This window comes from Halomonas sp. KX33721 (genome assembly GCF_001596805.1).
Classification (GTDB): domain Bacteria; phylum Pseudomonadota; class Gammaproteobacteria; order Pseudomonadales; family Halomonadaceae; genus Vreelandella; species Vreelandella aquamarina.
This window is the reverse complement of sequence record NZ_LVIA01000006.1, coordinates 1-41005: the sequence shown is the minus strand read 5'-3', so window position 1 is coordinate 41005 and position 41005 is coordinate 1. Positions and strand designations below refer to the sequence as shown.

Annotated in this window: 42 protein-coding genes and 2 pseudogenes; 19 read left to right on the top strand and 25 right to left on the bottom strand. The window is 58.6% G+C overall.

What is annotated here, in order from left to right:
• Positions 1 to 777: 777 nt before the first annotated feature.
• The 4 genes from fliD (A3220_RS02265) to A3220_RS02255 all read right to left on the bottom strand — a co-directional run bounded on the left by fliD (A3220_RS02265) (position 778) and on the right by A3220_RS02255 (position 5264).
• Positions 778 to 1839, bottom strand: a complete 1062-nt coding sequence (fliD, locus tag A3220_RS02265; protein WP_354702716.1) for a flagellar filament capping protein FliD — start codon at positions 1837 to 1839, stop codon at positions 778 to 780.
• Positions 1721 to 2182 carry a flagellar cap protein FliD N-terminal domain-containing protein gene (locus tag A3220_RS18240; protein WP_354702715.1) on the bottom strand — a complete coding sequence of 154 codons (462 nt, stop codon included), beginning with the start codon at positions 2180 to 2182 and terminating at the stop codon, positions 1721 to 1723. The genes fliD (A3220_RS02265) and A3220_RS18240 overlap by 119 nt, the downstream gene beginning before the upstream one ends.
• Before the next feature lie 211 nt (positions 2183 to 2393).
• On the bottom strand, positions 2394 to 3764 hold the full coding sequence (gene fliD / locus A3220_RS02260; RefSeq protein ID WP_062372857.1) for a flagellar filament capping protein FliD: 1371 nt from the start codon (positions 3762 to 3764) through the stop codon (positions 2394 to 2396).
• A gap of 177 nt (positions 3765 to 3941) precedes the next feature.
• Positions 3942 to 5264 (bottom strand): UDP-glucose/GDP-mannose dehydrogenase family protein, encoded by a 1323-nt coding sequence (locus A3220_RS02255; protein WP_044630020.1) that lies wholly within the window; start codon positions 5262 to 5264, stop codon positions 3942 to 3944.
• A 166-nt stretch (positions 5265 to 5430) separates the two neighbouring features.
• On the opposite strand from A3220_RS02255, the gene A3220_RS02250 reads away from it, so the two are divergent.
• On the top strand, positions 5431 to 5751 hold the full coding sequence (locus A3220_RS02250) for a hypothetical protein (protein ID WP_044630021.1): 321 nt from the start codon (positions 5431 to 5433) through the stop codon (positions 5749 to 5751).
• Positions 5752 to 6069: 318 nt separating this feature from the next.
• Here A3220_RS02250 and A3220_RS02245 read toward each other — a convergent pair whose 3' ends face one another.
• From A3220_RS02245 to A3220_RS02225, 5 genes are all read right to left on the bottom strand, one after another.
• Positions 6070 to 6663 carry an exopolysaccharide biosynthesis protein gene (locus A3220_RS02245; RefSeq protein WP_062360868.1) on the bottom strand — a complete coding sequence of 198 codons (594 nt, stop codon included), beginning with the start codon at positions 6661 to 6663 and terminating at the stop codon, positions 6070 to 6072.
• Positions 6664 to 6844: 181 nt separating this feature from the next.
• A complete protein-coding gene (locus A3220_RS02240) occupies positions 6845 to 7858 on the bottom strand; it encodes a nucleoid-associated protein (RefSeq protein ID WP_062372854.1) in 1014 nt (337 codons plus the stop codon).
• A gap of 46 nt (positions 7859 to 7904) precedes the next feature.
• The gene (locus tag A3220_RS02235; protein WP_062372851.1) at positions 7905 to 8666 is read right to left on the bottom strand and encodes an ABC transporter permease; all 762 of its coding nucleotides are present in this window, start codon (positions 8664 to 8666) and stop codon (positions 7905 to 7907) included.
• Complete coding sequence (locus A3220_RS02230; RefSeq protein WP_062372848.1) at positions 8663 to 9598, bottom strand: ABC transporter ATP-binding protein; 936 nt, start codon at positions 9596 to 9598, stop codon at positions 8663 to 8665. Before A3220_RS02230 ends, A3220_RS02235 begins: the two co-directional genes overlap by 4 nt.
• Before the next feature lie 101 nt (positions 9599 to 9699).
• Entirely contained in the window at positions 9700 to 9978 is a 279-nt protein-coding gene (locus A3220_RS02225; RefSeq protein ID WP_016915098.1) for a peptidylprolyl isomerase, read from the bottom strand.
• Between the two features lie 60 nt (positions 9979 to 10038).
• On the opposite strand from A3220_RS02225, the pseudogene A3220_RS18235 reads away from it, so the two are divergent.
• From A3220_RS18235 to A3220_RS02210, 4 genes and pseudogenes are all read left to right on the top strand, one after another.
• Positions 10039 to 10173, top strand: a pseudogene (locus A3220_RS18235) (carbohydrate ABC transporter permease); the annotation flags it as partial.
• Between the two features lie 62 nt (positions 10174 to 10235).
• The gene (gene recQ / locus A3220_RS02220) at positions 10236 to 12356 is read left to right on the top strand and encodes a DNA helicase RecQ (RefSeq protein ID WP_062372845.1); all 2121 of its coding nucleotides are present in this window, start codon (positions 10236 to 10238) and stop codon (positions 12354 to 12356) included.
• Between the two features lie 75 nt (positions 12357 to 12431).
• Positions 12432 to 12833 (top strand): MbcA/ParS/Xre antitoxin family protein, encoded by a 402-nt coding sequence (locus tag A3220_RS02215; protein WP_054641243.1) that lies wholly within the window; start codon positions 12432 to 12434, stop codon positions 12831 to 12833.
• A complete protein-coding gene (locus A3220_RS02210) occupies positions 12830 to 13510 on the top strand; it encodes an RES family NAD+ phosphorylase (protein ID WP_058578166.1) in 681 nt (226 codons plus the stop codon). The genes A3220_RS02215 and A3220_RS02210 overlap by 4 nt, the downstream gene beginning before the upstream one ends.
• A 13-nt stretch (positions 13511 to 13523) precedes the next feature.
• Here the strand turns inward: A3220_RS02210 and mtnA are convergent, their stop codons facing one another.
• Positions 13524 to 14543 carry an S-methyl-5-thioribose-1-phosphate isomerase gene (gene mtnA, locus A3220_RS02205; RefSeq protein WP_062372841.1) on the bottom strand — a complete coding sequence of 340 codons (1020 nt, stop codon included), beginning with the start codon at positions 14541 to 14543 and terminating at the stop codon, positions 13524 to 13526.
• Positions 14544 to 14648: 105 nt separating this feature from the next.
• Here mtnA and mtnB point away from each other — a divergent pair, with 105 nt between their 5' ends.
• From mtnB to A3220_RS02190, 3 genes are read left to right on the top strand one after another with little or no spacing between them, the layout of a single operon-like run.
• On the top strand, positions 14649 to 15239 hold the full coding sequence (mtnB, locus tag A3220_RS02200; protein WP_062372840.1) for a methylthioribulose 1-phosphate dehydratase: 591 nt from the start codon (positions 14649 to 14651) through the stop codon (positions 15237 to 15239).
• Positions 15236 to 15922: an acireductone synthase gene (gene mtnC, locus A3220_RS02195; protein ID WP_062372863.1), complete on the top strand. Its 687-nt coding sequence runs from the start codon at positions 15236 to 15238 to the stop codon at positions 15920 to 15922. The genes mtnB and mtnC overlap by 4 nt, the downstream gene beginning before the upstream one ends.
• 38 nt (positions 15923 to 15960) lie before the next feature.
• Positions 15961 to 16509: a cupin gene (locus tag A3220_RS02190; RefSeq protein ID WP_062360889.1), complete on the top strand. Its 549-nt coding sequence runs from the start codon at positions 15961 to 15963 to the stop codon at positions 16507 to 16509.
• A gap of 178 nt (positions 16510 to 16687) precedes the next feature.
• Here A3220_RS02190 and mtnK read toward each other — a convergent pair whose 3' ends face one another.
• Positions 16688 to 17950 (bottom strand): S-methyl-5-thioribose kinase, encoded by a 1263-nt coding sequence (gene mtnK, locus A3220_RS02185; protein ID WP_062372837.1) that lies wholly within the window; start codon positions 17948 to 17950, stop codon positions 16688 to 16690.
• 248 nt (positions 17951 to 18198) lie between these two features.
• Complete coding sequence (locus A3220_RS02180; protein WP_062372834.1) at positions 18199 to 19797, bottom strand: solute:sodium symporter family transporter; 1599 nt, start codon at positions 19795 to 19797, stop codon at positions 18199 to 18201.
• A gap of 304 nt (positions 19798 to 20101) precedes the next feature.
• Here A3220_RS02180 and A3220_RS02175 point away from each other — a divergent pair, with 304 nt between their 5' ends.
• The 4 genes from A3220_RS02175 (at position 20102) to A3220_RS17395 (ending at position 22657) form a co-directional block, all read left to right on the top strand.
• Entirely contained in the window at positions 20102 to 20515 is a 414-nt protein-coding gene (locus A3220_RS02175; protein ID WP_044630035.1) for a DUF350 domain-containing protein, read from the top strand.
• Between the two features lie 12 nt (positions 20516 to 20527).
• Entirely contained in the window at positions 20528 to 21130 is a 603-nt protein-coding gene (locus A3220_RS02170; protein WP_062372832.1) for a DUF1190 domain-containing protein, read from the top strand.
• Positions 21131 to 21165: 35 nt separating this feature from the next.
• Positions 21166 to 22332 carry a glutathionylspermidine synthase family protein gene (locus A3220_RS02165; protein ID WP_062372829.1) on the top strand — a complete coding sequence of 389 codons (1167 nt, stop codon included), beginning with the start codon at positions 21166 to 21168 and terminating at the stop codon, positions 22330 to 22332.
• A gap of 154 nt (positions 22333 to 22486) precedes the next feature.
• Complete coding sequence (locus A3220_RS17395; protein ID WP_164834374.1) at positions 22487 to 22657, top strand: hypothetical protein; 171 nt, start codon at positions 22487 to 22489, stop codon at positions 22655 to 22657.
• On the opposite strand, the gene glp (A3220_RS02160) is transcribed toward A3220_RS17395, so the two are convergent.
• From glp (A3220_RS02160) to A3220_RS02110, 11 genes are all read right to left on the bottom strand, one after another.
• Positions 22640 to 23845 (bottom strand): gephyrin-like molybdotransferase Glp, encoded by a 1206-nt coding sequence (gene glp / locus A3220_RS02160; RefSeq protein WP_062372828.1) that lies wholly within the window; start codon positions 23843 to 23845, stop codon positions 22640 to 22642. The genes A3220_RS17395 and glp (A3220_RS02160) overlap by 18 nt on opposite strands.
• Entirely contained in the window at positions 23838 to 24356 is a 519-nt protein-coding gene (moaB, locus tag A3220_RS02155; protein ID WP_016915144.1) for a molybdenum cofactor biosynthesis protein B, read from the bottom strand. Before moaB ends, glp (A3220_RS02160) begins: the two co-directional genes overlap by 8 nt.
• Positions 24357 to 24360: 4 nt before the next feature.
• Positions 24361 to 24708, bottom strand: coding sequence for a DUF1244 domain-containing protein (locus tag A3220_RS02150; protein WP_062372825.1), 348 nt, complete (start codon positions 24706 to 24708; stop codon positions 24361 to 24363).
• A 103-nt stretch (positions 24709 to 24811) separates the two neighbouring features.
• Positions 24812 to 25912 (bottom strand): formate dehydrogenase subunit gamma, encoded by a 1101-nt coding sequence (locus A3220_RS02145; RefSeq protein WP_054645124.1) that lies wholly within the window; start codon positions 25910 to 25912, stop codon positions 24812 to 24814.
• Between the two features lie 11 nt (positions 25913 to 25923).
• A complete protein-coding gene (gene fdh3B, locus A3220_RS02140; protein WP_054645125.1) occupies positions 25924 to 26538 on the bottom strand; it encodes a formate dehydrogenase FDH3 subunit beta in 615 nt (204 codons plus the stop codon).
• 61 nt (positions 26539 to 26599) lie between these two features.
• Entirely contained in the window at positions 26600 to 29455 is a 2856-nt protein-coding gene (locus A3220_RS02135) for a molybdopterin-dependent oxidoreductase (RefSeq protein ID WP_062372821.1), read from the bottom strand.
• Between the two features lie 24 nt (positions 29456 to 29479).
• The gene (locus tag A3220_RS02130) at positions 29480 to 29683 is read right to left on the bottom strand and encodes a twin-arginine translocation signal domain-containing protein (protein WP_052509959.1); all 204 of its coding nucleotides are present in this window, start codon (positions 29681 to 29683) and stop codon (positions 29480 to 29482) included.
• A 79-nt stretch (positions 29684 to 29762) separates the two neighbouring features.
• A complete protein-coding gene (locus tag A3220_RS02125) occupies positions 29763 to 30416 on the bottom strand; it encodes a molecular chaperone TorD family protein (RefSeq protein ID WP_062372819.1) in 654 nt (217 codons plus the stop codon).
• Positions 30417 to 30420: 4 nt separating this feature from the next.
• Positions 30421 to 32133, bottom strand: coding sequence for a 4Fe-4S dicluster domain-containing protein (locus tag A3220_RS02120; RefSeq protein WP_062372816.1), 1713 nt, complete (start codon positions 32131 to 32133; stop codon positions 30421 to 30423).
• 200 nt (positions 32134 to 32333) lie between these two features.
• The gene (locus A3220_RS02115; protein WP_062372812.1) at positions 32334 to 32948 is read right to left on the bottom strand and encodes a DUF3306 domain-containing protein; all 615 of its coding nucleotides are present in this window, start codon (positions 32946 to 32948) and stop codon (positions 32334 to 32336) included.
• Positions 32945 to 33385, bottom strand: coding sequence for a DUF3305 domain-containing protein (locus A3220_RS02110; protein WP_062372809.1), 441 nt, complete (start codon positions 33383 to 33385; stop codon positions 32945 to 32947). The genes A3220_RS02115 and A3220_RS02110 overlap by 4 nt, the downstream gene beginning before the upstream one ends.
• Positions 33386 to 33536: 151 nt before the next feature.
• Here A3220_RS02110 and A3220_RS02105 point away from each other — a divergent pair, with 151 nt between their 5' ends.
• Genes A3220_RS02105 through A3220_RS17735 form a run of 6 tightly spaced genes read left to right on the top strand, consistent with a single transcriptional unit; the run spans position 33537 to position 38283 of the window.
• Positions 33537 to 34394 (top strand): formate dehydrogenase accessory sulfurtransferase FdhD, encoded by an 858-nt coding sequence (locus A3220_RS02105; RefSeq protein ID WP_054641250.1) that lies wholly within the window; start codon positions 33537 to 33539, stop codon positions 34392 to 34394.
• On the top strand, positions 34391 to 35011 hold the full coding sequence (gene mobA / locus A3220_RS02100; RefSeq protein ID WP_062360934.1) for a molybdenum cofactor guanylyltransferase MobA: 621 nt from the start codon (positions 34391 to 34393) through the stop codon (positions 35009 to 35011). Before A3220_RS02105 ends, mobA begins: the two co-directional genes overlap by 4 nt.
• On the top strand, positions 35008 to 36261 hold the full coding sequence (glp, locus tag A3220_RS02095) for a gephyrin-like molybdotransferase Glp (protein WP_062372805.1): 1254 nt from the start codon (positions 35008 to 35010) through the stop codon (positions 36259 to 36261). The genes mobA and glp (A3220_RS02095) overlap by 4 nt, the downstream gene beginning before the upstream one ends.
• The gene (gene moaA, locus A3220_RS02090) at positions 36258 to 37250 is read left to right on the top strand and encodes a GTP 3',8-cyclase MoaA (RefSeq protein WP_062372802.1); all 993 of its coding nucleotides are present in this window, start codon (positions 36258 to 36260) and stop codon (positions 37248 to 37250) included. The genes glp (A3220_RS02095) and moaA overlap by 4 nt, the downstream gene beginning before the upstream one ends.
• Positions 37251 to 37253: 3 nt before the next feature.
• The gene (locus A3220_RS02085) at positions 37254 to 38117 is read left to right on the top strand and encodes a GTP-binding protein (RefSeq protein WP_252860402.1); all 864 of its coding nucleotides are present in this window, start codon (positions 37254 to 37256) and stop codon (positions 38115 to 38117) included.
• Positions 38014 to 38283 (top strand): GTP-binding protein, encoded by a 270-nt coding sequence (locus A3220_RS17735; RefSeq protein WP_354702717.1) that lies wholly within the window; start codon positions 38014 to 38016, stop codon positions 38281 to 38283. The genes A3220_RS02085 and A3220_RS17735 overlap by 104 nt, the downstream gene beginning before the upstream one ends.
• On the opposite strand, the gene A3220_RS02080 is transcribed toward A3220_RS17735, so the two are convergent.
• Complete coding sequence (locus A3220_RS02080; protein WP_354702714.1) at positions 38263 to 39984, bottom strand: EAL domain-containing protein; 1722 nt, start codon at positions 39982 to 39984, stop codon at positions 38263 to 38265. The two genes, A3220_RS17735 and A3220_RS02080, sit on opposite strands and share 21 nt — an antisense overlap.
• 384 nt (positions 39985 to 40368) lie before the next feature.
• Here A3220_RS02080 and A3220_RS18230 point away from each other — a divergent pair.
• Positions 40369 to 40716: pseudogene (locus A3220_RS18230) on the top strand (LysR family transcriptional regulator); the annotation flags it as partial.
• A gap of 152 nt (positions 40717 to 40868) precedes the next feature.
• Here A3220_RS18230 and A3220_RS16710 read toward each other — a convergent pair.
• A partial coding sequence (locus A3220_RS16710) for a zinc ribbon domain-containing protein (protein WP_164834373.1) occupies positions 40869 to 41005 on the bottom strand: 137 nt, incomplete at its 5' end.

Below are 41005 nucleotides of genomic sequence, written 5' to 3'. Positions count from 1 at the left end.
CCTTCGACTTCCTGGGCTTTACCTATTACTGGGGGAAGTCCCTGCGTGGACGCTGGATCATCAAGCAGAAAACGGCCAAGGACCGGTTCAAGCGAGGCCTGAAGCGAATTTCGCTGTGGTGCCGAGCCAACCGCCACCTGCCCCTGCGTGATCAGCACCGCCAACTCTGTCGAAAGGTTATGGGGCACTATGCGTACTACGGGATAACCCACAACATCGAGTCTCTGCAACGCTTCCAATACAGGGTTCAGACAACCTGGATCAAGTGGCTCAGGAGGCGATCACAGAGAGGATGGTTCCCGTGGGAGAAGGCAAGGCAACTGTTGCTGACACTCCCGTTACCGCGAGCGAGAATCGTGCACCGAGCGTCCTTCGTGTGAACCTGACGGTTGAGGAGCCGAGTGCGTCAATCGCGCACGCTCGGATCTGTGGGGGGCCGGAACGAGCAATCGTCCGGTCTACCCGACCAATAACTCATCACTGACATGGTGATACTCCTTGCGTGCGAACTGGCCGGAAGGCCCGCTGTTCGGCGACATGGAGCGCCGTTATATTGATTAACGGCCTGATGGGGAGAACCTTTAGGGTGAGTAGTAAAAAATTATGTAATGTTTGGCAACTAGCTGACATCGGTCGCGAGCTAAAGCTGCCTCCCACAGCAGTCACCAACTTCACCACCTACCGTGGCTGCTTTTACCCTGGCTCTTTCCACCTTCACCCTGGCTCAGAAGTGAAAAAGCCCCCTTGAAATGGGGGCTAGCGGGCGATTTTTAGCGGCTACCTCTTGCGCCCTAGCTGGGCATTTAGTGCATCAAACTGTTGGGTGAGGTAACTACTCATGCTGTTCATTTGCGCAATCATACTGTCCAACTGCCCGAACTGAGAGCGGTAGCGGCTCATGGTGCGCTCGATGGTCACTTCCATACGCTCAAAACGCTCATCTAGGCTTTTCACCCGGTTTTCAGCACCGCTAATGGCCAGCTTGACCACGCCATTGTTGCTGAGCATTTGGTCAATCGTGGTGGACAGCTTGCCTGCCAGGCCGTTCTCTTTTTTATCACCCGCGAAGAAGTCGCTCAGCGCCTGGGGGTTATTGGCCACCAGGTCGGATAGCTTGTCGTCATCCACTGCCAGCTTACCGTCGCGCTGCAGGGTAATGCCTAGCTGGTTCAGGGTGCCTAGCTCGCCACCTTCCACGCCACCGGTCAACACGTTGCGTAAGCGGCTTTCAATGGTGCGCACGGTGCTGTCGCCTAGCAGCTCGCCTGCGGTTTCGCTGTCGCCTGTAAAGCTGGTGAGTTTGGCAATGGTGCCTTTCAGGTCGTTGAACGCTTTCACGAAGTCGTTGATGGCTTCGCGCTGCTTGAGGGTGTCTCGTTCGACGGTAATGGTACTGGTGGCCGTTTCACCTTCGGCAATACTCAACTCGGCCAGGTTGAGCGTAACCCCTTGAATGGCCCCTTCAATCTGGTTTTTGGCACTACTGATGGCAATGCCATTGACCGTGAGCGCGGCATTTTCGCCAGAACGCTTGGTGGCGGCATCTTCGCTAAAGGGCCCTGCTACCGTTGCCGCGGGGTCCTGGCTGGTATCTACAAAGCTGAAGCCTTCAATCGAAGCATCCGCACCTGTAGCCTTGGAGCTGAGCGCCAGGCGGTAGCCTTCCCCATCGTTGATGATGGTGGCGTTAACACCGGCATCCTTGTGGGCGTTAATGGCGTTACGAATGGCTTCCAGGCTGCTGTTGGGGGCAATGGCAATATCGACCGAATCCGCGCCGCCAAAATTGAGCCGTATGGCCGTGGCCCCTTGTAGGTCTAGCGCGGCGTTTTTTTTCACCCGTGATGCGGTTAGATGCCAGGGTGCCAGAGGTGGCCAACTGAGATACCTCTACCCGGTAGCTACCGGGCAAGGCACTGGCGGAGGTAGTGGCTTTAATGGCATCGCCACGCACGTTCGCGGAAAGGCTTTGGTAGAGCTTCGGGTCGTTGAGTTTCGCTACAGCATCTTGAAAGCTGTTTAGCGATGTTTGCAGCTGCCCGTAGGCAGAAATTTTCGCCTGCTGCTGTTTTTTCTGCAGCGTGATAGGCGCGAGCTTGCCCCGCTCCGCTTCTTGAAGCTGATCCAACAAGCCGGTGAGGTCCAGGCCAGAGCCGACGCCTAGAGAGGTTATTGTCGCCATGCAGATGTTCCTCGATGCAAAAGGCTAAACCCACAATTATTGATACATTGCGCCAGCGGTGGCGTTTCGACTGGATTTAATAGCATTCTTATCGACGGAACAACGGCTAACTTTAGGTCTTTTTTTATCACCTAACTCCGAATACCCCATTACCCCAATAAAAACGCCTGCTTATCGCAGGCGCTTTGGAGATAGCTAAACAAAGTTGGTATTATTTTCGGCCTAGCTGTGCACCTAACGCATCAAACTGCTGGGTGAGGTAGCTGCTGGTTTGGTTCATTTGGGCAATCATGCTATCCAACTGGCCAAACTGAGTGCGGTAGCGAGAAATGGTCTGCTCGATGGATTGCTCCATGCGCGTGTAACGCTCGCCCAGCGACTCAACGCGGTTTTCAGCACCAGAAATCGCGCCGGATACCGTACCATTAGTGCCTAGCAACTGCTCGATGGTTTGGTTCACTTGGCCTGCCATACCTTCGTTATCGGCAGCGCCTGCAAAAAAGGCGGAGAGCGCACCCTGATTATTGGCAATGGCGTCGTCTAGCTTGCCGCTATCGATTTCCAGCGTGCCGTCTCGCTGCAGCGAAATACCGATATCCGTTAGCATCGAGAACTGGCCTTCGATACCTCCACCCAACACGCTGCGTAAACGCGACTCCACCGTGCGTACCGCGCTGTCGCCCAGCAGCTCCCCAGCAGCGCCGGTTTCCGCATTAAAGCTGGTGAGTTCGCCAATGGTGCCTTTTAGATCGTTGTAGGCATCGACAAAGCCGGTTATCGCTTCGCGTACTGCGCGGGTGTTTTGCTCTACTGCCACAGTGCTATTACCCTCTTCCTGAAGGTTAAGCGTGACGCCCTGAATTGCACCCTCTACTTGGTTAGTAGGACTAGTAATGGCGATGCCGTTAACATTCAGGGCGGCGTCTGTGCCGCTTTGATGTGTGCCTGTACTTACGCCCTTATCATCTACGCCACCATCTGCTTCAAGTGCAACGCCCCCAGTAATTGAGAAGCTGCTAATGGATGCATCAGCGCCTGTTTCACTTGAACTCAGCGACAACCGATAGTCGGTGCCATCGTATACAATCGTAGCGTTAACACCCGAATCTTCCTTTGCGTTGATGGCATCCCGTATACCTTCGAGGGTGCTATCTGCCGCAATGGTGACATCCTGAGTGTTGCCATTACCAAAAGTAAAGGTAAGCGTTTCCTCTGCAGTGGTGAGTACGTCATCCACAGCTGTAACGCCTTTAGAAGCCAGAGTGCCGCGGGTTGCTAGCGTTTCAACCGTTACGCTGTAGCTGCCAGGCTGCGCTTCGCCATCTGCCGTGGCGGTGATGGCTTCGCCCCCTACGTTGGTAGAGAGGCTTTCGTAGAGGGCGCTGTCGTTAAGTGCCTCTGCGGCGTTTTGAAATTCGGAAAGGGCGCTTTGCAGCTGCCCGTAGGCAGAGATTTTGGTTTGTTGGGTTTCCAGTTGCCGTTCGATAGGGGCCAGTTTGCCGCGCTCAGCGTCTTGCAGCTGATCGAGCAAGCCGTTGAGATCAAGCCCTGAACCAATACCCAATGATGAAATGGAAGCCATGCGTACCGTCCTTTTTTCGCGTTGTGCGGCCGTCTTACCGATTTTGCGGCAGCCATTATTCAAGTTAGCTAATTAGTTATTTATTCGGCATTTAGACTATTAACTTTAACAAATTTATTAGCTCTGGGCTTACCCATTTACCAGAAACAGCAAACCAAAGCTATAAACTTCTGTTTATTAAGACTTTCTACCGACACCCACATAGCAAACACCCGCCTCACTCAACGCGCTGGGTGCGTATAAATTACGCCCATCTACCACTAATTTATTATTTAGCTGGCTTGCTAACCAAGTGAAGTCAACGGTGCGAAATTCTTTCCACTCTGTACAGATGACCAGTGCATCCGCACCTTTTACTGCCTGTATACGGTCGCCTGCGAGCATCAGGTCGTCACGCTCGCCATACAGCCTTCGGCACTCACCCATCGCTTCCGGGTCGAACGCTTGCACCTTTGCGCCTGCTGCCCACAGGGCTTCCATCAGTGCTCGGCTGGGCGCTTCGCGCATATCATCGGTGCCGGGCTTAAATGCTAGCCCCCAAATAGCAATCACTTTCCCCTCTAAGTTACCGAGGCTCTCTTGCAGTTTTGTGTAAAGCGTTTGTTTTTGGCGCTGATTAACGGCTTCTACGGCTTTTAATAATTCCGGCGTGTAACCTAATTGCAAAGCAGCTTGCTCAAGGGCGTGCACATCTTTAGGAAAACAGGAGCCGCCATAACCACAACCAGGGTAAATAAAGTGATAGCCAATACGCGGGTCGCTCCCTATGCCCCGCCGTACGTCTTCAATATCAACCTCTAAGCGCTCCGCTAAATTCGCCATTTCGTTCATAAAGCTGATTTTGGTCGCCAGCATGGCGTTGGCAGCATATTTCGTCAGTTCTGCCGCTCGCACGCTCATAAACATGAGCTTGTCGTGGTTGCGGTTATAGGGAGCGTAGCAGGCTTTCATGCGCTCTTTTACCCGCTCGCTCTCGGTGCCTACGATAATGCGGGCGCCGCGGGTGAAGTCGTCAATGGCAGCGCCTTCTTTCATAAACTCAGGGTTGGAGCACACATCGAAAGGGTGTTCAACCTTACGTTGCTGTAGCACGCGGCTGATGGTGTCGCTCACACGCTCGGCGGTGCCTACCGGCACCGTCGATTTATCCACCACCAGCTTATAGCCCTGCATGTGCTGGCCGATACTTTCCGCGACGCTTAATACGTACTGCAGGTCGGCGCTGCCACCTTCGTCTGGCGGGGTGCCCACCGCGATAAACAGCGTGTCGCTTTCGGTGACCGCGTGGGCGGCATCTGTGGTAAACCGCAGGCGTCCGGCGGCGACGTTATGGGTAACCAGCTGGCTCAGGCCTGGCTCGAAAATAGGGATCTCACCACGGCTAAGCTGTGCGATGCGGTTAGCATCAATATCCATGCAGATGACCTGATGACCCACATCCGCCAAACACGCACCTGCCACGAGCCCTACATATCCGGTACCAAAGACACTAATCTGCATAATCAACCAGCTCTAAAAAGGAGTGCCGCAAGCCTATCACACCTTTTTTGTAATTCAGATGACACGCAAAACTCAGCCCAATACATAGACCTTGGTCTAACACTCCTACTGCTTTATAATGCACTGCAGCACACCCATTTTGCTGCGATTGCAGGAGCAACCTACCATGCCCGCTGAAGCATTATCCCCCGCGACCACTGCTTCCTTCCACGTACAGCGCAGCTTGCGCCACTGCCTTTCTAGCGTAGCGGAACTGCTTTATGAGAGCGGCCATGTGCTTGAAACCATCACCCTGATACAGCGTGGTTTATCGCACCAGGAGTTGATCTCTCTGAGCCATCAGCACCCCCGTTGGGCGCTTTGCCAGCAAGTGTTGGAAGAGAGTGATGCCGCCACTTTTAATGACTATGGCCGTTTTGTGTTAACAGCCATGGGCCGCGAGCTGATATTTGATATGTTTGGGCAGGGAGCCGCAGACTGCGCCTAACGCGTTAGCCAAGCGCCCGCTAGGCAGGAGCGGGCGCTTGGCAGCACAGGCCGGGGGCATAGAGTGAGTGGTTCAGCAGCGTAGCGCTTAGCGTAGGCCCAGTAGGGAAAGAATAAACAGCACTACCACGATCAAACCCACGATATAGATGATGTTACGCATAACGGTGCTCCTTGCTTGTTGCGTTTTCGAGAAAGCAGATGGTTGCTCACCCTTGAGCTGACCCTTCCAGCCTAGCAGGCTTTGTTTTGTTTTGCGTAATCAGCCCCCCCTATCGCGGCTTGCCTTATCAATCAGCGCGAAAAACCTAGTAAAGCATTAGATGAGACTCATCACTACTACCGTGAAGGTCACGCCGGTAAGCAAGAATCCCAACGCCAGCATCAGGCCATCTCTGGCCACCAGCCCCAATCCAAACAGCGTGAGTGCCAATCCAGCGCCATTGGCACTGAAAGGGATGAACTCCATGGGTGGCATCGCTAACGCCACCAGCAGGCAAGCGAAGGCCGTCACCCGAATACCGATGTAGCCGGTCATCCAAGCCAAGCGCACGCCCAGCAAGCCATCGACCCATTTGGCGGGCTTTTTCATGTAGTGCAGCGCTTTATCAAACTTCTGCCGTGATAAAGAACGATTAAGCAGCCATTTAGGCAGCCAGAACGTTTCCCGCCCTACCAGCAGCTGTGAAGAGGTCAGCAGCACTAACACCGCCATCAGCGTTGGCATGCCGGGGATATCACCAATAATCGGCGCCAGCGTTATCAAGCCTGCCAATAGAAGCAGCGGCCCAAACGAGCGTCTCCCTACCGCATGCACCACATCATCCACGCTAACCTGCGCGTTTTCCCGCTCCATCCGTTCCATGGTGTGGATCAGTTCGGTTAAATTCGTTGCTTCCCGCGTATCGCTCATGGGCGTCTCGGCGCTCCTTTGCCATTGAGCTCTGTTTAAAGTAGGTATGTTTCGCGTCGATCTGTTTAGCTCAGGCCTGTTGAACATCGCTGCTTGGTTAATCGCTTGGCCTCTATAGGTTAGCCCCTGGTGCCGCTCGCTACCCATGCTCTACGCTGCTGTTCAAGCACTTTTAACCTTGTCACTCTTTCCGCTTGGCGAGCTGCTCTTTGAGCTGTTTGGGCACTTGCTTGATGATCAGCCGGTCCTGGGTTTCGTCATACTCAATGCTGGAACCCAGCAGGTGTGAATCAAAGCTGATCGAGACGCCTCCAGCGCGGCCAGTGAAGCGGCGAAACTGGCTGATAGTGCGTTTGTCCGGCGGGATTTCCGGCGAAAGGCCGTAGTCGGCGTTGCGAATATGGTCGTAAAACGCCTTGGGCTGTTTCTCATCCACAAGCCCGGAGAGCTCTTCCAGCGTCATGGGTTCGCCACGGCGCAGCTGCTCGTTGGCGTAATCAACCAGAGTATCGGTTTTTTCCCGGCTGGCGTCGTCGTCCAGGTCCTCTTTTTCGACGTAGTCGCTAAAGGCTTTCAGCAGCGTGCGGGTTTCGGCGGGGGCATCGATGCCCTCTTCCATGCCCAGCAGCGCCGCTACGCCATCGGCGAGCTTTTTACCGCCCCGGTCTTTTAGAAACGAGACGTACTGCGTGCTTTCCACACCGCTCTGCCACTGGGTCAGGTTGATGCGGGCTGCCAGGGTGAGTTGGCTCGTGTTCAGTTGGGCGGCAGGCACCGCTTGGTGCGCGTCGTTAAAGCCGATACCTTCCCGTTGGTGAATGAGGGCCATCAGCAGCGTTTCCGTATCGCCCTGTTGTAGATGGGCAATGACCAAGTAACCGCCAACGGAGAGCTGACCCTGCAGCGTTTGGGCCAGTCGCTCGGCCATCGCGTTCGCCAGTTGAGCAAAGGTTTGCTCGTCGGCTTGATACGCCGAAAGCCACGCCACCAGCGGCCCGGCCTGCTCGCCCTGCTCGGCAAAGCGCCCCCAGCCCTTCGCTTTGGTGTTGTAGGTGTCGTTTAGCGCATTCACTAGGCTGGCCATCACCGTGTCGTCGCTGGCGGCAGCGGCCTCGGCAGGCGGGGCCGTCACACTTAAGCGCTCGCCGTCGAGGGATGGCTCAAGGCGGTAGACAGTACTTTGCAGTAGCGGCATAAACAGGCATTACCTTTATAAAAACGTCGAAGAGGTCACTTCAGCATCAGGGCTTTAAGCGGTAACCGGTGCGGAAAATCCAGGCAATGGTGGCAAGGCTTGCCGCCAAAAACAGCAAAATCATCGCCACGCTAGCTCCTAAGCTGACATCGCTAATGCCGTAGAAGCTCCAACGGAAACCGCTGACGAGATACACCACCGGATTCGCCAGGGTCACACTCTGCCAAAACGGAGGCAGCATATCGATGGAGTAGAAGCTGCCGCCCAAGAACGTGAGCGGGGTAATCACCAGCAGCGGCACGAGCTGCAGCTTGTCGAAGCCATCCGCCCAGATGCCGATGATAAAGCCCAGCAGGCTGAAGGTGACGGCGGTCAGTACCAAAAACGTCAGCATCCAGAACGGGTGGGCGATCTCAAGCGGCACAAAGAAGCTGGACGTGCCGAGAATGATCAGCCCCAGCAGTATCGATTTCGAGGCCGCCGCCCCTACGTAGCCCACGACAATCTCTAAATAGGAGATCGGCGCCGACAAAATCTCATAGATGCTCCCGGAGAATTTGGGAAAAAAGATGCCAAACGAGGCGTTCGAGACACTCTGGGTCAGCAGCATCAGCATAATCAAACCAGGGACGATAAACGCGCCGTAGCTCACCCCGCCAATCTCGCTGATCCTCGAGCCAATCGCCGCGCCAAACACCACAAAGTAGAGCGAGGTAGAGATCACCGGCGAGACAATGCTCTGCAGCAGCGTGCGGCGAGTGCGGGCCATCTCCGCCATGTAAATCGCACGAACGGGATAGAGGTTCATGAGCGCTCCTTCACCAGGTCCACGAAGATATCTTCCAGCGAACTCTGCCGGGTGTGTAGATCTTTAAAGCTGATGCCCGCCTGCTCTAGCTGCGTTAACAGGGTAGAGATCCCTCGCCCCTCCTCTTCCTGGCGGCCATCGTAGGTGTACACCAGTTCAAAGCCATCGGCGGCCAAGCTGAGTTCTTCCTGCGCCAGCGCAGGCGGCAATTCTGCCAGCGGACTGTGTAGCTGCAGGGTGAGCTGCTTACTGCCCAGCTTTTTCATGAGCGCGGCTTTCTCTTCCACCAGCACGATCTCGCCGCGATTGATGACGCCTATGCGGTCGGCCATCTCTTCGGCTTCTTCAATGTAGTGGGTGGTGAGAATGATCGTCACCCCATCGTCCCGCAGCCCGCGTACCACGTTCCACATATCCCGCCGCAGCTCGACGTCCACCCCGGCGGTCGGCTCATCCAAAAACAGAATGCGTGGCTCGTGGGAGAGCGCCTTGGCAATCAGCACCCGCCGCTTCATACCGCCGGAGAGGGTCATCAGGCGATTGTGGCGTTTATCCCACAGCGAGAGCGACTTGAGCACTTTTTCGATATGGGCGGGGTTGGGGGATTTACCAAACAGGCCACGGCTGAAACTCACCGTGTTCCAGACCGTTTCAAACGCTTCATTGGTGAGTTCTTGCGGCACAAGGCCAATCCGCTCGCGGGCTTGGCGGTAATCGCGCACGCTGTCGAAGCCATCGACAATGACATGACCTTCGCTGGGATTGACCAAGCCACATACCAAGCTGATCAAGGTAGTTTTACCCGCCCCGTTCGGGCCGAGCAGTGCAAAAATTTCGCCGCGCTGGATGGTTAAATCGACGCGGGTGAGCGCCTGAAAGCCACCGTCGTAGGTTTTATTCAGGCCATCGATGGTAATGATGGGGTCGTTCAAGGCGTACTCCTTACATCGCGGGACAGCGCAGAACCAGCGCAGCGCGATGTCAATGGCACCGCGACATGGCTGCCGCGATGCATGACGGCCTTTAAAAGGTATTAAGTGCGGCTGGTGATTTCGAGCAAGTGATAGCCAAACTGAGTTTGAACCGGCCCGTGAACCTTGTTGAGTTCACCGCTGAAGACGACTTTGTCGAATTCCGGCACCATTTGGCCGGGGCCAAAGCTGCCCAGGTCGCCGCCCTGACGGCCAGAAGGGCAGCTGGAGTGCTGCTTGGCCACGTCCGCGAAATCGCGGCCGTTTTCGATCTCTTGTTTCAGTGCGTTGCACTGCTCTTCACTGCTTACCAAAATATGACGGGCGCTGGCACGTGCCATAACGAACTCCTTAATAAAAAACCCAATACGGTAGGCCAGTTTATCACGCCGCTGTCGTGTAATGCTTCACCTACGCGGGTCAACTGGGCCACCGTCAGCGCTGCCACGCTGCTGAGTATTGCGCCGCTGCTGGTGGCTTTTCTGCTGTTCCAGCGCCAGTTCGTGCAGTCGTTTTTACGGGCGGGGATTCGCTAACCCAACTCACTCGGGTTTTCGTGCGACAATTCTCCTTCACGCACACGACAAGGAGAGCAGCGATGCACGACGACTCGGCAGCCCTCAAAGTACTGCGGGAAGTCTTTGGCTTTGAGCACTTTCGTGCCCCCCAGCAGGCGATCATTGAGCATGTGATAGCCGGAGGCGATGCGCTGGTGCTGATGCCCACCGGCGGCGGTAAATCGCTGTGCTATCAGATCCCTGCGCTGCTACGTGAAGGCACCGCGATTGTGGTCTCGCCGCTGATCGCGCTGATGCAGGACCAGGTGGCCGCGCTGATCCAGAACGGGGTGCGCGCCGCCTACCTGAACTCCAGCCTTGAGATGCATGAGGCGATGGAGGTGGAGAACCGCCTGCGTGCAGGCGAGCTGGACCTGCTCTACATCGCGCCCGAGCGGCTGGCCACGGCACGCATGCAGATGCTGCTCGAGCAGACACGCATCGCGCTGTTCGCCATCGACGAGGCCCACTGCGTTTCCCAATGGGGGCACGATTTCCGCCCCGAGTATCGCCAGCTCTCCCACCTGCACCAGCGTTTTCCCGACGTGCCGCGCATCGCGCTCACCGCCACCGCCGACGTGCCTACCCGGCACGACATCATGGAGCACCTGCAGCTTCAGGAAGCCGCGCTCTACAACAACGGTTTCGACCGCCCCAATATTCGCTACCACATCGCGGAAAATCAGGGCAATGCCAAAGAGCAGCTGCTGAGTTTCATCCGCGAACACCACGACGGCGAAGCGGGCATCGTCTACTGCCTCTCTCGGCGCAAGGTGGAGGAGACCGCCGCTTGGCTGGCTCGCCAGGGGTTGACCGCGCTGCCCTACCACGCCGGGCTGCCCGCCGAGCAGCGCCAGCAGCACCAAACCCGCTTTCTGCGCGAAGACGGCGTGGTGATCGTCGCCACCATCGCTTTTGGCATGGGCATCGACAAACCCGACGTGCGTTTCGTGGCGCACCTCAATCTGCCCAAAAGCATCGAAGCCTACTACCAGGAAACCGGCCGCGCCGGGCGCGATGGGCTGCCCGCCGATGCCTGGATGGCCTATGGCCTGCAGGACGTGATCACCCTGCGCCAGATGCAGCAGGACTCCAGTGCCGCCGACCAGCAAAAGCGCATCGAACAGCAGAAGCTCGACGCCATGCTAGGGCTATGCGAGATCATCAGCTGCCGCCGTCAGGCGCTGCTTCACTACTTTGGCGATTCATTAGACGAACCCTGCGGCAACTGCGATAACTGCCTCACCCCGCCTGACACCTGGGAGGCCACGGTGGCTGCGCAGAAGGCGCTGTCGTGTGTCTACCGCACCGAGCAGCGCTTTGGCGTCACTTATCTGGTGGATGTGCTGCTCGGCAAGCGCAACGAGCGTATCAGCCGCTTTGGTCACGACAGCCTGAGCACCTTCGGCATCGGCCAGGAGCTCACCGCCAGCGAGTGGAAAGCGCTGTTCCGCCAGCTGATCGCCAGCGGTTTTTTAAGCGTGGATATGGAGGGCCATGGCGGCATCAAGCTCACCGCCAACGCCAAGCCCATACTGCGCGGCGAGCAACGTCTCACCCTGCGCAAACCCAGCAAGCCTGCGCGGCGCGGAGCCAAAGGGGCATCTGCCGCCCAGGGCCACGGCGTACTGTGGGAAGCGCTGCGCCAGCATCGCAAAGCGCTGGCCGATGCCCAGGGCGTACCCGCCTACGTGATCTTCAACGACGCTACCCTGGCCGAGCTGGTAGCGCAAAAACCGCAAACGCTGCAGGCGCTGGGCACTATCTCGGGTATCGGCGCACGCAAGCTGGAGGATTACGGCGAAGGCTTTCTGGCGGTGGTGCTAGCACACCCCGATGAGCCCGCCGCCAGCGCCCCGGTGGGCAGCAGCGCTCTAGAATCTGCCGCGCTGCTGCGCCAAGGGCTAACGCCGGAACAGGTCGCCGAGCAGCGCGGGCTGGCCGCCAATACGGTCTACCGCCATTTGAGCGATGCCATTCAAGGCGGCGAGCTGGCCCTGGAAGAGGTAGTCACGATTGACCCAGCGACCCTAGCGCAGATTCACGCCGCCTTCGAGCAGTTTCCAGGCCAGGGGCTGAAAGTGGTGTTCGAAGCGCTGGAAGGCCGTATTGATTACCCGGTTCTACACTGCGTGCGGGCGTCTATGACTGCCAAGCGTTAACGCCCACCAAATAATCGTATTTTTTAAAAAATCGCTCATTTGGTGTATTCTCTATTCAAGAGAGGAGAAAGCGATATGGCCATTCAGCACAACACCGCTACCAAGCGCCGTGACATGGGAGCCGCTGCCATGCGCACGTATCCCAACATATCCCGCCGCTGGGGGCTGAAAGAGAGCGAAGCCGCCTTATTACTCGGCGTGCCCGACTCCACTTACCGGCGCTGGAAGCAAACTCCCGAGCAAGCCCGCCTGGATGCCAACCATCTTGAGCGCATGTCGTTGATTCTGGGCATCTACAAGGCGCTGCATATCCTGCTCCCCAATCAGGAGGCCGCCGATAGCTGGCTAAAACGAGCCAACAGCAACCCACTGTTTGCCGGTCACACGCCCATGGAACGCCTGTTAAGTGGTCACGTTTCCGACCTCTATGTCGTTCGGCAGCACTTGGATGCCGCACGTGGAGGGGGCCATGTATGAACTTCCCGCTCAGCAACGTCACATGGCGGCCAAGCTACCGCGTTATCCCTTCGCGCTTCCCTCCGATTGATCTGTTCGAAGGCGTCAATAGCCACACTGACGACTGGGACCTGCTTAACGAACTGGAAGGCGAGACCTCTGCTAGGCTTCGTGAAGAAATGGGCGCGATCCATCTGGTGCGCGACGGCGACCGCCGGTATGGGCCTGGATGGACACCCGTCATGGCGGCGTTTTGTCATTTCCCTGCCTCCGGTTCGCGGTTTAGCGATGGCACCTTTGGTGCCTACTACTGCGCACTCACCGAAGCCACCGCCATTGCAGAAACCCTGTACCACGCAGAGCGCTTCATGGGGGAGTCCAACGAGCCGCCCATGATGCTGCAGCAGCGCGTCTATCTCTCCGATTTGATGGGGCAACTGATTGACTTGCGGGGCCACCGCGACGCAGAGCCCCTACTCACCCCAGACAGCTGGTCTGCCGGGCAAGCCCTGGGCAGAAACGCTTGGGAGCAGCAGGCAGATGGCATCGTTTACCCCAGCGTTCGCGACCCCGATGGCGAGTGCGCCGCAGTGCTAAGACCCCCGGTACTCTCCGCCACGCGGCAAGGCCGTCATCTCGGTTATGATTGGGACGGTCAGCGCATTCGGCACGTTTATGAGCTAACGCTTCTAAACTGAGCCTGCCTGACCGCTAGCGCCAGCCCTGCAGATGCTCGCCCCGTGCAATCGCCGCTGAGTCAAACACGCCAGTATCCAAAATCCAGGCGGTGACTAGCTTGGCGGGCGTCACGTCGAAGGCTGGGTTCCACACCGGTGCATCGCTGGGCGCCCACACCACCTCGCCAAACGCGCCGGCGGCACCGCGCACCTCCGCGCCATCGCGCTGCTCGATGGGAATCGCCGCGCCGGTGGCGCAGGCGGGGTCGACCGTGGTGTAAGGGGCCACCACGTAGAACGGTACCTGATGGTAATGCGCCGCCACCGCCAGCATGTAAGTGCCCACTTTGTTGGCAAAGTCGCCGTTGGCGCAGATGCGATCCGCCCCCACCATCACCTTATCCACCTTGCCCGCCGCCATCAGGCTGGCCGCCATGCTGTCGGTGATCAGCTGGTAGGGAATGCCTAAATCGGCCATTTCCCAGGCGGTTAAACGCCCACCCTGGAGCAGCGGACGGGTTTCATCCACGTACACATGCAGGTCGATGCCGCGCTGTTTGGCGATGGCCAACGCGCCAATCGCGGTGCCCACACCGGCCGTGGCCAACGCACCGGTGTTGCAGTGGGTCAGCACGCGGTCGCCGGAGGCCAGCAAGTCAGCGCCCCGCTCGGCCATGCGCTGGCACAGCGCGCGGTCCTCTTCAAACAGCGCTTTGGCTCGTTCGGCCAGGGCGTCAGCGCCCTGGGTAAAACAGGCTTCCATGGCGTCCAGGCAGTACATCAGGTTCACCGCCGTGGGTCGCGTTGCCCGTAAACGGTCGCTGACGGCTTGCCACTCGGGTTCGGGATGGCGAGCGGCGTACTGGGCCAGCACGAAAGCAGCGCTCAAACCAATCAATGGCGCCCCGCGGATGGCAAGATGCTTGACGGCGTGCTGCCACGCCTCGGGAGAGTCACAGCGCACCCACTCTTCGGCCTGGGGGAGCCGGGTCTGGTCCAGGTATTCGAGGGCGTCGGCATGCACTCGTAAACTGCGTGACTGTAACGTAACCATGAAGGGCTCCTTGAGGTCTTGAACCGGTGAACTCGGCGCGCGGCTTATCAGGCGCGAAGCTTATCATATAGAATGATGCCCATTGGATGAGACGATGCAGGCCTTATGACTACCTTACACACCGAACTGCTGGACGCCATCTCCTGGGCAGCGCAGCAAGGTTGGACCCCCGCCACCGGCGGCAATTTTTCCGCGCGTACCGAGGCTGGTTACTGGGTCACGGCGTCCGGGCGGGATAAAACCCGCATCCAGGCGGATGACCTGCTGCTGTGTGACCTGGAAGGCCGTGTGCTGGAAGGCAACGGCAAACCCAGCGCCGAAAGCGACCTGCACGCCGCGCTGTACCGGCTAGACCCGACCATTCACTGCGTGCTGCACACCCACACCGTGGCCAGCACCGTGCTGTCGCGACGCTTTCCCGACGGCATCGAACTGAGCGGTTTCGAGATGCAAAAGGCGTTGGCGGGTAACGTGACGCATGACGCGACGATTCGCCTGCCGGTGGTGCCTAACTCCCAGGATATGGAGGAGTTAGCAGAGCACGTTCGCCAAGGCTGGCCGATGCCCTGGGGCTTTTTGGTGGCAGGCCACGGCATTTACGCCGTGGGCGACAGCATTGCCAGCTGCCGCCGCCATCTGGAAGCGATTGAATTTTTACTTGCCTGTGTACTGGAAGAGAGCCGATGGCCCCAATGAGCAACCCAACCGTTCGCGCTATCGTGACCGATATCGAAGGCACCACCACCGATATCAACTTCGTTCACAAAGTGCTGTTCCCCTATGCCCACGCCAAGCTGCCTGACTTTCTGCGCGAGAACGCAGAGGCACCGGCGGTGGCCGAGCAGATCCATGCCGTGCGTGATGTCATGCAGGACGCCGACGCCTCGCTGGAAGCGGTAGTCGCCACGCTGCTGCACTGGATCGACACCGACCAGAAAGTGACGCCGCTGAAAGCCCTGCAGGGCATGGTATGGGCCGACGGCTACCAGCGCGGCGACTTCACCGGTCATTTATACGCGGATGTGGCGCCAGCGCTGCGCCAGTGGCAGGCGGAAGGCAAGGCGCTGTATGTGTACTCGTCAGGCTCGGTGCAGGCGCAGAAATTGCTGTTTGGCTATAGCGATGAGGGCGATTTGACCCCGCTGTTCAGCGGCTATTTCGACACCCATATTGGCCATAAGCGTGAGGCTGCCTCTTATCAGCGTATCCTCGACACCCTTGACCTGCCGCCCGCATCGGTGCTGTTCTTGTCAGATGTCGTCGAAGAGCTGGATGCCGCTGAACAGGCGGGCATGCAAACCCGGCAGCTGGTGCGCGAAGGCACCCAGCCGGGAACACACCACACCTGCGTCGCACGCTTCGACGAGATTGCCGTCTAGCGGCAACGGTTGACCATTGCTTATTTCAGGAGTCATTGATGTCACAACTGAAAGTCTTTGCCGATCAAAACCCTAACGATGCGCTTCTGGACACCACGGACGGCGAACAAATTGCCGCTGAGCTGAACCGGGTAGGCGTGCTATTTGAGCGCTGGGCAGCGCCGGGCGAGATTGCCGACGATGCCACCCAGGAGGAGATTCTGGCGCTTTACCAGGAAGATATCGACCGGGTAAAAGCCAAGGGCGGCTACCAAACCGTCGATGTGCTGCACATGGTGCCCACCCACCCGGACAAGGAAGCGATGCGCCAGAAGTTCCTGAACGAGCACCGCCACCATGAAGACGAGGTACGCTTCTTTGTCAAAGGCCAGGGGCTGTTCTGCCTGCACATCGACGACAAGGTGTATCAGGTGCTCTGCACCCGCAACGACCTGATCAGCGTGCCCGCCAATACCCCGCACTGGTTCGACATGGGCCCTGAGCCGGAATTCACCGCGCTGCGCTTCTTCGACAACGTAGAAGGCTGGGTGCCCCACTGGACCGAAAGCGACATCGCCGGGAAGTTTGATCGTTTGGATCAGCTTTAACGTGTGAAGGCGGCTATCGCCGCCCTCGCGGGTGCCTCATTTGCTCGTACCTCGCAAGATTCGTTACGCCGCGCTACATGGCTTCGCCGAACTCCAGGTGGGGCATTCGTAGCGCGGCGTAAGCGGAGCGCACCCGCGAAGCACCGCAAAGCGGTGCCGAAGGTGCCACCTAAAGTGCTTACAGCACTGATTTCTGACTGTATGCCTTGGCTAAAGCCACTAGCGCATTGAGATCACAGTAAGCTTGCGGCTCCATGATTAGCGCTTGGCCCATCAGCACGTTGCGTGCTTCCAGCTTGGCGCGCAGGGCAGTGTCTTCGATCTCTTCGAAGTCGGCATTGTGGGCCAGCGAGAGCACGCGGCGGTGCATTTCGATGCCGCAGTAGGCCAGGGCATCTTCACGGATTTCTTCTAGCAGCGCATCGCAGGCGTCGTCGGCGCTGTTGCCCTGCTCTTCGAACAACGCTCTGGGGAACAGAATGCCGGTGCGTTCGGTTTGCCAGAGGTGGCGAAACTCCTCATCGAAGCGGGTAAAGCAATCGGTGATCACTTCTAAAATCCACGCTTGATAGGCGTCAAGATCGCTCTCTGCACGGTGGGCGGGCTGGCTAAAGTAGGCCATGAAGAAGTTGGCTACCGCCATGCCCAAGTCGAACGCCATGGGGCCGTATTGAGAAAATTCAGGGTCGATGACGCGCACGCTAGTGTCGGTGGCCATGATGGAACCGGAGTGCAAGTCGCCATGCAGCATGGTTTCCGTGTTGGCGGTGAACTTCATCAGCAGCCGCTGCACCTTGGCTTTCAGGCGGGCGTTGCGGCGCAGCTCGTCCACCACCGGCGATAGCTCGGGCGTGTGGCGGTTCATCTCCGCGCCGTAGTAGGGGTCGGTAAACACCAGCGATTCGGTGATCGCCGGAATCGCCACGTTGCCGGAGAACAACCCAACATCGGCTTTCTTATCCGGGCTTGCCATGGAGAGTTCAGAGCCGCGAAACGCTGTGCGCGCACAAAACTCACCCAACGTAGCGCCCAGCTCCGCCACCCGTTCGCCGCTGATCAGCTTGCGCCGCAAAATCACGTGCGGATACAGATACTCCATCACGATCAGCGCCTGGGGCTTGTCGAAATGGTACACCTCGGGGGCCACGCCGGGCGCGCGCTTGGCTTGACGCACCAGTGCGTAGTATTCGAAATGGGCGCGATAAAGCGGCAGCGGCCAGCTCTCGCCCACCATGCGCACATAGGGCAGTGCCTGCTTGACCACCACGCTGCCGGTGCTGCCCGTCACGATGAATACCAGGTTGAGGTTGCCGTCGCCTACTTCACGAATGTGCCACTCGGCAGGGTTGCCGCCCACGCGGCTGGCGACTGCCTCCACACCGCCTAGCCGTTGGCCAAGGGTGTCCACTCCCAACGCTTGATAAGTCTGCTCGTTTGCCACCGATGATTCCTCGCACAAAATGGATGTGTGTTTGTCATACCCCGGCAACGTTGTCAATTCAGTGCAGCATGATGGGGGCGCTACACCACTGGCTGCATCACTTTTTAAAATGCATTTCGCTCAGTACGCTTCTACACACCTCCTCTAACGCTTCGACGCCACCTGTCATGCCGCCAAGCCTATCGCCAACAACGCCAACGCCCGCAATGCGGGACGTTGGGGCTATTCCATTTACAACACTGGCGTGATTAGCCACCCGCAAAAGAGGCGTACATAATCACCACCAACACCACCAGCACGATACCGGTAGGCACCGCGCCTTTCCACGGGGTGAGATCGACATCGCCGGAGTCTTCCTGCACCCAGTCCGTTGCGCGGGGGCGCAGCTTACCGATCACCAGCATGACCGCCACTAGCAGCACGAACACCGAAGCGACGAAGTGGAACTCGTGCATCACCATGGGCAGCTTGTTGAACGGCGGCACGAAGTAGCCCGCCGCAATCAGCAAACAGCCGCCGACCAGCGCTACTTTCGCGGCCATGGGCGGTACGCGTTTTGTCAGCAGACCCACCAGCACCACGGCAAGAATTGGGATGAAGTAGATCGCGTTCATCTTCTGCAGGTAGCCGAACAGGCTGTCCTGACCCGCCAGCAGCGGCGCAATAATCATGGTGGTAATCGCCATGGTCCAGCCAAACACCTTGCCAGACTTCACCACCTGCTCTTCCGTCGCATCTTTTTTCAGCACGCCTTTGTAGATGCCCAGGCTGAAGATCGTCGTGGTGCTGTTCAGCGCAGAGTTAAACGAGGAGAGAATGGCCCCGACCATGACGGCGGCAAAGAAGCCGGTCAGGTAAGGCGGCAGCACGTTGAATACCAGGTGGCCATACGCTTCATCGGCGCGAATGCCCTGGTCGGCATACAGGTGGTAGGCAATGATGCCGGGCAGTACTAGGTACAGCGGCCCCAAAAGCTTGAAGAAGCCGGTGAGCAGCACGCCTTTCTGGCCTTCAGCGAGGTTCTTGGCGGCAAAGGTGCGCTGGATGATTTGCTGGTTGGTGGTCCAGTAGAAGAGGTGAAGCAGCAGCACGCCGGTAAAGATAGTCGAGAACGGTACCTGCTGATCTGGCCCGCCCATGGAGTTGAACTTGCTGGGGTCGCTCTCTTTCAAGATGCTCCAGCCTTCCATCACGCCGCTGCCGCCGCTCACCGCCTGTAGGCCAAAGTAAACGATCACGAAGCCGCCAATCAGCAGACCAACCCCGTTTAAAGTGTCAGAAACGGCAACGGTACGCAGGCCGCCAAACAGCGCGTAGACCGCACCAATCAGGCCCACCGCCCATACCGTCGCCCAGAGCAGCGCAGTGTTGGATTCAATGCCGGTCAGGCCCTGTAAGTCCAGCATGCCCTGAAGGCCGATGGCCCCGGAGTAGAGGATGATCGGCAGCAGCACCACCGCGTAGGCAATCAGGAAGATAACGTTGGCAATCAGCTGCGTGCCTGTATCAAAACGGATCGCAAGCAGCTGCGGCAGCGTAGCAATGCCGCTTTTCAAAAAGCGCGGCAGGAAGAACAGCGCCAGCGCCACCAGGGCAATCACGGCGATCACTTCCCACGCCATGACGCTCAAACCATCGGTAAACGCGGACCCGTTCAGCCCCACCATCTGCTCGGTGGAGAGGTTGGTCATCAGCATGGACGCTGCGATCAGCGGAAAGGTCAGCGTGCGGCCTGCCAGGAAATAGCCGCTGGTGCTGCGGTGGTCATCACGCCGCGTGATGCGCCATGTGACAAAGGCCACCAGGCCCGTAAAAAACAGAAACGATGCCAGGGTTAGGGCATGCATGAGGGGAAGTCCTTCGAAGCGGTCGCGTCTAAAGCGGTGCCCAACACGGGCACGAAGAGCGGTATCAAGCGATACGACACGGTGAGTTTAGGTAAAAATACCAATTATCGCGGGATTTTAAGCAGGTGACACGTTTCATCTATTAGCCTTTAGTCGCAACAAAAGTCAAAAAATAGGTTTTTTTTACTACTTACCAAGCGGCGCGACGAAAGGCGATGGATGATTGCCGCTCTCCGGCTAAGCTATGTCACAATGTCGATTGCTTATTGACCACACGTCATTAACTACAAGGATGCACACCGCCATGTTGCACTACCTACAGGGATTACCGTCTTTCTTCGCCTACCTGCTTGGCGCGCTCGCGCTGCTGGTGGCCTTTATGTACTGCTATAGCCGCCTAACCCCGCACCACGAGTGGGCACTGATTCGAGCGGGCAATGCGGCGGCCGCCACCGCTTATGGCGGCTCTATCCTGGGTTTCACCCTCCCGCTCTACAGCGCCATGGCCCACTCCATTAGCTATATCGACTTCATTCTGTGGGGCGTGGTGGCCTTCGGCGTGCAGATCGCCACGTTCTTTGGCCTAAAACTATTTCTACGCCGCCAGGGCGAGAGCTTGTCTCAGCACATCACCGAAGGTCATCAAGCTTACGGCACGCTGGTGGGCAGCATCTCGATTGCCGTGGGCTTAATTAACGCGGCTTCAATGACCTGGTAACGGAGCGCCATCATGGAAAAGCAGTCTCACCCTACCCACCTGCCACGTCGTAAACGTAGCGCACGCCTATCGCTTGCGATGATGGGAGCGAGCGCCTTTGGCTTAACTGCCTGTACCCAGCCAGCAGAAGATGAGCACTTAACCGATGTGCGCTTTGATGAGCCGCAAAGCTTTCAAAGCGTAGAGGATTGCGTCGCAGCCAACGTCTACACCCGCAGCGCCTGCGAAGACGCCTACGAGGCCTCGTTGGCGTCCGTCCCCCGCTTCGACACCCTAGAAGCCTGCGAAGCCGAACACGGCGAAGGCGCCTGCGCAGCCCCCACCGACGAGCAGGCCCAGGCCGCAGGCGGCGGCAGTTGGTTCATGCCTGCCATGATGGGCTATATGGTCGGTAACATGCTGGCGAATACCAGCCGAGGGCGCTCGTTTGAGCGCGTGTATCAAGAGCCGGTCTACCGCAACCGCCAAAACCAGGGCAACTGGAATGCTGCGGCCAGCCAGGCGACGCAACGGGTCAATCAGCGTAACGAGGCCCTGCGCAGCTCGGTGGTGCAAAACCGCCAAGCCACGACACGTCGCGGTTTGGGCACACGATCGGCCTCTTGGGGTTCCTAGCGTTTTGGGGTATTGACCACCGTTTGGGAGCTACCATGCTGCGCATCAACGTCTCTGAACGCCCGCAATGGAAAACCCTGGCCAAAGAGCTGGGGTTTCATTTCCATACCATTGATGGCGAACCCTACTGGAAAGAGGACGCCTACTACCAGTTCACCCTGGAGCAGGTGGAGCAAGAGATCGAAGCACCCACCGAAGCCCTGCACGAGATGTGTATGGAGCTGGTGGATAAGGTCTGTCACTCCAATGCCTTAATGCAGCGCCTCGCAATCCCCGAGCATATGTGGGACCTCATCCACCACTCCTGGCGCAGCGGGCAACCGCCCCTCTATGGGCGAATGGACTTTGCCTATTCAGGCAACGGCCCCGCCAAGCTGTTAGAGCTGAATTACGATACGCCCACCTCGCTCTATGAAGCGGGCTTTTTCCAGTGGGTGTGGCTGGAGCAGGCGATTGAGCAAGGCATCCTGCCCCGCCACGCCGACCAGTACAACTCGATTCAAGAACGCCTGCTCAATGCCATGGCGCATCTGGGCGACCGCTTGGAAAACCGCACCCTCTACTTCTCCTGTGTAAAAGGCAGCGACGAGGAGCGCGCCACGGTCAGCTACTTGCAGGATATTGCCCTACAGGCAGGCTTACAGGCGCCGTTTATCTACATCGAAGACATTGGCGTGGCCCCAGGAGTCGAACACTTTGTTGACCTAGACGACCAACCCATCACCGCGCTGTTTAAGCTCTATCCGTGGGAAGAGATGGCGGTAGAAGCGTTTGGCGAGGCGGTCACGCAACTCAACACCCACTGGTTCGAGCCGCCCTGGAAAGCCGTGCTCTCCAATAAAGGGATTCTGCCGCTGCTGTGGGAAGAGTTTGAAGGGCACCCGAATCTGCTACCAGCGTATTTTGAAAAAGATAGTCACTCGCCGCTGGAAGCAGGCTGGGTGCGCAAGCCGTTTTTCTCACGGGAAGGGAGCAATATCAGTTTGATAACGCCCAGCGGCCAGCAAGAGAGCGTGGGCGGGCCTTACACTGATAACCCGTGGATACGCCAGGCGTACCACCCGCTGCCGCGCTTTGGCGACAAGCACGCGCTAATTGGCAGTTGGGTAGTGGGCGACCGCGCGTGTGGCATGGGCATTCGCGAAGACGTGGGGCGTATTACCAAGGATACGTCGTGTTTTATTCCCCATGCCATTATTTAGTTGCTCGATCATTCTTTTTTCTAGCAACCGATTAAGTGCCTTTTCAAAATTAATCGCGTGATCAGTTCCGTAACCACCGAACCACCCAACGCGCTGGCTAACCCTACGCGATGCCGAGGGGCCATGGCAGCTAGGCATTACCGGCGACAGTGAGATGATGCGCCTGCCCTCCGCCGCGATCTACCCACTACCGCCACTGCTGGCTGCCCGCTCCCGCCATCCGGCGCTGTGCGGCATCGCCCTGGAAGGGGAGCAGCTCACTCTGCTCCTAAACGGAGCTCGGCTAAGCCCACCTTCCGCCACTGCTTCAACCCACCAGCCATAAGCAGCGCATTGGGCTACCCTTCTCTACCTGGCTATGCGGATCAATCACCGCCAGCGCATCGGCCGCAATGCAGGAAGAGAGCACCGCTGAGTTTTGATCATCAAAGGCATCGGCCTCAATGCCCTCGGGCGTAAAGCGCAGCGCCACCCGCATATAGTGCTGGCGCGGGCCGGTGTCGGTGGTAAAGGTCGCGGTGGCGGTTAGGCACGGAAGCTCCGCCAGCGCAGGGCAGCCCAGTAGTGCCCCCATCAGTGGGCGTAGAAATAGCCACGCGCCCACAAACCCCGACACCGGGTTACCCGGCAGCCCCACAAATCGAGCATGACTGCCATCGTCGCGGGGCAAGCGACCCAGCGCTAGCGGCTTGCCGGGACGAATCGCCAGCTTCCACATATCGAGCTGCCCAAGAGACTCCAGCGCCGCTTTGACGTGGTCCTCCTCCCCGACGCTGACGCCACCGGTGCTCACCACTACATCGGCCTCGGCAGCGGCGTGGTTCAACAGCGCCACGGTTTGGGCGTAGTCATCGGGCACGCTCACCAACTGCACCACCTCGGCCCCGAACGTCTCCAGCAGCCGCTTGAGCATTGGGCGGTTGGAGTTATACAGCTGACCCGGTTTTAACGGTGTGCCGGGGTCGACGATCTCATCACCCGTGGAAAGCAGCGCCACCCGTGGGCGGCGTCGTACGCGAACCTCGGTGATGCCCTGCCCCGCCAAATGCCCTAACGCGGCGGCTTCCAAGCGTTCGCCAGCATTGAGCAGCACATCGCCTTGGCGCACGTCGCGGCCCTGCAGGCGAACGTTGTCTCCTTCAGGCACGTCCACGGGGATGAGCGCCTCGCCGTTCTCCTCAGCCACCCGCTCCTGCATCACCACGCAGTCGGCACCTGGCGGAATCTGCCCGCCGGTAAAGATTCGTGCGCAGGTGCCCGCCGCCAATGGCCGTGCCGTACTGCCCGCGGCAATCCGCTGGCTCACCGGCAGCCGCTTACCCGCGTCTAACGCGCACAGCGCATAGCCATCCATCGCACTGTTATCGAACGGCGGCACGTCCAGCGTGGCCGTGACCGGTTCGGCCAGCACGCGGCCAGCGGCGTCGCTCAACGCGACCCGTTCGGCATCGAGCGGCGTCACGTCGGCCAGCAGCGCTTCCAGCGCCGCTTCAATCGGCTGCAGATCAGCCATGCTGCCCCCGACCGGGAATCACCAGGTTGGCAAAGTTGCAGGGCTTATGGCGGCTATCGAGCTGTTCGGCCAGAATGCCATCCCAGCCGGTACGGCACGCACCGGTAGAGCCCGGCAAACAGAACACCACCGTGGCGTTAGCGAAGCCACCCAATGCGCGACTCTGGATCGTGGAGCTGCCGATCTCATCGCCGCTGAGCTGGCGAAAACGCTCACCAAAACCTTCGATACGTTTATCCAGCAGCACCGAGACCGCTTCGGGGGTGGAGTCGCGCCCGGTAAACCCTGTGCCGCCCGTGGTTAGCACCACCTGCACGCCGGGGTCGGCAATCCACTGCGCTACCACCGCACGGATCTGGTAAACGTCATCCGGTACGATCCGCTTATCCGCCAAACGGTGCCCCGCCTCAGTTAGCCGCTGCACCAGCGACTGCCCCGAGCGGTCGGTCTCTTCCGTCCGCGTATCGGAGACGGTGAGCACCGCAATGTTCAGCGCTTCCATGGCATCCATGGCGCTACTCCTTGTGCTCGTTGGGGGAGGCGTTGGCCTTTTTCTTGGCTTGGCGCGCTTCAAGAGCAGCCAGCTGTTCCGGCGTTGCCTCACCCTGGTGATTGGCTTTCCACTCGCTGTAGGGCATGCCGTAGACGTACTCGCGGGCGGCGTCCAGCTCAAGCTCGGTGCCGCGCTCATCGGCGGCGGTCACCAGCCACTTGGAGAGGCAGTTACGGCAGAAATCCGCCAGAATCATCAGGTCGATGTTCTGCACATCTTTATTGTCGTCCAGATGCTTAAGCAAGCGCCGAAAGGCGGCGGCTTCCAGCTCAGTGCGGGTGGTGGCATCCAGTTCGTCAAATGTCGCCATGGTGATTCCTCTTTCAAAAGTCATTGGAGTGCAGCATAACAAAAGACACCGCCCGAAGGCGGTGTCGAAGGGCGTTCACGTCCACTTATCTCGACGGCGTGACTCAGCTTGGCTTGGCTGCTGAAGGCTCACCGCTGCCGCCCGCTTTACGTGCGGCCAGTTCCTCTTCACTAACGGTCTGATCTTTAACCGCTTCATACCACAGGTTGTGGTGTTCTTTAGCCCAGGTTTCATCCACGTAGCCGGTGGTCATGCCTTCCAGCGCGCCTTCCGTACCTAATGTGCCGATGTAGATATGGCCCAGCGAGACGGCGGTCAAGCCCAGCGCGCCCACGGCGTGGATGATGTTGGCCCACTGCATGGTGTCGCGGCCCTGGTCAAAGTTGGGGAAGTCGAGCACGAAGCCACTCGCCACCACCAAAATGCCTACCGACGCTAGCAGCCAGTACCAGGCTTTTTCGCCACCGTTGGCAAAACCAGCATCTACATGGCCTTTGCCAATCATACCGCCGCCCTTTTTGAACCATACCCAGTCGTGCTTCTTGGGAATGTTCTCTTTGATCAGGCTAATCAGCATGATGACCAGCAGCACGCCAAAAATCGGCCCCAAGTAGTTGTGTAACACCTTGGACGCCGCGACCATCCAGCCCCAGACGGCATCGCCGAACAGCGTACGGAACACGAACTTGCCCAGCAGCAGGTTCAGCCCGGTCAGCGCCAGCGTGATGAACAGCGTCGCCACGGTCCAGTGCAGCGCGCGCATTAGCAGCGACCAGCGCAAGAGCTTGCGGCCCGTGCGCGGCTCTTCCAGGTATTTACGGCCAACGATGAAGTAAAACAGCGCAATCATCGCGGCCATGCCGCCGATGGCGATCAAGCCAAACGGCGATACCCAGCGATTGCGCAGTATCCGCCACGTTTCGCCGCTGGCGTTGATCAGGTTGTAGTTACTCTCGTGCCGGGAGTCACGGTAGTTCGGTCCCGTCTCGCCACTGCGTACTTGGCGCCACTGATCCGCCGTGATGCCGGGGGCGGCGGTGGTCATTTCGCGATCCGGGTCGGCTTGCGCCACGGCCATGTGGGTGACCCCCAAACTCGCAACCAACAGCACCAGCATTAGGCATAGACGCCAGCCACGCTGTAGCCAGCTAGCGGTGCCGCTAGGTGCCCGTGAGGGCACCTTTGTCATGGTCAACGTTGTCATGACACGCCTCCTTACCCTTTGCGGGCAGCATCATAGGCAAGGTTGTCAGTGCTAGCCCGAGGATTGTTCGACCACGCACCATCTTTATGGCCACGGTGTACCACGCGCTGGCGGAAGATATCGGCCACATCCTGCGCATCACCGGCCAGTAGCGCTTTGGTAGAGCACATTTCAGCACACAGCGGCAGTTTGCCTTCCGCGATGCGGTTGGAGCCGTACTTCTGGTACTCCTCTTCTTTGGTTTCCGCAGGGCCACCGGCACAGAAGGTGCACTTGTCCATCTTGCCGCGCTCGCCAAAGGCGTTCTGCTGGGGGAACTGCGGCGCGCCGAAGGGGCAGGCGTATAGGCAGTAACCACAGCCGATGCACAGGTCCTTGTCGTGCAGCACGATGCCATCGTCGGTTTTGTAGAAGCAGTCGGTAGGGCAAACCGCCATACAAGGGGCATCATCACAGTGCATACAGGCAACGGAAATGGACATTTCATCCGCTTCGCCGTCGTTCAGCGTGACCACGCGGCGGCGCTGGATGCCCCACTCGACGTCGTTGGCATTTTTACAGGCGGTGACGCAGCCGTTGCACTCGATGCAGCGCTCGGCGTCACACATAAATTTCATTTGAGCCATGGTGTTCTCCTCTTGCCGGTGCGGGCGTGCCCGCACCGGCATGCTGTCAGGTCAGGTCTTATTAGCTGGCGCGTTCGATACGGCAGATGGTGCACTTGGTCTCTTGCATCAGTGTCACCGGGTCGTAGCCGTAGGTGGTGGCGGTGTTGGCCGCTTCACCAATCACATAAGGAACGGTGCCTTCCGGGTAGCGGTCGTGCAGGCTTTCGCCCTGGAACACACCGCCAAAGTGGAACGGCATAAACGCCACTTTACGATCAACGCGGGGCGTGACCAGCGCTTTCACCTTGACGCGGCCGCCCTCGGCGCCTTCGACCCAGACATCGTCACCGTCACGTACGCCGATATCGTTGGCGTCGGCAGGGTTCATCTCGACGAACATTTCCTGTTGCAGCTCCGCCAGCCACGACATGGAGCGTGTCTCTTCACCGCCACCTTCATACTCCACCAAACGGCCGGAGGTCAGGATGATCGGGTAGTCCGCGCTGTTGTCGCGCTCCTGGATGGTTTTGTACATCGTGGGCAGACGCATGATGGAGTCAAAGTCGTCCCACGTGGGGTAGCGCTCAACCAGGTCACGACGGGTGGTGTAGAGCGGCTCACGGTGCTTCGGCACCGCATCCGGGAACGTCCACACCACGGCACGGGCCTTGGCATTACCATAAGGCGCACAGCCGTGTTCGATAGCAACGCGCTGGATACCGCCGGAGAAGTCGGTTTTCCAGTTTTTACCTTCAGCAGCCTCTTTCTCTTCGGCCGTCAGGTCATCCCACCAGCCCAGGTCTTTCAGCAACTGGTCGTTGAACTCCGGATAACCGTCGTCGATGTCGCCGCCTACCGGGGCCGAGCCTTCGGCCAGCAGGTTGACGCCGTTACGCTCGATGCCAAAGCGGGCGCGGAAGCCCATGCCGCCCTCCATCACGGGCACGCTGGTATCGTAGAGGTTCGGGGAGCCCGGGTGACGGAATTCCGGGGTGCCCCAGCAAGGCCACGGCAAACCGTAGTAGTCGCCATCGGCAGGGCCGCCCTGGGCACGCAGGTTCTCAAAACTGAAGGTGTGCCAGTTTTGCTGGTGCTCTTTCAAGCGCTCTGGGCTTTGGCCGGTGTAACCGACGGTCCACATACCTCTGTTAATTTCACGCAGAATATCTTCGATCAGCGGCTCGTCGCCGTTCATTTCATAGTTCTTGACCAGCTCATTACCGAAGCCCAGCTTGCGGGCAAACAGGTACATGATTTCATGGTCGGGCTTGGACTCGAACAGCGGTTCGATGACTTGGTCACGCCACTGGATCGAGCGATTGGTGGCAGTCACACTACCGGTGGTTTCAAACTGCGTGGCAGCGGGCAGCAGGTAGACGCCGTCGGTGCGGTCGTGCATGACGGACGCGACAGTGGGATAAGGGTCGACGATGACCATCATCTCCAGTTTCTGCATCGCCTTTTGCATTTCAACGCCGCGGGTTTGCGAGTTGACCGCGTGGCCCCAGTAGAACATCGCTTTCAGCGCGGTGCGCTGGGAGATGTTTTCGTCCTCTTCCAGCACGCCATCTACCCAACGCGATACGGTAATACCGTTGGAGTACATGGGCTTGCCGTCGGCGTACTCGGTGTCGTCGAAGCGGCCTTTCAGCCACTCGTAGTCTACGTCCCACACATTGGCCCAGTGCTGCCAAGCGCCTTCTGCTAAGCCGTAGTAGCCCGGCAGTGAATCAGACCCCAGGCCCAAATCGGTGGCACCCTGTACGTTGTCGTGACCACGCAGGATGTTGGCACCGCCGCCAGACTTGCCGATGTTGCCCAGTGCCAGCTCCAGGATGCAGTAGGCGCGGGTGTTGTTGTTGCCGGTGGTGTGCTGAGTACCGCCCATACACCACACCACGCAGCCAGGACGATTGTCGGCCAGACGCTTGGCCACGTCGAACATCTCTGCTTCGGGCACGCCGGTAATGTCTTCGACGACGCTGGGTGGGAACTGGGCGACTTCGGCCCGCACGTCGTCCATGCCGTACACGCGCTGGTTGATGTATTCGCGGTCTTCCCAGCCGTTTTCGAAGATGTGCCACAGCAAGCCCCAGATGTAGGCCACGTCAGAACCGGGGCGAATGCGCACGTACTTGTTGGCTTTAGCAGCGGTGCGGGTAAAGCGCGGGTCCGCGACGATGATGTCGCAGTTGTTGCGCTCCTTGGCGATCAAAATGTGCTGCATGGCCACCGGGTGGGCTTCACTGGGGTTGGAGCCAATGAAGAGCATCGATTTGCTGTTATGCATATCGTTGAGCGAGTTGGTCATCGCTCCGTAACCCCAGGTATTCGCAACGCCCGCCACAGTGGTGGAGTGGCAAATACGCGCCTGGTGATCGGTGTTGTTGGTGCCCCACATGGAGGCGAGCTTGCGCATCAGGTACGCCTGCTCGTTACTGAACTTGGCCGACCCCAGCCAGTAAACGCTGTCGGGGCCGTGGGCGTCGCGCAGTTCCAGCAGCTTGTCGCCAATCTCATTGACGGCGTCGTCCCAGCTCAGGCGCTGCCATTCACCGGCGACCAGTTTCATCGGGTACTTCAGGCGGCGAGTGGAGTGGCCGTGCTGGCGGAGCGACGCACCTTTGGCACAGTGAGCGCCACGGTTGATCGGGTGGTCGAAGGCGGGCTCTTGCTTGGTCCAGATGCCCTCTTGAACCTCGGCATACACACCGCAGCCTACCGAGCAGTGGGAGCAGATGGTGCGCTTCGTTTCTACCGGGGAGTCGAGTACCGGCGTTTTATCAGCCGCTTCGGTGCGCTGCATCATCGGCGCGCCCATAAAGCCTGCCGCTGCCACCCCACCGGTGGCCACACCCGTGCGCTTTAGGAACTGACGACGGGAAATACCCAACCCAGTGGTAGCGGGGGTGTTCGTTTTGCGAGTTAGACGCATGGCAAATCTCCTGGCAGTTCGCCGTCAGTCACGCAGCGAGGCGTAATAAGCACGAATATGGTCGGTCTCGCGGTAGTTCACCGCCTGCTTGTCGCGCTCAACCGGACTTTTATCATCTGCCTGTGCCAGCGTGACGTGGCCTACCGCAACGGCTGCACCCGCAGCGGCGGTGCCTAAACCAACGGTTTTCATAAACCGGCGGCGCTCAGGGTTATGTGACTGGTGCATGGGGTTCTCCTCTTTCATGCCCTTTTTTTATGCGTGGCCCGTAGGCCCTGTTGTTCGCTTAACGCTGCGCACGGTCACGTCACGGTGTGGCTTTGCGCGCTGCACCGGCGTCATAGGAAGCAGGCTCCACTATGCGCACCGGTTGATAGGCCGCTTGATCGCTCAAACGTGCCTGTTCGCTCTCCATAAAAGCACTACCCAACTGCCCCAGCGCTGAATAGAAAGCGGTGTCTACTTTTGCAAGGTCATCCCAACAGCGGCTAGCCCAGGGGGCAAGGTGCTGTTGGAAAAAGGTGAACTGTTCACTACTTTGCGCGGCGATGAGCATGGCCATCACTTCGCACATCGCCGCCAAGTGATCCTCTGGGTCCCGGGTATGCTCGCTGCGCTCAAAGCCTAGCGCACGGAGATCTTGGCGCAGCGCGACCAGCGCGGCTTCCATCAGCTCGCCGTTGCGGTACCAGGATGCATAGGGCACAACGTCGCCTTGAATGACGCCTACTAAGTGGCGGAAATGCGCACGCTTCAGGCTGTCCACATCGCTTTGGCCTGCCGCTTTTGACAGCGCGGCCCAGTATTCGGCAATGCGGCTACCATCTTGCTCAATATCGAGGCTTTCTAGCCACGCCAGTAGCTCGCTGTCCGGCGCTTGGCGCAGCAGACTGGCAAACAGCTGGTAGATATCCATTCGCAGCGCATCGGTTTCACTTAGCGTCGGCATTGCATCGCTCATTGCTTTACACCTTTAGTTGCGCTTCAGGGTCACGAGCCATGGTTTTCCACACGTCTTTCACCCGACAGTCTTCACACATTTCTAAGCGCGTCATGGCATCACCGGCAAAGTAAGGGTGGTTGGCCAGCTTGGCTTTAATGGTGGCAACGGTGCTGGCGGTGGCAAACGGCTTACCGCAGCTAATACATTCGAAAGCCGCCTCTTCGTGGCAAATATGCCGCGTTTCGCGCGCAGGTGCCGCGAGGAAGCCTGGCTCCAGCGTGATGGCGTCTTCAGGGCAGGCCTGTTCGCAGAGCCCGCACTGTACACAATCGGCTTCCAGGAAGCTAAGCGCGGGGGTATTACCGCCGGATTTAAGCGCAGGCGTTGGACAATTGCTGACACAGGCGTGGCACAGCGTACAGGCCGCGCTATCGACATTAATGCCGCCGTAAGCCGCCCCTTGAGGCATGGCGTGACGCTCACCGCTGGGAGCCCCCAGTTCAGCCAACCGCACCAGCACAACGTTCAGGCGAGCACGCTTATTAGGCTCATTAAAGCTCAATGGCGACTCGGTGAGCGGTGTTAGGCTGGGCAGCGCATCTCGCTCGCCCTCGGCATCTACCGACAGTAGCTTAATACGCGCGGCGTCGTGGCCTAGCGCAGTCAGCAAACTATGAGCCTGAGTGATTTGATGCTCTAAAAATGCGCTGAGCCGATTCGGCATGTCGTCGTGAAGCTGAATGCGCACTTCAGAAGCGCCGCTGGCGAGCGCCGTCAGCCACTGGTCGTGGCCCGCCGCGCCCAGCTCTTCCAAGGGGGCATCAATGATGTGACCCGGCGTGGTAATGCCTGCAGCACGCTCAGCTTCCAGCGAGTCATGGGTAATAAAGCGCAGCACCGGCACCTCGCCACCGGCGTCCCGATAAGCAGTGAGCCAAGTGGCTAACGTATCCTGCTGACGGCGGGTTTCCGGCAGGCGAAACTCGATGGCACCCGTAGGGCACGCACTGGTGCAACTGCCTACGCCTTGGCAAAGGAAAGGATCAATCTCAATGCGCGACTCAATGCGGCCTTGGATGCTAGAAATCGCATCCGCCGGGCAGACGTCGAGGCAGCGAGTGCAACCGACGTTACCACTGGAAGAGTGGGCGCAAAGATCGGTATTGACCTGGAAATAGCGCGGTTTATCGAACTCACCGACCAGTTCCGTCACGCTCTCTAACACGTCGGCACGCTCAGCTTCCTGGCGCTCCCATGCGAGGCGCAGGTAGCCCGGCGGGGGCAGTTCCCAAGAAGCGACGTTAAGTACTCCCTCCGAAAGGTCCAGCACTACGTCAAACACGTCCCGCTCAATCAGCGCTTGGGCAAGATTGAGAGAGTCGCCATCGTCTTGGCTCAGAGTGGCACGAAAACCACCCAAATGACCCGCGATGTTAAGCTGTGACTGTTGATGCGCACTCAGCACTTGAGCGATCAGCGGCTCGCTGGCGACGGGAAGATCAACGGCCTCATCTGTGGTCAGCATCGTGAGGGACGCTAATCCTCGCCCCTGAAGCACTCGTGCCGCTTGAGTCACTGACGGCGCACTACCGAGCAACAGCACATGACCGCGGCTGTGGTAGGTCACGTTGGCAGGCGTTAAATTCACCGGCCATGAGATACGCCGACGCACCGCTTCACGAGCGGCGACGTTGCGCTGGTCGTCAATCGACGCCAGTTGGATTCGTTGGTTCATGCATTCTCACGGTCAAGAGGTCGTTTTTGTTATAATTAGAGATTAGATTTTGTCATCTCACCACGGATGACTTTCGGCGTTATAACGACATAGCTTCTTGTATCAGCGTATGGCGAAAACAGCTTTTTTGCCACTTCCTTTGGTCGTACCGCTGTCAACACAAGCCCGCCATACTTACCATAACCCACTGATTCAAAAAGCTAACTGTCTTTTCTTCGCTCTCCTGGAGCGTGATCAGGATAATCAGACTGGTCGTCTGGCGAGGCACTTTGTACAAAACTGTCATCACTTGTGCAAGCGCTCACCTGCTCAGGCGGGCTTTCAGCCGCTACTTTTTCGCTGTATTCAGCGTCTTTTTGTGCCGAATCTTCCAGCTTCTCTAAGGTCTCTTCCGCCTTATTGGCCCAACGCCGCAGCTTGCCCGCTAGCTCGCTGGCCATGGGCTTTAACTGTTGAGTGAAGTCGGCGTCGTAATCATCCAAACCATCGCGCACATTGTAGTTACCGGTGGCCCAGAGCCTCCGCAGGGCACGGCGGCGCAGCGCAGCACTGACGCCAGGCACCATAAAGGCGCTGAAGTCGCTGCCTGCAGGCAAGGCGTCTGGGTCGGGCAACGTGTGGTCCAGGCTGCCCGGCAGGGGCGGAGCTGCGGCCTCTTGCTCGTCTACCGCTGAGGAGGAGGCATCTATGCCGTCAGACTCAGGCGCGTGCGTCTCCACTTCCAACTGAGGCTCTATCGGCTCCACCGGCTGACTGTCATCACTCTCATGTTCAATGCCGCGCTTTTTACGCGACCAGCGCTCCAAACGGCTCACTGTGGCTGCTCCTTGGTCGGGGTCTCTTTACTGCGCCCGGCCCCTTTGCGTTTTTTCTTGCGGGTTTCCATCGGCGCTTCACCGTGGCGCGCGAGATAGTGCTCTATCCACACCTGAATCGCCATCGGCATCGCAGCTTCTAGCACTTGCTGCTCGCCATCTAGCCAGCCTGCGGCTACATCCTGGCTGGCGGTGATGGCATCGGGCTTCGGGGTTTGCCCGGTGAACCCGGCACGCACGAACAGGCGCGGCGTCGGCGCGGTGAGGTTAAATCGATAGGCGGCTCGCTCGGTCATATAGAGCTGCAGGTTGAGTACGCACTCCCCTTGGTCCCCCGGCACTAGCTCTGCAATGCGCCACTGGGTCAGCGTGAAACTGCGCACCTGCTTGGGCTCCGCCACTAAGGTAACGCTCAGCGCGCGCAGATTATCACTCATGGGTTTCACCACCTTAGACCTTGAACGGGTAGACAAGTAAGCCTTTTGAGCGCCATCATCGTCAACTCAGACTATTTTACTCAACTATTATGATCTTGTGCGCCGTGTTTGCGTCAGCCACACAGCGTTTTGGTATCAGTGAGGATTGCGGATGCCCGCCCTTCAGTTAAGCCGAGCCCGCTTACCGGCCACGACCACCATTGATGTCATGGATGCCTACGGCGACACTCGCCCCCAGGCCATTGCCGCCGAGCGTGCGCTTACGGTGTATCTTAACAAGCGTGAAATTGTCACCCTGATGACGCTAGGCGATGACCCCGAGGCACTAGTGGTAGGCTACCTGCGCAACCAGGGGCTATTAAGAAGCGCCGAGGACTTAACCGCGGTTCAAGTCGATTGGGAAGTAGAGGCTGCGGTGATCGTTACCCGCCACCTGCCTGATGATTTGGAAGCGCGCCTTAGCACGCGCACCGTCACAACGGGCTGCGGCCAGGGCACGGTGTTTGGTAAACTGTTGGAGCAAACTTCTCTCACAGCGCTGCCTGAGACACCGCTGGCCCAATCGACGCTCTATCAACTGTTGACCAATTTGAACACCTATAACGACACCTACCGCAGCGCGGGCGCGGTACACGGCTGCGCGCTGTGCCACCAAGCTCAGGTGCTGGATTTCGTCGAAGACGTGGGCCGCCACAACGCCGTGGACACACTGGCGGGTCGCCAGTGGCTTAACCAAGCCGATAGCCGTAGCGCCGATATTTTCTACACCACGGGCCGGCTAACATCGGAAATGGTGCTGAAAGTCGCGCAAATGGGCATTAGCGTACTGGTATCGCGTTCAGGCGTGACACAGAAAGGCGTAGAGCTGGCCGAGCGTTTCGGCGTGATGCTGATTGCCCGAGCGAAGGGCAAAGGCTTCCAAGCCATTAACGCCGCTGGCCGCTTGACGCTGGACGCGATTCCCCCCAAGCCGCCGAGCGCGCGCTCGTCCAAGGAGGCAGGCATATGATCGCCAAGCACGAACTGACTGGCATGATCCTCGCGGGCGGAGAAGGCCGTCGCATGGGTGGCCGTGATAAGGGCCTAGAGCCATTTGCCGGACTGCCGCTGGTGGCACACACCGTCAAGCGTTTCGAAGGCCAGGTACATGAGCTGGTGATTAACGCCAACCGTAATAGCGATGCGTATGCGCTGTTTGCCGACCGTGTGATTGAAGATGCCGAAGGCGGCTTTAAAGGCCCGCTGATGGGTATTTACAGCGGCCTGCGTGCGGCTCAAACTCCGTGGCTGCTGGTCGCACCCTGCGACTCCCCTGCGCTGCCCCACGATTTGGTGGCGCGCATGGTCGCAGGTATTACTCACGAGGGTGTCGAGCACGATATCGCCGTGGCGTTTGATGGCGAGCGCCTGCACCCCGTCGTCGCGCTGCTACGTACGTCGCTGGCTGACGACTTAGCGGCCACCCTGGCCGAAGGCGAGCGTAAAATCGATCGCTGGTACGCGCGCCACGCATGGTGCCGGGTGGATATGTCTGACTGCCCTGAAGCGTTCGCCAACCTCAATACTGAAGAGGAGAAAGCCCGCTTGGAGCTGGCACTGACAACGCCTTCCCAGGAGACGCCATGAGCCTGTCGTGTTTTGAACTGGGCGAGCAGATGCTCAGCGTCGATGCCGCCCGCGATGCGCTGATGACGCTGGTTGAGAAATCGGTAGCGGTAGAACAGGTGGCACTAGCTAGCGCCTACGGACGCAGGCTGGCGACTGATATCACTGCGCCTATTAACGTGCCACAGAATACCAATGCGGCGATGGATGGCGTTGCCTTATCCTGGCCAAAGCAGCCGCCCTTTCAAACCCAATGGCCTGTTGCGGGCGATGCCTTCGCCGGGCAAGCGTTTGAGGGTGAGGTGCCCTCTGGCCAGTGCGTACGCATCACCACCGGCGCGCCGCTGCCCAGCGGCACCGATACGGTGATTATGCGTGAGCAGCTCATTGAGGGCGACGACAGCGTCACTATCGATGCGCCAGAGCGGGTCAGTGTTGGGCAGCACGTTCGCCAAGCCGGGGAGGATATTGCCAAAGGGGCCGTTGCATTGACGGCGGGCACACGGCTGGATGCTGCCAGCATGGGGCTGATTGCTTCATTAGGCCATGCCACCATCGACGTCTATCAGCGTCCAAAGGTAGCGATCTTCTCCACCGGCAACGAAGTCACGCCGCCGGGAGAGCCACTCCCCAGCGCCGGAATTTACGACACCAATCGCTTCACCCTGATCGGCATGCTTAGCGAGCAAGGGGCCGAAGTGGTGGATTTAGGTATTCTGCCCGACGACCCGCGCGCTATTGAGCAAGCGCTTGCGGAAGCAGCGGCGCAGTGTGACCTTGTGATTACCAGCGGCGGCGTGTCCGTGGGCCACGCGGACTACACCCGCGCTGCGCTGGAAAAGCTCGGACGGCTGGCCTTTTGGCGGGTGGCGCTACGTCCTGGCCGCCCGATGGCCTGCGGCCAACTGAGCGACTCCCGCACACCGTTTGTGGGGCTACCCGGTAATCCGGTGGCGGTGATGGTTACTTTCAGCCAGTTTGTGGTGCCGCTTTTGCAACGGCTGCAGGGGCAGCTGCCTTCTCCGCCCTTACGACTCACAGCGATTGTCCAAACACCGCTAAAAAGCCGCCTGAAGCGCACCGACTTTCTGCGTGGCATTTATACTTGTGATGAGCAGGGCGTGCTACATGTGCGCAGCACAGGTGCCCAGGGCTCGGGTATTTTGACTTCCATGGTGATGGCCAACTGCTTAATTGAACTTGGCGATGACCAGGCAGACGCACAGCCAGGCGAGGCGGTCTGCATTCAACCGATAACGAGCTGGCAATGACCGAACAACTGATTGACGATTTTGGCCGCCGAGTGCGCTACGTGCGCATTTCGGTGACCGACCGCTGCGACTTCCGCTGCGTGTACTGCATGAGCGAGGAGATGACATTTCTTCCCCGTGCGCAGGTGCTCACGCTGGAAGAGCTCGCCATGGTGGCGCGCGCCTTCACCGAGCTTGGCGTCGAGAAGATCCGCCTAACCGGCGGCGAACCGCTAGTGCGCAAAGGGATTGAGCAACTGGTGGACGAGATTGGCGCCCTACCGGGGCTGGACGATTTCACCATGACCACCAACGGCGCCAGCCTGCGCAAGCACGCCAAGCGGCTGTATGACGGCGGCCTGCGTAGGCTCAATATCAGCCTCGACTCTCTCGACCCCGAGCGCTTTAAGCAGCTGACGCGCACCGGCGACTTAGCCAAGGTGATCGACGGCATTCACGCCGCCAAAGAGGCGGGCTTCAAGCGTATCAAGCTAAACGCGGTGATCTTGAAGGGGCGCAACGAAGACGAAGTGCTCGACTTGGTGACCTTTGCCCGTCAGGAGGGCCTCGATATTAGCTTTATCGAGGAGATGCCGCTGGGCGATGTGTCGGACCACTCCCGGGCAGAGACCTTCTACTCCAGCGACGACGTTCAGGCATTGATCGAAACACGCTACCCGCTGACGCCCACGACGGAGAGCACACCAGGGCCGTCGCGCTACTTCAAAATGGCCGATAGCGACAGTCGGGTGGGCTTTATCTCACCCCATAGCCATAATTTCTGCGATAGCTGCAACCGAGTACGGGTCACCGTAGAAGGTCGCCTGCTGCTCTGCCTAGGGAATGAGCACTCAGTGGACCTGCGCGCCGTACTGCGCCGCCACCCTGGCGACATGCAGGCGCTCAAAACCGCCATTATCAATGCGCTGCCGCTCAAGCCCGAACGCCACCACTTCACCACCGATGGCGACGTGCAGGTGGTGCGTTTTATGAACATGACCGGAGGTTAACCGTTGGCAGCCGCTTCACGCGTTCCCGTTCACATCGTCACCGGCTTTTTAGGTAGCGGCAAAACCACGCTTATCCACAGCCTGATCGAACAAAAGCCTGTGGATGAGAAGTGGGCGATTTTGGTCAACGAATTTGGTCAGATCGGCATTGATCAGGCGATGTTTGATGCGCGCGATGATGTGGTAGTGAAAGGGTTGCCCGGCGGCTGCCTATGCTGCCAGCTAGCGTTCGTGCTCCAGGCGGCGCTGGTCAATTTATTAGCGCGCAGCAAGCCCGACCGGGTGATTATCGAGCCATCGGGCCTTGGTCATCCGGCGGGGTTATTAGATTTACTGCGCGGCGAGGCGTTTCAAGACGTGGTGACGGTGCAGGATATCATCGCCACGCTTGACCCACGCCGATTGGATGAAGCCCGCGTGCGTGAGCACGACACGTTTCAGGACCAGCTAAATATGGCTGACGCCATCGCTATCACCATGGGCGAGCAGGCAAGCAGCGCCCAGCATCAACAAGCGCAGCAGTTTATCGGCACGCTCTGGCCGGCCCGTAAATGGGTGTACACCGTTGAGGAAGGGGTGCTGCCGGTGTCGCTCATCTTGGACAGCGGCCAGGCGCGCCAACAAGATCAGCCTGCGATGCCTGCCGAGCATCAGGCTCTGGCAGCCGGCCCTAGCCTAGAGGGGGCTTTTTTCCGATTTTCCGCCCCCTGCTGGCCAGCCCCAACAGCAAACCGCCACTGCCCTGGGTTACACCAGCACAGGCCTGCGCTGGCACCCTACCGAGCGCTTCGACCTAGACCATCTCGCCCACTGTGTTGGCGAGCTGCCCGCGACGGCGCGGGTAAAGGGAGTGTTCCACACCGCTGACGGCTGGAAACGGTTCAACCGCGCGGATGGCGCCCTAAGCGTTGTCAGCAGCGCTTGGCGGCAAGACTCGCGGCTTGAGGTGATTACCCCCGAGAGCTTTGAGCACGCCGCGCTGATCGCGGCATTACTCATCAAGCTGCATGCCTCACGTGTAGGACTGAGCTAGCACGGCTGCTTCAATGTCATTAACGGACACCGGCCGCCCGAACAGATAGCCCTGAAAGGCGTGACAGCCATGGGCCATCAGCCACGCCTGCTGCGCTTCCACTTCCACCCCCTCGGCAATCACATCCAGGCTTAAGCTCTTCGCCAGGGCAATGGTACTTTCCACAATCGCCGCGTTTGCTTTGCTCTCTAGCACTTGCTGCACAAAGGATTGGTCAATTTTCAGCTGGTCCAACGGCAGTTGGGCCAAGTAAGCCAGCGACGAGTAGCCGGTGCCGAAGTCGTCCAGCGAGAAACGAACGCCCAAGGCTTTTAGACTGAGCATTTTATCGCGTGCATCGTCACGCGCCTCTACAAACAGCGTTTCAGTGACTTCTAATTTCAGCTGCTCTAGCGGCGCTTGAGTACGCTGAAATACCTGCTCGACCCGCTGTAGAAAGTTGTTCTCGCGGAATTGTAATGGGCTGATGTTCACCGAAATCGTGAGCCTATCCAGCAGCGGCGAACCTGCCCACTGGGCTAACTGCTGGCAAGCCTCTTCCAGCACCCACTCCCCGACATCATTAATCAGCCCTGTGCTCTCTAGCAGCGGTATAAACTCGCCCGGCGAGACTAACCCACGCTCAGGGTGCTGCCAGCGCAGTAGGGCTTCAACGCCTATTAATCTACCCCGACGATCAACCTGAGGTTGGTAATGCAGCCGCCATTGCTGATGCTCAAGCGCTTGGCGAAGCTCCGACTCTAGTTTTACCTTAGCTAGCAGTTTTGCCTGCATGGAAGGGTCAAAAAAGCGCACTGCTCGTCGGCCGCTGGCTTTCGCTTGAGAAAGTGCCATATCTCCCTGTTGAAGATAGTCGTCTGCGCTGCGCTGGCTATCTGCGATGATCGTAATACCTACGCTAGCGGTGACTAACGCACTCTCCTCCCCCACGCTGATCGGCTCATCCAGCGCCACCAGCAGCTTATACGCGATATGTTTAGCCAGTTGCTGAGTTTGCCGTGGGCTACCATCAATCCCTTCAATCAGCACCGCAAACTCGTCGCTTCCCAACCTTGCCAAGGTGTCGGTATCTCGCAGCATTCGCCCAAAGCGCCGGGATATACTTTGCAACAGCTGGTCGCCCGCATGGTGGCCTAGGGTATCGTTAACATGATTAAAGTTATTAATATCGATCAGGATTAACGCGCCGCAGCGCTGATGGCGGTTCAGCTCTTTTAGCGCTGTGCCAATACGGTCAATAAACAGCCGCCGGTTAGCGAAACCCGTAATGGGGTCATAAAAAGCAAGCTGGTGGATCTCCTGCTCGGCCGCCTTGCGCTCACTGATATCACTCATCGTGGCAACGTAGTTCGTGAGGTTACCGTCGGCATCATACACTGCACTAATCGTCAGCCACTCAGGGAACAGCTCGCCGTTTTTACGCTGATTCCAAATTTCCCCTTCCCAGCTACCCGTTTCTGCAACGCTGTTCCAAAGTCGCCGATAGAACGTGGCATTATGGTGTCCAGAGCTGAACATGCGCGGATTTCTGCCAATCATCTCCTCATCGCTGTAACCGGTAATACGCTTAAAAGTATCATTAACCTTCAGGATATTGCCCCGCGCATCGGTCACCATAATGCCTAAATGCGCCTGGAATGCCGCAGCGGCGATTTGCAGTTCAACCTCGGCTTGCTTCGCGTCGGTAATATCGCGGGTCACAGAAAGCACTCCTTCAAAGTATTTTGTTTTGCTTGCCAAGGGGCTAACAGTGGCATGAAAGTAACGTTGCTGTTGGCCTAGCATCAGCGGGTATTCAAACGTCGCCACCTGACGGGTTTGCTGAACTTGATGAAAGATGGTGTCAAAGGTGTTTGCCAACGTGGGGGGGGGCCAACACCTGCTGATAGTGCAATCCTAGCGCTTGCTGGCTACCCAAGAGTAGCTTGTCCTTTGCGATGGCATGGATAACAGTGGAAGATACACCACCGCGACTCTATGGGCGCAATGCCAGGATAGTGACGCTTCGCTTTTTTTGATGTATATCAATTTTTTTGTTAAACGCAATGCAGCACCCCCCTCTTTTTTCCTGATCAAGAGACAGTTATGGCATCACTAGGCCAAATGAGCGACTACGAAATACGCCTGATCCGCATTTTTAAGACGGTCGTTGAGTGCGGCGGTTTTACCGCTGCGGAAACCACCTTGGGGATTAGTCGCTCGGCCATTAGCCAGCATATGAACGACCTGGAGGGGCGTCTGGGGTTTTCCCTATGTCAGCGAGGACGCGGCGGATTCAGCCTAACAGAAGAGGGGAAAGAGATTTATCAGGCAGGGCTAACGCTGCTTACGGCGCTGGAGACCTTTAAAAGTGACGTTAACGCGCTGCATCACACTATCAAAGGCGAATTGAATATCGGTATTACCGTTGACATCCTCCCCTCCCTCAGCTTGCGCTGCCGCCTTGCAGCGGAAAGGAAGGGGATTCCCAGGTCGTTACCTTCCTGGTTCCTGCTTCGATGTTCGTTGCCTTCAATGCCTTGGCACTGCTGGTCTTACACAAACTCCACAGGCGTACATTCCCGAGTGCCCCTCGGTATGATCTTTCAACCATCTGCACCGGCTAATAGCGCGGTGCCTGCTTGCAGAATGTTGCGGGCCGCATTCACGTCGCGGTCGATGCCCTGAGTACCGCAATCTGGGCAGTCCCAGGTGCGAACATTCAGCGGTAGTGATTCCAGCA

Coding starts and splice junctions, on each gene's coding strand:
- A3220_RS02190 (WP_062360889.1), top strand. CDS start 15,961: ATGTCACAACTGAAAGTCTTTGCCGATCAAAACCCTAACGATGCGCTT.
- mtnC (WP_062372863.1), top strand. CDS start 15,236: ATGAGCAACCCAACCGTTCGCGCTATCGTGACCGATATCGAAGGCACC.
- A3220_RS02170 (WP_062372832.1), top strand. CDS start 20,528: ATGGAAAAGCAGTCTCACCCTACCCACCTGCCACGTCGTAAACGTAGC.
- A3220_RS02120 (WP_062372816.1), bottom strand. CDS start 32,133: ATGAACCAACGAATCCAACTGGCGTCGATTGACGACCAGCGCAACGTC.
- A3220_RS02235 (WP_062372851.1), bottom strand. CDS start 8,666: ATGAACCTCTATCCCGTTCGTGCGATTTACATGGCGGAGATGGCCCGC.
- A3220_RS02240 (WP_062372854.1), bottom strand. CDS start 7,858: ATGCCGCTACTGCAAAGTACTGTCTACCGCCTTGAGCCATCCCTCGAC.
- glp (WP_062372805.1), top strand. CDS start 35,008: ATGAGCCTGTCGTGTTTTGAACTGGGCGAGCAGATGCTCAGCGTCGAT.
- A3220_RS02215 (WP_054641243.1), top strand. CDS start 12,432: ATGGCCATTCAGCACAACACCGCTACCAAGCGCCGTGACATGGGAGCC.
- moaA (WP_062372802.1), top strand. CDS start 36,258: ATGACCGAACAACTGATTGACGATTTTGGCCGCCGAGTGCGCTACGTG.
- A3220_RS02110 (WP_062372809.1), bottom strand. CDS start 33,385: ATGAGTGATAATCTGCGCGCGCTGAGCGTTACCTTAGTGGCGGAGCCC.
- A3220_RS02105 (WP_054641250.1), top strand. CDS start 33,537: ATGCCCGCCCTTCAGTTAAGCCGAGCCCGCTTACCGGCCACGACCACC.
- A3220_RS02130 (WP_052509959.1), bottom strand. CDS start 29,683: ATGCACCAGTCACATAACCCTGAGCGCCGCCGGTTTATGAAAACCGTT.
- A3220_RS02250 (WP_044630021.1), top strand. CDS start 5,431: ATGCCCGCTGAAGCATTATCCCCCGCGACCACTGCTTCCTTCCACGTA.
- A3220_RS18240 (WP_354702715.1), bottom strand. CDS start 2,182: ATGGCGACAATAACCTCTCTAGGCGTCGGCTCTGGCCTGGACCTCACC.
- A3220_RS02245 (WP_062360868.1), bottom strand. CDS start 6,663: ATGAGCGATACGCGGGAAGCAACGAATTTAACCGAACTGATCCACACC.
- mtnB (WP_062372840.1), top strand. CDS start 14,649: ATGACTACCTTACACACCGAACTGCTGGACGCCATCTCCTGGGCAGCG.
- A3220_RS02125 (WP_062372819.1), bottom strand. CDS start 30,416: ATGAGCGATGCAATGCCGACGCTAAGTGAAACCGATGCGCTGCGAATG.
- A3220_RS02135 (WP_062372821.1), bottom strand. CDS start 29,455: ATGCGTCTAACTCGCAAAACGAACACCCCCGCTACCACTGGGTTGGGT.
- A3220_RS02225 (WP_016915098.1), bottom strand. CDS start 9,978: ATGGCACGTGCCAGCGCCCGTCATATTTTGGTAAGCAGTGAAGAGCAG.
- fdh3B (WP_054645125.1), bottom strand. CDS start 26,538: ATGGCTCAAATGAAATTTATGTGTGACGCCGAGCGCTGCATCGAGTGC.
- A3220_RS02150 (WP_062372825.1), bottom strand. CDS start 24,708: ATGGCGACATTTGACGAACTGGATGCCACCACCCGCACTGAGCTGGAA.
- A3220_RS02180 (WP_062372834.1), bottom strand. CDS start 19,797: ATGCATGCCCTAACCCTGGCATCGTTTCTGTTTTTTACGGGCCTGGTG.
- recQ (WP_062372845.1), top strand. CDS start 10,236: ATGCACGACGACTCGGCAGCCCTCAAAGTACTGCGGGAAGTCTTTGGC.
- A3220_RS02145 (WP_054645124.1), bottom strand. CDS start 25,912: ATGACAACGTTGACCATGACAAAGGTGCCCTCACGGGCACCTAGCGGC.
- A3220_RS02210 (WP_058578166.1), top strand. CDS start 12,830: ATGAACTTCCCGCTCAGCAACGTCACATGGCGGCCAAGCTACCGCGTT.
- A3220_RS02175 (WP_044630035.1), top strand. CDS start 20,102: ATGTTGCACTACCTACAGGGATTACCGTCTTTCTTCGCCTACCTGCTT.
- moaB (WP_016915144.1), bottom strand. CDS start 24,356: ATGGATGCCATGGAAGCGCTGAACATTGCGGTGCTCACCGTCTCCGAT.
- A3220_RS02165 (WP_062372829.1), top strand. CDS start 21,166: ATGCTGCGCATCAACGTCTCTGAACGCCCGCAATGGAAAACCCTGGCC.
- fliD (WP_062372857.1), bottom strand. CDS start 3,764: ATGGCTTCCATTTCATCATTGGGTATTGGTTCAGGGCTTGATCTCAAC.
- mtnA (WP_062372841.1), bottom strand. CDS start 14,543: ATGGTTACGTTACAGTCACGCAGTTTACGAGTGCATGCCGACGCCCTC.
- A3220_RS17395 (WP_164834374.1), top strand. CDS start 22,487: ATGATGCGCCTGCCCTCCGCCGCGATCTACCCACTACCGCCACTGCTG.
- mobA (WP_062360934.1), top strand. CDS start 34,391: ATGATCGCCAAGCACGAACTGACTGGCATGATCCTCGCGGGCGGAGAA.
- A3220_RS02255 (WP_044630020.1), bottom strand. CDS start 5,264: ATGCAGATTAGTGTCTTTGGTACCGGATATGTAGGGCTCGTGGCAGGT.
- glp (WP_062372828.1), bottom strand. CDS start 23,845: ATGGCTGATCTGCAGCCGATTGAAGCGGCGCTGGAAGCGCTGCTGGCC.